Annotated in this window: 33 protein-coding genes and 1 tRNA gene; 21 read left to right on the top strand and 13 right to left on the bottom strand. The window is 46.0% G+C overall.

Annotation, left to right across the window (positions count from 1 at the left end; translation table 11 throughout):
- The first annotated feature begins 284 nt into the window (after window positions 1–284).
- The 7 genes from murG to rhaD are packed head-to-tail and all read left to right on the top strand — an operon-like array spanning window position 285 to window position 7,742.
- The gene (murG, locus tag AC1EK4_RS07735; RefSeq protein WP_480357706.1) at window positions 285–1,400 is read left to right on the top strand and encodes an undecaprenyldiphospho-muramoylpentapeptide beta-N-acetylglucosaminyltransferase; all 1,116 of its coding nucleotides are present in this window, start codon (window positions 285–287) and stop codon (window positions 1,398–1,400) included.
- A 35-nt stretch (window positions 1,401–1,435) separates the two neighbouring features.
- Window positions 1,436–2,809: a UDP-N-acetylmuramate--L-alanine ligase gene (murC, locus tag AC1EK4_RS07740; protein WP_036896127.1), complete on the top strand. Its 1,374-nt coding sequence runs from the start codon at window positions 1,436–1,438 to the stop codon at window positions 2,807–2,809.
- Window positions 2,806–3,600 carry a cell division protein FtsQ/DivIB gene (locus AC1EK4_RS07745; protein WP_036896129.1) on the top strand — a complete coding sequence of 265 codons (795 nt, stop codon included), beginning with the start codon at window positions 2,806–2,808 and terminating at the stop codon, window positions 3,598–3,600. The genes murC and AC1EK4_RS07745 overlap by 4 nt, the downstream gene beginning before the upstream one ends.
- Before the next feature lie 15 nt (window positions 3,601–3,615).
- Entirely contained in the window at window positions 3,616–5,079 is a 1,464-nt protein-coding gene (ftsA, locus tag AC1EK4_RS07750; protein WP_480357709.1) for a cell division protein FtsA, read from the top strand.
- 31 nt (window positions 5,080–5,110) lie between these two features.
- A complete protein-coding gene (gene ftsZ, locus AC1EK4_RS07755; protein WP_036896133.1) occupies window positions 5,111–6,424 on the top strand; it encodes a cell division protein FtsZ in 1,314 nt (437 codons plus the stop codon).
- 22 nt (window positions 6,425–6,446) lie between these two features.
- Window positions 6,447–6,896: a GatB/YqeY domain-containing protein gene (locus AC1EK4_RS07760; protein ID WP_036896134.1), complete on the top strand. Its 450-nt coding sequence runs from the start codon at window positions 6,447–6,449 to the stop codon at window positions 6,894–6,896.
- A gap of 36 nt (window positions 6,897–6,932) precedes the next feature.
- Window positions 6,933–7,742 carry a rhamnulose-1-phosphate aldolase gene (rhaD, locus tag AC1EK4_RS07765; protein WP_480357710.1) on the top strand — a complete coding sequence of 270 codons (810 nt, stop codon included), beginning with the start codon at window positions 6,933–6,935 and terminating at the stop codon, window positions 7,740–7,742.
- Window positions 7,743–8,051: 309 nt separating this feature from the next.
- Here the strand turns inward: rhaD and AC1EK4_RS07770 are convergent, their stop codons facing one another.
- The 3 genes from AC1EK4_RS07770 to fucI all read right to left on the bottom strand — a co-directional run bounded on the left by AC1EK4_RS07770 (window position 8,052) and on the right by fucI (window position 12,683).
- Window positions 8,052–9,524, bottom strand: a complete 1,473-nt coding sequence (locus tag AC1EK4_RS07770) for a rhamnulokinase (RefSeq protein WP_480357711.1) — start codon at window positions 9,522–9,524, stop codon at window positions 8,052–8,054.
- A complete protein-coding gene (fucP, locus tag AC1EK4_RS07775) occupies window positions 9,512–10,834 on the bottom strand; it encodes an L-fucose:H+ symporter permease (protein WP_036896137.1) in 1,323 nt (440 codons plus the stop codon). Before fucP ends, AC1EK4_RS07770 begins: the two co-directional genes overlap by 13 nt.
- A gap of 70 nt (window positions 10,835–10,904) precedes the next feature.
- On the bottom strand, window positions 10,905–12,683 hold the full coding sequence (gene fucI, locus AC1EK4_RS07780) for an L-fucose isomerase (RefSeq protein ID WP_480357712.1): 1,779 nt from the start codon (window positions 12,681–12,683) through the stop codon (window positions 10,905–10,907).
- Window positions 12,684–12,962: 279 nt separating this feature from the next.
- On the opposite strand from fucI, the gene AC1EK4_RS07785 reads away from it, so the two are divergent.
- The gene (locus AC1EK4_RS07785; RefSeq protein ID WP_036896139.1) at window positions 12,963–13,868 is read left to right on the top strand and encodes a helix-turn-helix transcriptional regulator; all 906 of its coding nucleotides are present in this window, start codon (window positions 12,963–12,965) and stop codon (window positions 13,866–13,868) included.
- Window positions 13,869–13,892: 24 nt separating this feature from the next.
- Here the strand turns inward: AC1EK4_RS07785 and AC1EK4_RS07790 are convergent, their stop codons facing one another.
- On the bottom strand, window positions 13,893–14,708 hold the full coding sequence (locus AC1EK4_RS07790; RefSeq protein ID WP_036896140.1) for a carboxylesterase family protein: 816 nt from the start codon (window positions 14,706–14,708) through the stop codon (window positions 13,893–13,895).
- 309 nt (window positions 14,709–15,017) lie between these two features.
- Window positions 15,018–15,746 (bottom strand): DNA repair protein RecO, encoded by a 729-nt coding sequence (gene recO, locus AC1EK4_RS07795; RefSeq protein WP_036896141.1) that lies wholly within the window; start codon window positions 15,744–15,746, stop codon window positions 15,018–15,020.
- A 118-nt stretch (window positions 15,747–15,864) separates the two neighbouring features.
- Here recO and AC1EK4_RS07800 point away from each other — a divergent pair.
- The 5 genes from AC1EK4_RS07800 to AC1EK4_RS07820 all read left to right on the top strand — a co-directional run bounded on the left by AC1EK4_RS07800 (window position 15,865) and on the right by AC1EK4_RS07820 (window position 20,370).
- Window positions 15,865–15,936, top strand: a tRNA-Glu gene (locus AC1EK4_RS07800).
- 27 nt (window positions 15,937–15,963) lie between these two features.
- The gene (rpsT, locus tag AC1EK4_RS07805; protein ID WP_036896142.1) at window positions 15,964–16,218 is read left to right on the top strand and encodes a 30S ribosomal protein S20; all 255 of its coding nucleotides are present in this window, start codon (window positions 15,964–15,966) and stop codon (window positions 16,216–16,218) included.
- Window positions 16,219–16,344: 126 nt separating this feature from the next.
- The gene (gene gyrB / locus AC1EK4_RS07810; RefSeq protein ID WP_036896144.1) at window positions 16,345–18,315 is read left to right on the top strand and encodes a DNA topoisomerase (ATP-hydrolyzing) subunit B; all 1,971 of its coding nucleotides are present in this window, start codon (window positions 16,345–16,347) and stop codon (window positions 18,313–18,315) included.
- 185 nt (window positions 18,316–18,500) lie between these two features.
- The gene (locus AC1EK4_RS07815) at window positions 18,501–19,421 is read left to right on the top strand and encodes an alpha-L-rhamnosidase N-terminal domain-containing protein (protein ID WP_156431083.1); all 921 of its coding nucleotides are present in this window, start codon (window positions 18,501–18,503) and stop codon (window positions 19,419–19,421) included.
- Window positions 19,422–19,491: 70 nt separating this feature from the next.
- A complete protein-coding gene (locus AC1EK4_RS07820; protein ID WP_062434755.1) occupies window positions 19,492–20,370 on the top strand; it encodes a helix-turn-helix domain-containing protein in 879 nt (292 codons plus the stop codon).
- On the opposite strand, the gene AC1EK4_RS07825 is transcribed toward AC1EK4_RS07820, so the two are convergent.
- Entirely contained in the window at window positions 20,365–20,955 is a 591-nt protein-coding gene (locus tag AC1EK4_RS07825) for a DUF3109 family protein (protein WP_036896198.1), read from the bottom strand. The genes AC1EK4_RS07820 and AC1EK4_RS07825 overlap by 6 nt on opposite strands.
- A gap of 5 nt (window positions 20,956–20,960) precedes the next feature.
- A complete protein-coding gene (ung, locus tag AC1EK4_RS07830) occupies window positions 20,961–21,626 on the bottom strand; it encodes a uracil-DNA glycosylase (RefSeq protein WP_036896148.1) in 666 nt (221 codons plus the stop codon).
- 84 nt (window positions 21,627–21,710) lie between these two features.
- Here ung and AC1EK4_RS07835 point away from each other — a divergent pair, with 84 nt between their 5' ends.
- Both AC1EK4_RS07835 and AC1EK4_RS07840 read left to right on the top strand, forming a co-directional pair.
- Window positions 21,711–21,959, top strand: coding sequence for a hypothetical protein (locus tag AC1EK4_RS07835; protein WP_036896150.1), 249 nt, complete (start codon window positions 21,711–21,713; stop codon window positions 21,957–21,959).
- A 151-nt stretch (window positions 21,960–22,110) separates the two neighbouring features.
- Window positions 22,111–22,281, top strand: coding sequence for a hypothetical protein (locus AC1EK4_RS07840; RefSeq protein ID WP_480357716.1), 171 nt, complete (start codon window positions 22,111–22,113; stop codon window positions 22,279–22,281).
- A gap of 74 nt (window positions 22,282–22,355) precedes the next feature.
- Here the strand turns inward: AC1EK4_RS07840 and gpmI are convergent, their stop codons facing one another.
- Window positions 22,356–23,900: a 2,3-bisphosphoglycerate-independent phosphoglycerate mutase gene (gpmI, locus tag AC1EK4_RS07845; RefSeq protein WP_036896154.1), complete on the bottom strand. Its 1,545-nt coding sequence runs from the start codon at window positions 23,898–23,900 to the stop codon at window positions 22,356–22,358.
- 221 nt (window positions 23,901–24,121) lie between these two features.
- On the opposite strand from gpmI, the gene AC1EK4_RS07850 reads away from it, so the two are divergent.
- On the top strand, window positions 24,122–24,937 hold the full coding sequence (locus tag AC1EK4_RS07850; RefSeq protein ID WP_036896156.1) for an ion transporter: 816 nt from the start codon (window positions 24,122–24,124) through the stop codon (window positions 24,935–24,937).
- 445 nt (window positions 24,938–25,382) lie between these two features.
- Here AC1EK4_RS07850 and dusB read toward each other — a convergent pair whose 3' ends face one another.
- Window positions 25,383–26,366 (bottom strand): tRNA dihydrouridine synthase DusB, encoded by a 984-nt coding sequence (dusB, locus tag AC1EK4_RS07855; RefSeq protein WP_480357718.1) that lies wholly within the window; start codon window positions 26,364–26,366, stop codon window positions 25,383–25,385.
- A 139-nt stretch (window positions 26,367–26,505) separates the two neighbouring features.
- On the opposite strand from dusB, the gene nrfH reads away from it, so the two are divergent.
- From nrfH to AC1EK4_RS07880, 5 genes are all read left to right on the top strand, one after another.
- A complete protein-coding gene (gene nrfH / locus AC1EK4_RS07860; RefSeq protein ID WP_062432334.1) occupies window positions 26,506–27,117 on the top strand; it encodes a cytochrome c nitrite reductase small subunit in 612 nt (203 codons plus the stop codon).
- A 210-nt stretch (window positions 27,118–27,327) separates the two neighbouring features.
- Complete coding sequence (gene nrfA / locus AC1EK4_RS07865) at window positions 27,328–28,824, top strand: ammonia-forming cytochrome c nitrite reductase (protein WP_036896162.1); 1,497 nt, start codon at window positions 27,328–27,330, stop codon at window positions 28,822–28,824.
- Window positions 28,825–28,938: 114 nt separating this feature from the next.
- Window positions 28,939–30,201, top strand: a complete 1,263-nt coding sequence (locus AC1EK4_RS07870; RefSeq protein ID WP_036896164.1) for a cytochrome c biogenesis ResB family protein — start codon at window positions 28,939–28,941, stop codon at window positions 30,199–30,201.
- Window positions 30,188–30,976 carry a cytochrome c biogenesis protein CcsA gene (gene ccsA, locus AC1EK4_RS07875; protein WP_036896166.1) on the top strand — a complete coding sequence of 263 codons (789 nt, stop codon included), beginning with the start codon at window positions 30,188–30,190 and terminating at the stop codon, window positions 30,974–30,976. Before AC1EK4_RS07870 ends, ccsA begins: the two co-directional genes overlap by 14 nt.
- A gap of 9 nt (window positions 30,977–30,985) precedes the next feature.
- Complete coding sequence (locus tag AC1EK4_RS07880; RefSeq protein ID WP_480357721.1) at window positions 30,986–31,963, top strand: Gfo/Idh/MocA family protein; 978 nt, start codon at window positions 30,986–30,988, stop codon at window positions 31,961–31,963.
- A gap of 327 nt (window positions 31,964–32,290) precedes the next feature.
- On the opposite strand, the gene AC1EK4_RS07885 is transcribed toward AC1EK4_RS07880, so the two are convergent.
- The 4 genes from AC1EK4_RS07885 to AC1EK4_RS07900 form a co-directional block, all read right to left on the bottom strand.
- The gene (locus tag AC1EK4_RS07885) at window positions 32,291–34,627 is read right to left on the bottom strand and encodes a glycoside hydrolase family 3 N-terminal domain-containing protein (protein ID WP_480357722.1); all 2,337 of its coding nucleotides are present in this window, start codon (window positions 34,625–34,627) and stop codon (window positions 32,291–32,293) included.
- A 951-nt stretch (window positions 34,628–35,578) separates the two neighbouring features.
- The gene (locus tag AC1EK4_RS07890) at window positions 35,579–37,135 is read right to left on the bottom strand and encodes a RagB/SusD family nutrient uptake outer membrane protein (RefSeq protein ID WP_036896171.1); all 1,557 of its coding nucleotides are present in this window, start codon (window positions 37,133–37,135) and stop codon (window positions 35,579–35,581) included.
- 18 nt (window positions 37,136–37,153) lie between these two features.
- Window positions 37,154–40,195 carry a SusC/RagA family TonB-linked outer membrane protein gene (locus AC1EK4_RS07895; protein WP_480357724.1) on the bottom strand — a complete coding sequence of 1,014 codons (3,042 nt, stop codon included), beginning with the start codon at window positions 40,193–40,195 and terminating at the stop codon, window positions 37,154–37,156.
- Between the two features lie 376 nt (window positions 40,196–40,571).
- Window positions 40,572–40,760, bottom strand: a complete 189-nt coding sequence (locus AC1EK4_RS07900; RefSeq protein ID WP_480357727.1) for a hypothetical protein — start codon at window positions 40,758–40,760, stop codon at window positions 40,572–40,574.
- Window positions 40,761–40,818 lie beyond the last annotated feature (58 nt).

The following is a 40,818-nucleotide window of genomic DNA, read 5'->3' on the forward strand; positions in this document are numbered from 1 at the left end:
ATATAAAAAATATTAGGGCACTAAGGCTCATCCTAATAAAAAAAGAACAAAAGCGGAGAATCATAAAAAAAATGATTACTTTTGCAATATAGCTCATAAAGCTTCGCAAGTTTGCTCAGCTTTTGAAATTATTGGGAGTTAATCGCCTTTTGGGGGCGATGGAGTAATAAGGGAAGTTAATAGACAGATGTCGGCTAACTTCTAGTCTCAAAGAGACTTCTACTCCAGCTTACTCCTATTTACTTCTAAGTTAGAGAAACTTTAACATCGTATATTAAGAAAGAATGGATAAAGAATTAAGGGTTATCATCAGCGGTGGCGGCACCGGAGGACACATCTTCCCGGCTGTTTCCATAGCCAATGCCATCAAAGCAAAGTATCCCGAAGCAAAGATATTGTTCGTGGGTGCGCAGGGCAGAATGGAGATGCAGCGCGTTCCGGCAGCCGGATATGAAATCAAAGGACTGCCCATCTGCGGATTCGACCGTAAACATCTATTCAAGAACTTTGCCGTACTCTACAAGATATGGAAGAGTCAACGCATGGCCAAACGCATCATACGCGACTTCAAACCGATGGTGGCTGTAGGCGTTGGGGGCTATGCCAGTGGTCCTACGTTGAATGTTTGTGCCAACAAGGGTATTCCCTGCCTCATCCAAGAGCAGAACTCTTATGCCGGCGTCACCAACAAATTACTAGCTAAAAAGGCCGACAAGATATGCGTGGCTTACGATGGAATGGAACGTTTCTTCCCTGTCGAGAAGATTATCAAGACCGGTAACCCGGTTCGCCAGAACGTATTAGAATCTCCGATGAGTCAAGCAGAAGCTCGCCAGTCATTCGGATTGGAGCCCGACCGTAAAACTATCCTCTTCATTGGTGGCAGTTTGGGAGCGAGAAACATCAACAATAGCATTCTCCAACACCTCGACATGGTGAAAGAGAGCGATGTACAAATCATCTTGCAAACAGGTAAAGTGTACCACAAAGCCATCTGCGAGCAACTGGAAGGAAACAAGAAACCGGCACTATTGCACGTCACCGACTTCATCAGCGACATGGGAGCAGCCTACAAGGCGGCCGACTTGGTTGTCAGCCGTGCCGGTGCAAGCAGTATATCCGAGTTCTGCCTCATCGGCAAACCGGTCATCTTGGTACCTTCACCCAATGTGGCTGAAGACCATCAGACACAAAACGCCATGGCGCTCGTGAACCGTAACGCAGCTATTTTCGTAAAAGACAGCGAGGCAACCGACGTTCTTTTAAAGACAGCCATCAATGCAGTACGCGATGACGAAAAACTAACTTCACTCGAAGCAAACATCAAACAAATGGGATTACAGAACTCTGCCGACACCATCGCCGACGAAGTGGTGGCATTAGCATGGGGAAAGAAGTAATCCGATATAGAGAAACAAGACATTGAAACCATAGTATGGAACTGAAAGATATCAAAGCAGTATATTTCGTTGGAGCCGGCGGAATCGGCATGAGTGCTATTGCTCGCTACTTCATCAACAAAGGATTGGTAGTTGCCGGATACGACAAAACTCCGTCGGAACTCACACGCCGTCTTGAGAAAGAGGGCATGCTCATCCATTACGAAGAGAATATAGACGAGATTCCTCACGCATGTAAGAAGCCCGAATCTACGTTGGTCATTTTCACACCGGCCATCCCTGAATCACACAAGGAGCTTGCTTACTTCCGTGCAAACGGATTTGAAGTACAAAAGCGTGCACAAGTATTGGGCACACTTACCCACAGTCATAAAGGATTGTGCGTAGCCGGCACACACGGAAAGACTACTACGTCGACCATGTGTGCCCATATCATCCACCAGAGCCACGTGGATTGCAATGCGTTCTTGGGCGGTATATCCAAAAACTACGGCACCAATTATATCCTCTCCGACAGCGAATACGTTGTGATAGAGGCTGATGAGTTCGACCGTAGCTTCCATTGGTTATCACCATGGATAAGCGTTATCACGTCGACCGACCCTGACCACCTCGATATCTACGGCACCAAAGAGGCTTATTTGGAAAGTTTCCGTCACTATACAGAGCTGATTCAACCGGGAGGAGCACTGATTTTGCGCAAGGATTTAGAAATGAAACAGCACGTAGCCGAGGGAGTAAAGGTGTATGAATACAGCCTCGACGAAGGAGATTTCCATGCTGAAAACATCCGAATCGACAACGGTGAGATTACATTCGACTTCGTTTCGCCCATCGAGAATGTCAAGGATGTGCAGTTGGGACAACCTGTTCCCATCAATATAGAGAATGGAGTGGCCGCCATGGCTATGGCTCAGCTGAGTGGATGCAGCGCTCAAGAGTTGAAATACGGTATGTCTACCTATCATGGAGTGGAACGTCGCTTCGACTTCAAGATAAAGAACGACAAGCTCGTATTCCTCTCCGACTATGCTCATCACCCCAAAGAGATTTACCAAAGTGCCAAGAGCATTCGCGAACTCTATCAAAATCGTAAGATTACAGCTATCTTCCAGCCGCATCTATACACGCGTACACGCGACTTCTACAAGGACTTTGCCGATGCATTAAGCCTGTTGGACGAAGTGATTTTGTGCGACATCTACCCGGCACGCGAGCTTCCTATCGAGGGGGTTACGAGCCAATTGATATACGACAGTTTGAAACCGGGCGTGGAAAAGAGCATGATACACAAGGAAGATGTGCTCTCGTTGGTAAAGGAACGCGACTTCGACGTGCTCATCGTATTGGGTGCCGGCGACCTAGACAACTATGTTCCACAAATGACTAAAATCTTGGAAAGTAAGTGAGAATACGTTGGAAGAAAACGCTCACCATCGTTCTGGATATTGTACTAGCTGCATATTTGGGACTCGCTTTCACCGCTTTTAACAAGCCCGATGAAACAGTCCACGTGTGTACGAAGGTTAGTATCGACATCAAAGATGAGGCTACCAACGGCTTTATAGACACAAAGGAAATCAAAAAGCGATTGGAACACTACCATCTCTATCCTTTGGAGAAGCCTATACGTTACATTGATGCACGCAAGATAGAAGAAACTTTAAAGTCCAGCCCGTTCGTTAAGACGGCCGAATGTTACAAGACACAAGACGGACAAGTATGCATTAGCATCACCCAACGGTTGCCGGTCATCCGTATTAAATCGGAAAGAGGCGATGATTATTACCTAGATGATAAAAACTGTATCATGCCTAACTCGCATTATACATCCAATCTCATCATCGCAACTGGCCACATCAACCGTCTGTTCGCGACTAAATATGTCGCCACACTTGGCAAGGTGATGATGGAAAACGACCTCTGGCGCAACCAAATAGAGCAAATCAACGTGCTGCCAAACCTTGGTATTGAGTTGATACCACGCATTGGCGACCACGTCATCTACATAGGCCAACTGCCCGAAGGCAAAACAGCTACCGACCGAGAGCAGCTTGTAAGAGACTATGTAACAAAGAAGATGAATCGCTTGGAGAAGTTCTATCGCCACGGACTATCCCAAGCCGGTTGGAACAAATACTCCTATATAAACTTGGAGCTCGACAACCAAATAATCTGTAAAAGAAGAATGTTGAATTGATAAGAATATAAACCTATGGCAGAATTTATTGTAGCTATCGAATTGGGATCATCAAAGATCACCGGCATCTCAGGCAGAAAGAACCTCGATGGAAGCATTTCGGTGCTCGCTGTAGTAAAAGAAGACTCCACAGCATGCATCAGAAAGGGCGTAGTCTACAACATAGATAAGACTATGCAGTGCTTGACTAACATCATAGCACGACTCAAAACCACTCTCAAATCAGAGATTGCTTATGTATATGTGGGCGTTGGTGGACAATCCATCCGCAGTATCCGGAACAACATTGCAAAAGACTTTGTAGAGGAAACCATCATCACGCAGGAGATGGTAAACGAACTCATGGATACCAATCGCAACATGGAATACCCCGACCAACAGATACTTGACGCTGCCACACAGGAGTATAAGGTAGACCAACAACTACAACTCGACCCCGTAGGTATACAGTGTCGCCGACTAGAGGGCAACTTCCTCAACATCATTTGGCGCAATTCATACTATCGCAACCTCAACAAATGCTTTGAAAAGTCGGGAATTGCCATAGCCGACATGTATCTTTCGCCATTGGTTTTAGCCGATAGTGTACTCACAGAAGCAGAGAAACGTACCGGTTGCGTGCTTGTTGACCTAGGCGCAGACACCACTACCGTATCAGTATACTTCAAGAATATACTCCGCCACTTGGCAGTTATTCCACTCGGTAGCAACAATATCACCAAGGATATCACCTCTCTCCAGATGGAAGACAAGGATGCTGAGCGCATGAAATTGAAGTATGGAAGCGCTTATACCGACAATGCCGACATCGATACTACCCTCATGCTGCCCATCGATCAAGACCGTCAGGTAGAGAACCGGCGCTTCGTTGAGATGGTAGAAGGTCGAATTGAGGAAATCATCGAGAATGTTTGGTATCAGGTTCCGAGCGAGTTTACCGACAAACTATTGGGCGGAATCGTCCTCACCGGTGGCGGTTCAAACATGAAGAACATTGATGTGGCCTTCCGTAAGTACACTCATATTGAGAAGATACGCATTGCCAAGTTCGTCACCACAACTATCAATTCAAGCAATAGCGACATCAATGCCAAGGATGGAACCATGAATACCGCGCTTGCCTTGCTGGTTAAGGGCGATATGAACTGCGCCGGAAAAGAGATTTCAAGCGATCTTTTTGGCACATCAGAACCTATAACAGCGGCTACAAGCACCACGCTGCATACGCCGGATGACATCAAAAAGTCGCGCGATCCGAACGAAATAGCCGGTACAGGCGTTGTCCTCACTCCCACAGAAAAGGAGAAAGCCGAGGAAGAAGCACGTAGAAAACGCCTTGAGAGAGAGGCTGCTGAGCGCAAAGCTGCCGAAGAAGAGGCTGAACGCATTGCCAAAGAGAAGCGCGAAAACAGCACTCTCCACAAGATGGGACGCAATCTTAAGAAGTTCTTCCAGACCATGGTAGCCGAAGACGAATAACATATTAGACTCATACATAAAGAAAGATATTATGCCAGATAACAGAGAAATACTGGATTTCGGGGAACCCGAAAAGTCCAACAGCATCATTAAAGTAATCGGTGTTGGTGGTGGTGGCGGCAACGCAGTGAACCATATGTATCGCGAAGGCATCCATGATGTGTCGTTCGTACTCTGCAATACCGACAATCAAGCACTCAACGACTCGCCTGTTCCCGTGCATCTGCAACTGGGAAAAGAAGGGCTTGGTGCCGGTAACAAGCCTGCCAAAGCGCGTCAAGCAGCCGAAGAGACACTGGATGAAATCAACAATATGCTCTCCGATGGTACCAAAATGGCATTCATCACAGCCGGTATGGGCGGTGGAACCGGTACAGGTGCAGCCCCCGTCATTGCTCGTGTGTCCAAAGAAATGGGCATCTTGACAGTCGGCATCGTGACCATTCCGTTCCGCTTTGAGGGCGATAGAAAGATAGACCAAGCACTCGATGGCGTAGAGGAAATGGCTAAACACGTAGACGCTTTGCTCGTTATCAACAACGAACGGCTACGCGAAATCTATCCGGAACTGACTGTCCTCGACGCTTTTGGCAAAGCCGACGACACACTAAGCATCGCAGCCAAGAGCATCGCAGAGATTATTACAAACCACGGACTCATCAACCTCGACTTCAACGATGTAAAGACAGTGCTGAAAGATGGTGGTGTTGCTATCATGAGCACGGGATATGGCGAAGGCGAAGGACGCGTCAAGAAAGCGATAGATGATGCTCTCAACTCCCCATTACTCAACGATAACGACATCTTTAATTCCAAGAAAATACTGCTCAGCATCAACTTCTGCAACGAGAAGAACGATAACTCAGGCCTCATGATGGAAGAGATGAACGATGTCAACGAGTTCATGAGCAAGTTCGATAGCAACTTCGAGATTAAGTGGGGACTCGCTATTGATCCTGAATTAGGCAAGAAGGTGAAGGTAACCATCCTCGCTACAGGCTTCGGTATAGAAGATGTGGACGGTATGGACAGTCACATCAAGAAACACACACAGGAAGAAGCGCGTCGAATAGCCGAAGAAGAAGAGAAGGCAGCAGAGCGTCGTGACCGTCGGGCAAGGTACTATGCTGTCGACGGAAAGAACACTCAATTCAAGCGCCGGCCACATATTTTCCTCTTCCATCCGGAAGAATTGGACAACGAGGACGTCATCTTGGCCGTAGAGACCACACCTACCTACAAGCGTACAAGACAGATGCTGGAAGCTATTCGCAGCCAAGTTCCAACCACAGAGGAAAAAGAAGATAATGCCATCGAGACACCGGGCATTATCAGTTTCACATAAATCAGATAAAAAAGGAGATATCATGGCACTATTTGAACAAATTAGTGAGGACATTAAGAACGCAATGAAAGCACGCGACAAGGTGCGTCTCAACACCTTACGCAACGTCAAGAAAGTATTCTTAGAGGCAGTCACAGCCCCCGGAGCTAACGAGACATTGGAAGATTCCGATGCTTTGAAGATTATCACCAAGTTGGCTAAGCAAGGCAAAGAGACCGCTAAGACTTATATAGACAACAACCGTCAAGACCTAGCCGATGAGGAATTGGCACAGGTATCCGTGCTCGAAGAGTACCTGCCTAAGCAACTTTCCGAAGCCGAAATCACCGAAGTCGTAAAAGCCATCATCGCTTCTACCGGTGCCGAAGGCATGAAAGACATGGGTAAGGTAATGGGTATAGCCAGCAAGCAAATGGCCGGTAAAGCCGACGGAAAAATCATTTCGCAAATCGTAAAAGGCTTATTGGGATAATCCCCACAGCCTAAATATTCTTTTAAACCACGAACAATGACATCTATTCTAGAAAGAAGACCGGCTCTCAAACGCGAGATTGACAACATAGCCGAGGTAGCCGGATACCTCTGGCAGAACGGTTGGGCAGAACGCAATGGCGGTAATATCACCGTCAACATCACCGATTTGGTAGACGACGAAATTCGCAGTATGCCCGCCATCAGCGACCCTGTATCGTTCGGAACAACGCTTCCCCACCTCAAAAGTTGCTATTTCTACTGCAAAGGTACGGGTAAACGCATGCGCGACTTGGCTCGCTGGCCTATGGAGAATGGCTCCATCGTCCGCATTACCGACGATTGTGCGCACTACGAAATCATTGCCGACAATCCCGTGAAGCCCACTTCAGAGATAAGTTCCCACCTTTCGGTACACAACCGCAACCTAGAAAAGGGCAACGGATATAATGCTGTGGTTCATACCCACCCCATTGAGTTGGTTGCCATGAGCCATAACGACAAGTTCTTGCAAAAGGATTATATGACCAAACTACTATGGAGCATGATTCCGGAGACCAAGGCTTTCTGTCCATTAGGCCTCGGTATCGTACCCTACAAGATTTCCGGAAGTCTCGAACTGGCCAATGCCACTCTCGAACAGCTCGAAGAATACGACGTCGTGATGTGGGAAAAACATGGCGTATTGGCGCAAGGTCCCGACGTCATGCAGGCTTTCGACCAAATCGACGTACTCTCCAAGAGTGCCAAGATATACATCAGCGCACGCTGTATGGGCTTTGAACCCGACGGCATGAGCGACGAACAGATGCAGGAACTCACCGATGTGTTCCATCTGCCAAAGTAGGATTTAGAAGCATAGAAATAACAGAGAAGGCATGATAGGATGTAAGTGTACATCTTATCATGCCTTTACTTTTTCCAAATTCAAAAACTTATAAAAGCAAAAAACTAAAGACTTATCCAGCAACTGAACCGCTCATTAACTCAAAAACTCACACACTTAAACTCCATCTTGTTCACTTGTCAACTCGTATACTTTAAACTTAGATAACTGCAAGGGCTCCGCAGCATTGCTGCAAAGGGCAAACAAAAACGCTGCAAAGCCCAAACAGTCATGCTGAAAAGACTTTGCAGCGCCATCAAATAAACTTTTTTACGCCCTACATATCTGTAGATAGCGTGCAAAAGCATTATCCCAAACGGTTCGGTCTTGCGGTTCAAATCGCTTCGGGCTGGTATTTTCCCCGATAACACGGCGCATATCCCACACGTCTTTCACCATCCCAGCCGCCTTGGCTTGTAGCATGATGTTGCCAATGGCGGTGGCTTCTTGCGGTCCGGCAAGCACGGTGATACCACAACTATTGGCTGTAAATTGGCTCATACAATCGTTGATCGACCCTCCACCAATAATATGTAGTACGTCAATCTGTACTGGCGACAGCCGCTTCAGCGTGCCTAAGACCTCTCGATAACGCAAAGCGAGCGATTCAAAGATGCAGCGACAGAACTCGGCAGCAGTCTGTGGAACTGGCTGCCCGGTCTTCCGACAATAATTACAAATGGCTTCCGTCATGCTACGAGGATTGGTAAACGAAGCGTCATCGGGGTCAATGATGCTTCTAAAAGGCTCTGCCTGCATCGCTTCAGCTATCAGTTCACCATGCGACTTCCTCTCTGAGAACTCTTTCCGGCAACGCTCGTAAATCCACATACCACAGATATTCTTCAAGAAGAGAGTCGTGTTATCTACCCCACCCTCATTGGTCATATTCTCGGAATAGCTCTCATTGCTTATCAACGGATGCGACAACTCCACGCCCATCAGACTCCATGTACCGCTACTCAAGTAGGCGAAGTTGGCATCAGAAGCCGGAACGGCAGCCACAGCCGAGGCTGTATCATGTCCGGCAACAGCCACTACCGGAATGTCACCAATACCTGTTATCTGCTTGATTTCTTCGGTTACAGAACCTATAATGGTTCCGGGAATCACCATCCGACCAAACTGCGACCGCTTCAGACCAACACTTTCGAGCAGCCGTTCGTTTAAATCGTGCTTGTAAGGATCGAGTATCTGCGATGTCGAAGCCTCTGTATACTCGCATACCGCCTGTCCCGTGAGCATATAACTCAAAGCATCAGGCATAAAAAGTATCTTATCGGCCACAGCCAAAGCAGTGTTTTGAGCCTTCCACATGGCGTGTAATTGGAACAAAGAATTGAATGCCATGAGCTGGATACCAGTGAGTCGATACACTTCGTCGCGCTCCATGACATTGGCAAAATAGTCGTCCATCATGCCGACAGTATGCGGATCACGATACGACAGAGGGTTACGTAACAGCGCACCATCGCTACCTACAAGAGCAAAATCGCATCCCCACGTGTCGATACCGATGCTCTGAATTTCGTAACCTTGTTCCACTGCCAGTTTCAACGCAGTGATAATCTGATTATAGAGGGCGTAGATGTCCCAATAAAAGTGTCCTCCGGTTTGAATGATAGGGTTCTCGAAGCGCGTAAGTTCTTGCATGGTAAGGTGGTCACCTTCCAACGCGCCCAATACCGTTCGGCCACTCGTGGCACCCAAATCAACTGCAAATATGCGCTTTAATTTCTCCATGTGGCTTTCGTTGCTTGATACATTCGCACTCCATACGTGATGATAACGAGGAAGCAAATGAGTGGTAAGACGAATGAAATATTTACGGCCGGCATGCCAAAGATGGTGCCCAAGTCGATAATAGAAGCCTGTAAAGGCGGTAAAACACTTCCTCCAAGAATAGACATTATCAAGCCTGCCGCACCAAACTTAGCATCATCGCCGAGTCCTTGCAACGCTATACCGTAGATAGTAGGGAACATAAGCGACATGCAGGCAGAGATACCAACGAGACAGTACAAGCCTTTGATGTCTTGGAAGAAAATGACTCCGAAAGTCAACGCCGTGGCAACGGTCGACAGGATGGCCAACAGTTTACCGGCATTGATATACTTGAGGAAGAAAGTACAGATGAACCGACTACAGCAGAAGATAGCCATGGCAATGATGTTGTAGCGCTGTGACAACACTTCGGCAGCCTGTTCGGTCATCCCCTCACCCACCAATACGCGTGTACCGTATTGGATAACGAAAGTCCAACACATGATTTGGGCACCTACATAGAAGAATTGTGCAATAACACCTTCGCGATAATGCTTGATGGAGAAGATACGCTTCAGGGTCGGAACGAAGTTAATATCGTGTTGTTGGTCGCCACCTTTCGGCATCTTTGTAAAGAAGATGACCAAGAACATCACCACAATGACCATCCCAATGACAAAATAGGGAGTAATAAGAACCGATAAGTCATATTCTTTCACAGCCTCGAATTCAGCCGGAGAGAGAGTAGCACGCGTGGCTGTATCCATGGGATTAAGCTTAGCTTGAATGAAAGCCATCGCAGTAAACATACCACACAACGAGCCCATTGGATTGAACGACTGCGCTAGATTCAAGCGTCTTGTGGCCGTAGCTTCCGTTCCCATCGAGAGAATATAGGGATTGGAACTGGTCTCCAAGAACGATAATCCGCACGTCATGATAAAGTATGCTATCAAGAAAGGATAGTAAGCACCCGTCAACTTAGCCGGGAAAAAGAGCAAAGCGCCGGCCGCATAGAGGCCAAGTCCCATGAGTACCCCACTCTTATACGAGTACTTGCGGATGAAAATAGCCGCAGGAAACGCCATTGCAAAGTATCCGCCATAGAACGCAACCTGCACCAATGCACCGTCGGTGACGCTCATTCGGAATATCTTAGAGAACGCTTTCACCATCGGATTGGTAATATCATTGGCGAAACCCCATAGGGCAAAGCACGAAGTGATGAGGATAAAAGGAATGAGATAGCTCACTCCGTCCTTAGAAAGGATTGATTCTTTGCTTTTCATTCATCAGGTTTTAAAGTGTCGAATAGAAATAGTTATCCCCCTTACCGATAGCAAGGGGGATAGCGTCATATTAATAAATAGGGCCAAAATTCTGACAAGCACGGTAGTCAGCACCCTCTTTATCCATACCAAATGCATTCCATGCCGACGGACGGAATATATTTCCGTCGGCTACATTATGCATACATACAGGAATACGAAGGATAGAACAGAGCGTGATAATGTCTGCACCGATGTGACCATAAGCGATGGCACCGTGGTTAGCTCCCCATGTATTCATCACAGAATAAACGTCCTTAAAGGCATCTTTGGTTGCATCGAGACGTGGAACGAACCATGTAGTAGGCCATGTACGGTCGGTACGGCCATCGAGGATAGCATTGATTTCGGGATCAAGATCTACCGTCCAACCCTCAGCCAACTGTAAAACAGGACCCAATCCCATCACTCTGTTCACACGAATCATAGTCATTGGCATGCCACCACGAGTGAGGAAGTTAGACGAAAAACCACCTCCGCGGAAGTAATTGCGGTCGGCCGGATACCAAGTAGTGGCATTCAAACAAGCCTCAACCTCTGCATCGGTCAACTCCCAGTGGTGCTTCATCGTAGGATTACCCTCGCTATCGCTCACTGCTCCTGTCGCATCGAGTGTGGTAGCACCTGAATTGATTAAGTGTATAAAGCCTCCTGCGGCTGCTCCTGTAGGCTTCTTGCCTGCCACCCGCTCCACAGCTTCGGGACTCCAATAGGTACGAATGTCTGAGAACATCACACCCTTATTGGTCAGCAAGTGACCGAAAAGCATTGCTATACCGTTCAAAGAGTCATTTTCGGTAGCCAAGACACCTGCCTCACGCGTACCGTTCCAGTCGAAAGAAGAGCAAACCAACGACTCAGGGAAGTCGAAATTTGGCTTATAGTCGGTCCACTGGCGCTGTCCTTGAACACCTGCCAAGATAGCATTATGACCTAAAGCCTCTTCCTTGAAGCCCAGTTCCTTCAGTCGAGGATTACCATGCATCAAGTCTTTAGTGATGAGCATACACTTCACTGTGAACTCCCAATCCTTGTCAAGTTCCTCTCTACTCTTCTGTTTACCATTACGTTCGATGTTCCAGTCGTGCCCTTCCTTAGGCATACAATATTTCTTTGTCCATGCCATAGCCTTCTCAAACTCTTCCGGATCGTATATTCCTTCGTCGATACGACGCATTACTTCCACCATATCTACATACTCCGTACGCAGTCCAAGATACTTCTGCATGAAGTCAGGATCTACGATTGAGCCGGCAATACCCATACAAGTGGTACCCATAGAGAGGTAGCTCTTACCGCGCATGGTAGCAACTGCCTGTGCTGCACGGGCAAAACGCAGAATCTTCTCAGCCACGTCTGCAGGGATAGTATTATCGTCCAAGTCTTGTACATCGTGTCCATAGATACCGAAAGCGGGTAATCCTTTCTGTGCATGAGCGGCCAATACGGCAGCTAGATATACGGCTCCCGGACGCTCGGTACCATTGAATCCCCACACAGCCTTGGGATAATAAGGATTCATATCCATCGTTTCCGAACCATAGCACCAACAAGATGTGACGGTAATCGTAGCACCGACACCCTCACGCTCGAACTTTTCGGCACAAGCAGCCGACTCAGCTACGCGTCCAATCGTACTATCGGCTATCACACATTCCACGTGACTTCCGTCGCCATTGTAAACATGTGAACTGATTAACTCGGCCACAGCTTTGGCCAAACTCATTGTTTTCTCTTCGAGACTTTCGCGTACTCCGCCTTGGCGGCCGTCGATTGTTGGTCTGATACCAATCTTAGGATAGTTTGTCATAGGTTTTGTTATTGTTTGACAGCGCTTTCGGCATCTCGCAACTTGCTTCTGATCGCGCCATGTCCATCACACTGTCGATATTAGAATTAGTTATTTTGTTTATTTAAAAGATTCTTTAGGAATGTTCTTCCAACAAGAAGTCGGACTTCTTCAATCCTTTAGCAAAGGTACTATTTTTATCTTTTAGAGAGAAGTAAACAATGAAAATATTCAGTTCTTTTTATAGTTTAACACTATTATAAAAAAACTTTGTATATTTGCTAAGCTAACCAATAGAAGATGGAGAAATTATCAAAGGAACTCAAACTCATGTTGCTCATGACCGATGGGCACGACTATACTGCTGCAGAGTTGTGCAAACAAATAGGCACAACACGCCGACAACTCTATAATTACTTGAAGTTTTTCCGCGAAAACGAGTTCATCGTGGTTCATGAAAACAGCCATTACCGACTGGATACCGACTCACCTTTCTTTCAAGAGATAGCACGGTCGGTCAACTTCTCCGACACCGAAGCTACCTTCATGCATCACCTGCTGGAAGCTGCCGACGCCAAAAATCCTGTCGTAGGCATCCTCAAACGCAAGTTGGAACGCTTCTACCATCTCCGTTTCTATACCGATACCCGCTTTAAAGCCCACACCATCGACATACTCAACAAGTTACGCGATGCCATAAACCATCGTCAAACGGTCTGCCTCAAAGACTATTCGTCACCCCACAGTCGCAGTGTTTCCGACCGTGTAGTAGAGCCTTACATGTTCTTAAACGACAATCTGGACGTGCGGTGTTACGAACTCAAGAGCCATACCAACAAGACTTTCAAACTTTCGCGCATCGGTGACGTGGAAACATACGACGCACCTTGGATTCACACAGAGCGTCACCGCCAGCTCTTTACCGATATCTTCATGTTCAGTAGTGAGCAACGCCTACCCATCTGTCTGCGTATGGGGCAACTCTCCCACAACCTGATGATAGAGGAATATCCAGCTTCCACCGACGCGTTCACACCCGATGACTCAGAGCATTGGCTGCTAAACATTGACGTGGCAAGCTATGTGGGTATCGGAAGATTCGTACTTGGACTCTACGACGATATAGAAGTATTAGGTGGAGAAGAATTCAAAAACTACATCCAACAGAAAATTCTGACCATGAATGCTTCTGCTATCCTACAATAATACTAACTATATTCTCACTCCAAATCACTCCTTATCATAGTCTTCCGACAGCATTCGGAGCTCTTGATACGTCGTATTGATGTCTTCACGAGTAATGTCGAACGACCTGTCCACACCTCTTGGCTTGTCTTTCAACGTATGAGAGAAAAGCCAATCATACGTCTTCTGCAAATAGAAAATACGCGCCAATAGTCCGTGAGAGCCTCCTGCTATCCAGTCGTAACGTAGCAAATGGTCGTTACCGGCACTCTGTAAACTCTCCACAACCTTCTTCGACTCCCTCACATTCACCGCTCTATCAGCCGTACCGTGCATAATCCAAAGCGGCACACGCCCCATTCCTTGCACGTCGTGTAGCGTCGTTCCGCCACATAAAGCCATCGCTGCGGCCACCTTTTCAGGATAAGTACCCACAAAATCAAGCGTACCATAGCCGCCCAAACTCATACCCAAGACAAACACGCGCGACGCATCGACGGGATAATTCTTCTCCATCCACTCCAACAAATCGTTGAGTTTACGCGGATTCCACGACCCTCCCGGATTCTGAGGGGCTACCACAAAGGCAGGAATTATTTTACCTTTCTCTAGCGCATCCAGCGTTCCGTAGCGACGCACACGGTCGAGATTGTTGCCACACAAGCTTGCCCCATGCAAAAAGAGCACCACTGGGAGCGCGTGTCCATGGGGCTCATACTCTTCAGGAGTATACAACCAAAAGTTGTATCCCCCATCAATGACGTTGCGCTTTGCTTCTATCTTTCCCGCTTTCTGAGCCGATACTCCCAACGAAAACAAAACCATCAAGAACAATATATATAGGTGTCTCGTTTTTCTCATGACCACAAATATAAAGATAAGTTATCAAGTAGACAACTCTCTCCACCTCTCCATTGACATTATTTATACACTCTCCGTCCTCGTTGTAGTTTTTTCACGGAAATAAAAAGTCATCAGTCCCGCCCCCGTCCATTACCTTCCGTCTCTACTATTGCCTACCTTTATTCCCAAAACTTTGTTAACTTGTTTACTCGTTAACTAGTCTACTTGTCATCCAGCCTAATAATAAACTTTTAAATAGTCTCCCTCCCCCCTTTGGGGAGGGTGGGGTGGGGCTATAGAGGGTAAAGATAAGGCTTTTACTCCCCATTATTCATCGAACAAACTCTCCAACACACTGAGCGATTTCAATTCGGGAAATCCGGGAGTATGCAGTCGATAGTATAATAATATAAGGTGTAGACATCGACTACGCTCACTACGCGACATAGCAAAAAGGTGCATATTCTCATAATTCATACGCATCAGCAAGGTGATACGCGAGGTCTCTTCGGCTGACAGATAGTCGGAATGGAGCGGAATGGTGAACAGAAAGCGACTTTCGCGAAGGTCGAAGAGGCTGCCCGGTACATAGTCGTCGAGATTGGGGAAGAATCCGATGAAGCGGCTCAGACGCATGGTAAAGACCAAATGAAAGTTGGCAAACGACGCCGGACAAAGGTCGAGCCACGACATACTGGAACGTAAATAGTTATAAAGAGCGGGATTTTCTTGCTCCCCACGAGTGGCATATAACAGGAATTCGGCAATAAACAGCGCCACCGTAGACTTATAAGGATTGAACGGGATGGATGAATAAGGAATATCTACACGCACATCGTGCAAAGAAAACAAGGAACCACGAGCTTTGTCATCGAACTCAATAGCAAGGAGTGTGAGCGGTTGGAAAAGTTGCTTCTTAAACTTTCCACGCCCCGAAAGCGACAAACTACAAACCAAAGAGATACGCCCCTGCCATTCAGAGAACACATCGACAATTATTTTAGTGTCTCTGAATTTGAACGCGCGAAGTACGATAGCCCTTGTTTTGATGAGCATAATGAGACAAAGGTAGTGCAAAAACGCGAAAAAACGCGGCTTTTATTAAAATTTCTTCACGAATATTTGGCGGAATAAGAAAAAGTGTCTAACTTTGCACCCGCAAATTAAACGCGATGGTCCCTTCGTCTATCGGTTAGGACGAGAGATTTTCATTCTCTAAAGAGGAGTTCGACTCTCCTAGGGACTACAATAAGAAATAAAAGAAAAAGTAAAGATGGCAAATCACAAATCATCCATTAAGAGAATCCGTCAGACAAAGACAAGAACTCTTCATAACAAATATTACGCAAAGACCATGCGTAATGCAGTGCGTAAATTACGCGCAATGACAGATAAGGATGCAGCTGCCCAGTTGTACCCATCTGTACAGAAAATGCTGGACAAATTAGCCAAGACCAACATTATTCACAAGAATAAGGCAGCTAACTTGAAGTCAAGTTTGGCTTTGCATATTAGTAAATTAGGATAATATTCCGATTTACAAGTAAGTAAGGGCGCATTCTTCAAAGAATGCGCCCTTACTTTTTTTGACACTAAATATTTCTGTTTTTCACGGCAATTTTGTATCTTTGCAGAAATATTACTAATCGAGAAAATGGCAGAAAATCTAAATGCCGAGGCTAATTATTCAGCTTCGAATATCCAAGTTCTAGAAGGACTGGAGGCTGTGCGTAAGCGCCCGGCCATGTATATCGGCGACATTAGTGAAAAAGGATTGCACCACTTGGTCAACGAAACAGTGGACAACTCTATCGACGAAGCTATGGCCGGATACTGTACAGACATTGAAGTAACCATTAACCAAGATAATTCTATCACTGTACAAGATAACGGTCGTGGTATCCCTGTAGACATGCACGCCAAGTTGCATAAGTCGGCTTTGGAGGTCGTTATGACCGTATTGCACGCCGGTGGTAAGTTTGATAAGGGTTCATATAAGGTCAGCGGTGGTCTGCATGGTGTAGGTGTGAGTTGCGTGAACGCACTCTCGTCTCACATGATGTCTCAGGTATTCCGCGACGGAAAGATTTATCAGCAGGAATACGAGAAAGGAAAGCCCCTCTATCCAGTTAAGGTTGTGGGCGAAACAGAGCTTCGTGGTACACGCCAACAGTTCTGGCCAGATCCTGCTATCTTCACAACGACTACCTATCGTTGGGACATCATCGCATCGCGTATGCGCGAATTGGCCTACCTGAATGCAGGTATCCGCATCACATTGAGAGACCTTCGCGCTGACGAGGAAGGCAAGACACGCGAGGAAGTATTCCATGCCAAAGACGGATTGAAGGAGTTTGTGCGCTACGTAGACCGTCATCGTACCCACCTGTTCGACGATGTTATCTATCTCAAAACAGAGAAACAAGGCATCCCTATCGAGGTAGCTGTGATGTATAACACAGACTATTCGGAGAACATCCACTCATACGTGAACAACATCAACACCATAGAGGGTGGTACACACTTGACTGGTTTCCGCGCAGCATTGACTCGTACATTGAAGTCGTACGCTGATTCGGAGCCGACCATATCCAAGCAAATAGAGAAAGCCAAGATAGAAATTGCGGGCGAAGACTTCCGCGAAGGTTTGACAGCCGTTATCTCTATCAAAGTGGCAGAGCCTCAGTTCGAGGGTCAGACCAAGACCAAGTTGGGTAACAGTGAGGTTTCCGGAGCCGTTCAACAGGCTGTGGGCGAAGCGCTGGCAAACTATTTGGAAGAGCATCCTAACGAAGCGAAGAAGATTTGCGAGAAGGTAGTATTGGCCGCTACGGCACGTATTGCAGCCCGCAAGGCTCGTGAGAGCGTTCAGCGCAAGAGCGTAATGAGTGGCGGTGGACTGCCCGGAAAGCTGGCCGACTGCTCTAACAAAGATCCAAAGAGCAGCGAGATATTCCTAGTCGAGGGTGATTCAGCCGGTGGTTCGGCTAAGCAGGGACGCGATCGTTATACACAAGCCATCCTACCCTTGCGTGGTAAGATTCTGAATGTTGAGAAAGTACAGTGGCATCGCGTATTTGAAGCCGAATCTGTAATGAATATCATCCAAAGTATCGGTGTACGTTTTGGTGTAGAGGGCGAAGATGATCGCGAGGCAAACATCGACAAGTTGCGCTACGACAAGATTATTATCATGACCGACGCCGACGTCGATGGCTCACACATCGACACACTGATTATGACGCTCTTCTATCGTTTCATGCCGAAAGTCATCGAAGAAGGACATCTTTACATCGCTACTCCGCCTCTCTATAAATGTTCATACAAGAACAAGAATAGTGAATATTGCTATACAGAACAGCAACGACAGGCTTATTTCGACAAGTATGCTACCGGTCCGGACGATAAGAATATCCATACCCAACGCTACAAAGGTTTGGGTGAGATGAATCCCGAACAGCTTTGGGAAACAACAATGGATCCAACTACTCGCTTGCTCAAGCAGGTAACGATAGAGAATGCAGCCGACGCAGACGAGATATTCTCGATGCTCATGGGCGACGATGTAGAACCTCGTAGAGAATTTATTGAGAAGAATGCTACGTACGCTAACATCGACGCATAATACTGTACACGTACATATAATATAAAAGAAGGAGAGCATCATTTGCTCTCCTTCTTGCATTTCGATGTGATTTTTTATATCTTTGCAAACGGAAACCTAATCGCTAAACACCTCATGAAGAAATATATATCGCTGTTCTTTGCGGTTGGTATTGATACCTTGGTTATAAAACAAAGCGATACCAGATGAGGAAGTGGATGCTATTTGCAACTTTATGCTACTTCCTTGCAATCTCGGCACAGGACTTCGGAATGCAATGGATGTCGGCTTCTCAGGCAGACAAAGCCGACATGGTATGGTTTCGACATACCTACTCGCTCCACGAACGCCCCACACAAGCTTCTATCAGCATTGCTACCACAGGGTATTTTCGGCTTTATGTCAATGGTTACGATGTATCTACTGCTTATCGTTTACCTTATCGGGAGAAAGGAGATACGGGCAGTATAGGACATATTTTCGATGTCACCCGATTCTTACAAGCGGGAGATAATATCATCGCCGTATACTGTTCACCCCTCGCCTATGACCTTGATAGGGCTCTGTTTGCCTTTCGTTTTGATGGAAAATGGGTCAATGGGCAGCGTTTTAGTTACGATGGAAGCGAGGGATGGTTATGTCGTAGCGCTTCATTTTCACTCATGCCCGATGGTCGACAAGTACAAAATGGATTGTCAGAGGAATATACTTACTCCACAGCCGACGAGTCATTAGCTTGCTGGTATCCTGCCACCATGATTCCATCTCCACAGAATCGATCTACCCGATGGCACCAATCATTCTATCAAGAAGAAGTTGTTGCAGAAGAAATACGGCCGCTATATTTCAATGTAGAGGGCGATTCGGTATTTTATGAGTTTGGAACAGGCTTTCAAGGCTATGTCCGCGTCACGCTCAGAGATGCCATACCAGGCGAATGTATCTATATAAATGGTTCCCAATATATCTGTAGTGGACAAATGGATGAGCAGATATTCCAACGCCTACAGATAACAAATTGCCGACAAGTATGTATCAGCGGAGACACCAATTTTCGTCGGTCACAGATACAAAAAATAGAGGGTATCGGCATCAAAAGCCGTTGGCATGAAGATTGGAACTATTAAAAATATTGATAAAACACTTTTTCTTCAATGTTATTTTGTATCTTTGTGAAATCAAGTAATATCATGAAGTATGGAGAGTAAACGCCTAGAAGAAATCACTATCCCATCTGTTAAAAAGCTATACCAAGGAAGTCATATAGAAGATGACATACTCCTAGTAGACGATCTAGCCAATATCCCATTCCCCAATGAGCCTCGCCGAATGCATTGTTTGTTCATGGCACTGTGTACAAAAGGGGTAGCTCACTATACCATTGATACGGTTGCCCACACCGTTCAAGTAAACGATGTCATCATCGTAAGTGAAGGTCAGGTGGCAAACAACTACGTATTGAGCGATGATTTTAAAGCCATAGCCATTGTATTGTCCTACGAGTTCTTCTACGAAATCGTTGCTAACATTCGTGAGCTATCCTATCTATACCTCTTTGCACGTAACCATCCAGTCTTCCACTTGAGACAAGACGAAGCCCAAACACTACATAATTACTTCAATATTATCAAGCGTAAGGTAGAGAACAAGGAACATCAATTCCGTCGCGAGACCACTAAATCAATGCTAACAACAATGATTTACGACATCAGCAACGTGATTTATCACCTTCAAACATCACCTAATAATCGCCAACCACGCGCCAACGAGATTTTCAGCGACTTCATTAAACTTGTAGAACAACATTATCGAAAGGAGCGACGGGTAAGTTGGTACAGCAATCAGATGTACATTACGCCCAAGTATCTCTCTGAAGTTATCAAACAAGTAAGCCATCGTACACCCAACGAATGGATTGACCAATACGTTGTTTTAGAAATTCGTGTATTGCTGAAGAATACAATGAAGAGCATTAGAGAGATTGCCGAAGAGATGAATTTCAACAATCAGAGCTTCTTCGGTAAGTACTTTAAAGAGCATGTAGGTTTGTCCCCTACAGAGTATCGAAAGTCATAAGCCCAACAACTGTTCGGCTACTGCGCACAATTCCTTGTACCAGTCCTCACCAAACCGACGTATCAATGGTTCTTTTAAGAACCGGTATATCGGCAAGTCAAGCGCTTTACCTTTGGCAACAGCATCCTTACACACTTCCCAACGATGGTAGTTTAGTCCTACAGTACCATCGTTGAAAGTCTTTTCACGTATAGGATAAAGTGCACAAGAGATGGGTTTCACGAATCGCGTAGTCCCTTTTCTATAGGCACGTTCCAATGCACAGAGGCACGTACCGTTCTCATAACATGTAAATACACAATCTTTTCCCCCAACAATGCTTGTCACCAAGTCGCCATCACGGTCGCTATAAGCCACTCCTTGACGGTCTATTACCGACTGAGCCGAGGCAGATAAGTCGTTCCAAACAGTATCCAACGAGTCTTCTATGCCCCCTATCTCGTCTAAAGTCACTGGTGCTCCGGCATCACCTTCAATGCAACAGATACCTTTACACTTCTCTAAATCACAGCAAAACTTCTCTGTCAGGATGTCGGGAGATACCAATACATCCCCTATTTGTATAATATGTAATTCGTTATCCATGCTTTTTACCATTGTATAGGTGCGATACCATGCTCTTGAAGATAAGCATTACACCGCGAGAAATGATGATTCCCGAACCACCCACCACGATTAGCGGAGAGCGGAGAGGGATGTACCGACTCCAACACAAAGTGACGCGAACGGTCTATCAGCGACACTTTGCTACGTGCATATCCACCCCAAAGAATGAAAACCAAATGTTCTCTATCACGATTCAAGGCCTGAATCACAGCATCGGTAAACGTTTCCCATCCTCTACGCTGATGACTTCCGGCAGCATGGGCACGCACTGTAAGCGTAGCATTCAGCAACAATACGCCTTGTTCTGCCCATCGTGTGAGGTTTCCCGAAGACGGAACAGGGCACCCTAAATCCAATTCTATCTCCTTAAAGATATTCTGCAAAGACGGCGGAAACGGCACTCCATCGTTCACAGAGAAGCTGAGTCCATGCGCCTGACCGTATTCGTGATACGGATCTTGACCAATAATGACCACCTTCACCTTGTCGAATGGGCACAAATTAAAGGCATTAAAAATAAATCGTCCCAGCGGAAAACAAGTGCCTTGAGCATATTCCTGCCGAACAAAATCAGTCAGATGCGAGAAATAAGGCTTCTCGAATTCCTCACCAACATGCGTTTTCCACGACTCTTCTATCTTTACATTCATCGCATTTCTTTTGTCCACAAAGTTACTAAAAATATTTGCTGCACCAATAAAGAAGCATTATCTTTGCCTGCAAAGAGGAAAACTATGGACAAGTCATTAGAATTACAGCAATCGATTTTACACGATGTTGCATCCTTATTTGGAAATACGGATGCACTCAATAAATTGCACAAGTACCTTAACAAACTAAAAAGAGAGGAGAAGCAGGAAATGAGTAAAGCTGAGAAAAAAGAAATTCTAGATGATATTAGAGATGGATTAAGAGAGATGAAATTAGTAAAAAAAGGCAAAAGTACCAGTCGACCATTAGCTTCTTTATTGAAAGAATTATAGCATAGAAACTATTATTCCCTTTGATAAGCAGTTAAAACGGCTTGCCAAAAAGTACAGAAACATCAAAGAGGATTTATTAAATCTCGAACGTTCCTTACTATCCAATCCTACTCAAGGAGTAGATTTAGGAAATGGAATTCGCAAAATCAGAATGCAAATTAGTGATAAGGGGAGAGGCAAAAGCCATGGGGCACGCATCATAACCTACACTACTATCATTGATATTGAAGACGGTATCATCACTTTACTGGCCATCTACGATAAGGAAGAACAAAGCACTATCACTAAAAAAGAGATTCAACAACTATTAGCAGAATTATAATTCTGTCCATCAATAAACCACCAAGCGCCTGCATGGTAATCATGCAGGCGCTTTTATTTTATTTCTTTACGAGCTTAATACTTTGCAGCGATAAACTCACCGGTATCAGAAATCAGATTCTCACCAGTCATATCGGTAGGCTGTTCCAAGCCCATGATATGGAGGATTGATGGAGCCACGTCGGCCAAACGACCGTCTTTCACCGTAGCACTGTTATTATCTGTAACATAGATGAATGGCACCGGATTCAAAGAGTGAGCCGTGTTAGGCGTACCATCCTCATTGATTGCATTGTCAGCATTACCATGGTCGGCAATGATAATGGCTTCGTAATCATTCGCCTTAGCCGTTTCAACAACCTCTTTCACGCAATTATCTACAGCATGCACAGCCTTAGCAATAGCATTATAGATACCTGTATGACCTACCATATCGCCATTAGCGAAGTTCACCACGATGAAGTCGTACTGCTGAGTCTTAATAGCTCCCACCAATTTATCCTTCACTTCGTAAGCACTCATCTCAGGTTTCAGGTCGTAAGTTGCCACCTTTGGCGATGCCACCAAGATACGGTCTTCACCTTCATAAGGAGCTTCACGACCACCATTGAAGAAGAATGTCACATGAGCATACTTCTCTGTCTCGGCTGTATGCAACTGTTTCTTACCCAAACCTGAGAGATATTCACCCAATGTATTCTGTACATTCTCTTTCGGGAAGAGCACAGTTACGTTTTTAAAGTTCGCATCATACGGAGTCATAGTGAAGTATTGCAAATCCTTAATGGTGTGCATACCCTGCTCATCCATATCCTGCTGTGTCAACACCTGTGTCATTTCCTTGGCACGGTCGTTACGATAATTGAAGAAGATTACTACGTCGCCTTCCTCAATCTTACCATTTACAGTGCTGTTAACGATAGGTTTGATGAATTCATCGGTCACACCCTCAGCATAACTCTCTTCCATCGCCTTCACCATATCGCTGGCTGCCTTACCCTCACCATTCACCAAGAGATCGTAAGCAGTCTTTACACGGTCCCAACGCTTATCGCGATCCATAGCATAGAAACGACCTACGATGTCAGCAATGTTGGCATCGTTCTTCGCACATACATCAGTAAGCTCCTGAATGAAGCCCACACCACTCTTCGGATCGGTATCGCGACCGTCCATAAAGCAGTGTACAAACAGATTCTTCAACCCATATTCCTTACCTATCTCTACCAAACGGAACAGATGGTCGAGCGAAGAGTGCACACCACCGGTAGAAGTCAAGCCCATCAAGTGGAGTTTCTTACCGGTCTTCTGAGCATAACTGTAAGCTGCAACGATACCCGGATTCTTGGTAATAGAACCGTCCTTACAAGCACGGTTAATCTTTACCAAATCTTGATAAACGATACGTCCGGCACCAATATTCAAGTGACCCACCTCAGAGTTACCCATCTGACCATCGGGCAGACCTACGTCTTCACCGCAAGCCATCAACTGTGAGTGAGCCGATGTAGCTGTCAAATAATCCAAATAAGGAGTCGGTGTATTATAAATCACGTCTCCTTTTCCATGCTTTCCGACTCCCCATCCATCGAGAATCATCAATAAAGCTTTCTTTGCCATAATGAAGTACTTATTAGTATTTGTTCTTTTATTATCCTAGTCGAGAAATGGTTTCATCGTTCTCTTTCATTTTTCGACCGACAAATCCATTTCTATTATTGTTGCAAAGTTACGATTTTTACTACTAATGGCAAAGGGAGAACAGATAAAAGAAATAAACGTTTTCAGCAATTTTCACCCTGTTACATCCTAAGTATCCGGAAATTTACTATTTTTGCAATATGAAGAAACCAACATGGATGGAGAGGAAGCGTCTCTATAACATTATCTTCGAAGCCGATACGCCCGAAGGTAAAGCCTACGACGTGGCACTCATCATCGTCATTCTTGTCAGTATCATTGTCGCTTTCATAGAGAGTATTCAGTCGTTGGCACTCACCTACAAGTACATCTTGGAAGTATTAGAGGCGCTCATGACCGTACTTTTCACCATCGACTACTGCGCCCGACTCTATTGTTCGCCACGCCCAAAGGACTATGCCCTTAGTTTTTTCGGCGTCATCGACTTCATCTCCACCATTCCACCTTACCTCAGTATCATCTTCCCAAGCGCACGCTACATGATACTGTTGCGCTCGTTCCGCTTCATTCGCATCTTCCGCGTCTTCAAGCTCTTCAGCTTTCTCAACGAGGGCTACCTACTCCTGCAATCCCTTCGACGCAGCATGCGCAAGATTATGGTTTACTTCATGTTCGTTTTGATACTCGTTACGTGTATCGGAACACTCATGTATCTCGTAGAAGGTAATCAACCCGGCACCCAATTTACCGACCTTGGTACGTCCGTCTATTACGCCATCGTCACCATGACCACCGTCGGTTACGGCGACATCACACCCACCACACCTCTCGGACGACTGCTCTCGGCCTTCGTCATGCTGCTTGGTTATACCATCATCGCCATCCCCACGGGTATCGTTACCGCCACCTTTGTCGATGAAACCACTCAAAAAGTGGAGCACGGCAAATGCCCCCGATGTGGTAACAAAGTCGATCCTAACGACCGATTCTGCAAACATTGCGGTGAGAAATTATAAAAAGAATGAGGTAAATATAGCTGTAGATTCCCAACGGACGCAACATATCGTATCCCTACAAACCCTCATGAAATACGATTCCAACAACTAACGAACTTAAAAACAAAATCACTTACAAACTCATCCCGTTCACTTGTCAACCCGTCTACTTGTCAACTAGTAGAGTGCAAAGGCACACCAGCTTTACTGCCTCGCCTTTTCTGCAATGCTGCAAAACCCGAACAGTAATGTTGACTAGCCGTTGCAATCTGCCGGTTAACAAATAAATGAGCCAACAAGCAGACTTGTTAGAAATAAGAAATGAGAAATAATAGAAGGTATGAGACGTTAAACATGCCAGTTTCTACGACTTTAGGCTTGCCCGAAACGCCAAACCTCTGCATAGTCAAATGCCTTTACGCTTCCATAAAGAGAGTCATTTCAACACCTTTTAATTTTTATCTATCTAGCCTCTCAACCGCTCCCGGCACTGTTCCAGTATCTCCATCAACTCATCGGCTTTCTGTGCACGCAGCATGGCGATACGCGTTTGCCGGAAATCGGGAATACCTTTGAAGATGGGACTGGCAGCCAAATGGCGACGCGTATGGAGTATACCGCGGTATTCATCAATACGTTCGATGTTAATACGCAATTGTTCTTCAAGCACATCAATCTTCTCATCAAGAGTCAACGGCGTAGCATCGACGTTGCCATCTAGATGGTCTCTGATATCTTTAAATATCCATGGGCATCCGAAAGTGGCACGCCCCACCATGACAGCATCCACACCGTAGCGGTCGAAAGCAGCGGCAGCCTGCTCCGGAGAAGTCACATCGCCATTGCCAATGATGGGAATATGGATACGCGGATTGTACTTTACCTCGCCTATCAGCGTCCAGTCGGCCTCGCCAGTGTACATCTGTGAGCGCGTACGACCATGGATAGTCAAAGCTTGGATACCGCAATCTTGCAGCTGTTCGGCTAATGTAGTGATAATCAAACTGTTGGTATCCCATCCCAATCGAGTCTTCACAGTCACCGGCGTATGCACGGCTTTCACCACTTCACGCGTAATATCGAGCATCAAGGGGATAGTGCGTAGCATGCCCGAACCTGCACCTTTGCCCGCCACCTTCTTCACTGGACAACCGAAATTCAAATCTATGACGTCCGGATGAGCTTCTTCCACGATCTTGGCAGCCTCAACCATCGACTCCACATCGCGCCCATAGATTTGTATTCCCACCGGGCGCTCATCGTCACTGATAGTGAGTTTCGACACCGTCGACTTGATGGAGCGCACCAAAGCCTCGGCACTTACAAACTCGGTATACACCATGGAAGCACCAAAACGCTTGCATAGCAGTCTGAAACCTATGTCGGTAACGTCTTCCATCGGCGCCAGAAACACCGGATGTCGACCATATTCTATATTGCCTATTTTCATTTGCCGACAAAGATACATAATTTCTCGCAAACAAGAAAAATACTTCTTTTCCTCATAAATAAGGATAATTTTCTGAATTATTGACAACCCGCATCCTTATTTATGATTATATTTGCGAACAATAATCTGATTATGGCCTATGGATTTTCGTAAGCTCATCACATGGAAAGACCGCCTGTCGGAGAGACAGAAAATAACATTGCTCGTTCTTAGCGGTGTTATCGTGGGGTTGATAGCCCTCTTCTTATACCTCTTACGCATGCACACATATCTTATTGGCGATGATCCGGCAGCCTGCGTCAACTGTCATATCATGACACCTTACTATCAAACGTGGGAACATTCCAGCCATGGACGCGACGCAACGTGCAACGATTGTCACGTACCTCACCAAAATATGGCCATGAAATACCTCTTTAAAGGGGTCGACGGTATGAAACATGTGGCCTATTTCGTAACCAATAGTGAGGCTCAAGCTATCAGGGCAGAGACCGCAAGTTCCGAAGTCATCATGGACAACTGTATCCGTTGCCACAAACAATTGAATCAGGAGTTTGTCAAGACGGGACGTATAGACTACATGATGGCCAAGCGTGGCGAGGGAATGGCATGCTGGGACTGTCACCGCAACGTACCACACGGTGGCATGAATACGCTATCGAGCACACCATGGGGCGAAACCCAAACACCTATTCCCAGCTCTCCTGTCCCCGAATGGTTGCAGCATTTGCTAGGACACTCTACCAAATAATATCACGATTAAACGAATAATCAAAACCAAACTTTCGCAAGTTGAAGGATGGATAGAATTAAATAGAAGTTAACTGGAGATAACGGGAGGTAACAGGAGATAACAGACATTTGTCCGATAACTCCCTTTGAACTCCTCCTAACTCCCTTTAAATCCCGATAACTCCTCTATTGAGCATACATACGAAACTTAAATTAAAATATCAGAGATATGGCAAAGCAATTAAAACGTTGGCAAGGATGGCTCCTTTTCGGTGGAGCTATGGTCATAGTATTCGTGCTTGGACTCATCGTTAGTTCGCTATTGGAGCGCCGTGCCGAAGTAGCAAGCGTGTTCAACAATCGCCGGACGATGTTCAATGACTCCATTGTATCGCAGAACGAGAAGTTCAAAGAAGACTTCCCACGCGAGTATGAGACGTGGTCTATGACGGAAGACACTTCGTTTGTAAGCCTATACAATGGTTCAAGAGAAGTAGACATATTGGAAAAACAACCAGCTATCTGCGTCATTTGGGCAGGATATGCTTTCTCACAGAACTATAACACCCCGCGTGGACACCGTCATTGCCTCGAAGATCTGCGTAAGATATTGCGTACCGGAGCCCCCGGTGTAGAGGGAGGAAAGGAGATGCAACCCGGTACTTGTTGGACTTGTAAGGGGCCGGACGTACCCCGACTGATGCGAGAGAAAGGTATTGGCGCTTTCTATGGAGCCAAGTGGAGCGATTGGGGCAACCAAGTGATGAACACCGTGGGCTGTTCCGACTGCCACGATGCACGTACCATGGAGCTTCGCCCGGCTCGTCCTGCTCTCTACGAAGCATGGCAACGCGTAGGTAAAGACGTGCGCAAAGCTAGCCATCAAGAGATGCGCTCACTCGTATGTGCGCAATGTCACACCGAATACTACTTTGAAAAAGAGAACAACAACTACTTGCACTTCCCTCAAGAGAAGGGTATGACCTGCGAAGCTGCAGAGGCTTACTACGATAGTATAGGCTTCTACGACTACATACACCCACTCTCTAAAACTCCTATCTTAAAGGCTCAGCACCCCGGATACGAGATGAGTCTGCAAGGAATCCATGCTCAGCGCGGTGTCAGTTGTGCCGATTGCCACATGCCATACATCCAAGAAGGTGGCATCAAGTACACCGATCACCACGTTATGAGTCCGTTGGCACACATTGATCGAACCTGTCAGACTTGCCATAGACAGGATGCCGAGACGCTCCGTCAGAATGTTTATGAGCGCCAAAAGAAAGTGTACGACTTTGCCGTCAAAGTGAACTCAGAGTTGGCCTATGCACATATCGAAGCCAAATTTGCTTGGGATAAGGGAGCTACAGAGCCAGAGATGAAGCATGTTCTCGACGATTTACGCAAGAGTCAATGGCGTTGGGACTACGCATTAGCTAGTCATGGAGCCGCTTTCCATGCCCCTCAAGAGGTGATGAGATTACTCGCTGCAGCCATGGAATATGCTAAAGATGCTCGTCTACAAGTAGCTAAAGTCGTGGCACGTCACGGTTTCACCGGCGATATTCCATTGCCCGACATCTCAACAAAGGCCAAAGCTCAGGCTTACATCGGTTTAAATATGCCGTTGTTAAAGCAAAAGAAGCAGGAATTCTTGAAAACTGTAGTTCCTGTTTGGATTGAGAAAGCACGTCAAAACAAGCGTTTCATCGCACAACCAATGTAAGAATTGGTAGACTATAAGAACTTTCCTGTCGGGAGTTAATAGAGGTAACGGGAGCTAAATACACTTAGCCTCGTTCTTCCATTAACTCCCGCTAAATACTAAACACACACACTTATGTGGAAAAAACCTTGGGGAATCATTGAAGGAAGTGCCATCGGAGCAGGCTTACTGTTAACAGGTGTCTTGCTTCAACTTACTATAGGAGGCATTGATTGGGCACTGATGGCGTGGCCAGTAAACATCTTTCTAGTGGCCATCATACTGATGAGCATAGGCGTAGGTTATGCTCTTAGAGGCAGAATCTACGCTCTTCGTTTTATGATAACACCACAGGCTGCCGTTCCGGCCGTCGCTTTTGCAGCTTTATTGACGGTCATCATGGGACTGGTCAAGCAACTTCCACCCGACCATGCACCCACCGACCCCTTGGGATTCAGCCGCATGTTAAGTTCATGGCCGTTCATCTTGACCTATCTATGGGCTACACTCATCGTCGGACTAGCCACCGTTCACCAGCTTATCCATTTCCGCCGTCGAGCCCTACCGGCTATCATCAGCCATCTAGGGCTCTTCTTAGTGGTCGTATGTGGCACCTTGGGCAGTGCCGACATGCAGCGGTTGAAGATGTATTGCATGGAAGGGCAACCCGAATGGCGTGCTTTCGACAGTCACGGTACGATGCACGAGCTACCTTTAGCGCTCCAGTTGAACCGCTTTTCCATCGACGAATATCCACCCAAACTGGTCATTGTCGACAATAAGAACAATATGCCGTTGAGCAAAAAACCGCAAACTCTGCTCATCGATGACAAATTTCAAGGTGGTACTTTAGGCTCATGGAGTATCAAGGTAACGCAACGTTTCGACGAAGCTGCGCCTCGTATGGTACCCTCTAAAGACCCTCACAAGGCGCCACAATATACTTATAAAGAGTGGAAATCGAGCGGAGCAGAGTGTGCTTTGCATGTGGAAGCCGTGCAATCGAAGACCGGTCGAAAGGTGGAAGGATGGGTTACTGGGGGCAGCTACATGTATCCGGCAGAAGTATTACGCCTCAACAAGCACGTCAGTTTAGCCACTCCACCCCGCGAACCGCAACGTTTCGCCTCCGAGGTAGAGGTCTTCACCAAACAAGGCAAACACCTTGCCACCACCATAGAGGTAAACAAACCTTTCAGTGTGGCCGGTTGGAAGATTTATCAACTAAGTTATGACGAGCAAATGGGTAAGTGGAGCAATATGAGTATCTTTGAACTCGTGACCGATCCGTGGCTCCCTATGGTCTATATAGGTATCTTCCTGATGCTTGCCGGAGCCATTTTAATGTTCGTATTTGCACAACGTAGAAAGGAGGAGAAGCCTTATGACATGGCATGAATTTATCATTTTCGCTACCATAGCAGTGGGGCTTTGGACACTGGGAGCGTATGCTGCTTGGAAAAACATCACTAAATGGGCCTATATTCTCACTGGTATCGGCCTATTGGTGTTCTTCGCTTACATCCTCGGATTGTGGAATTCGCTCGAACGCCCACCCTTACGTACGATGGGAGAAACCCGCCTGTGGTATTCGTTCTTCCTGCCTTTGACCGGTATCATCGTTTATTCGCTATGGCGATATAAGTGGATTCTCGCTTTCAGCACGCTCCTTGCAACAGTCTTTGTGTGCATCAATATCTTCAAACCAGAGATACATAGCAAGACATTGATGCCTGCTTTACAGAGTCCTTGGTTCGCTCCACACGTCATCGTATATATGTTTGCCTACGCCATCTTGGGTGCAGCGTTTGTCATGGCGTGCTATCTGCTGTTCTTGAAAAAGTCGGTCGTCACCGAAAAAGAGTTCGACATCTGCGACAACCTCGTCTATGTGGGATGGGCATTCCTCACCATCGGCATGCTCTTCGGGGCTTTATGGGCAAAAGAAGCATGGGGACATTACTGGGCGTGGGACCCGAAAGAGACATGGGCGGCAGCCACTTGGTTTGCCTATTTAGCTTATATCCATCTGCGACTCGACCGCCGAAGCAGCCCCAAAGCAGCCCTTTGGATACTCATCGTGAGCTTTGTGCTGTTGCAAATGTGCTGGTGGGGTATCAATTATCTGCCTTCTGCACAGGGTACAAGCGTACATACCTATAATTTGAATTAATCAATTGATATGAAGAAATACAAGATTGGAATTATCGGAGCGGGCAAGATTGCCGCTAAAATGGCTCATACCATAGCTGGAATGGAAGAGGCTGAATGCTATGCAATAGCCTCACGTAATCAACAAAAAGCCGATGAATTCGCACAAAAATGGGGATTCCGAAAGGCTTACGGTTCGTATGAAGCGATGGTAAACGACCCGGATGTAGACCTTGTCTACGTAGCCACACCCCATAATTTCCACTTTGAACATGCCTCACTGTGCCTGCGTCATTACAAGCCGGTGCTTTGCGAGAAGGCTTTTACAGGCAATGCACGGCAAGCCGAACAACTCTTTGCCCTTGCCAAAGAGCAGAACACATTTATCACCGAAGCCATTTGGACGCGCTATCTTCCTCTCTCTGCCACGCTCAAAGAGTTGGTGGATTCGGGCATTATCGGCACTCCTTACATGATAGCAGCCAACCTTGGATATCCTATCAAGGGCGTTGAACGCGTCAAGAAGCCAGAGTTGGCCGGTGGTGCACTGCTTGATTTGGGCGTCTACGCCCTCAATTTCGCCGCCATGCTTTTTGGTACAGACGTGAAAGAAATGTATGCCCACTGTATCAAAGCACCCAGCGGTGTGGATGCCCAAACCTCCATCACGCAGATATATCCCGACAATCAGATGGCTCTGTTGGCTTGTTCCATGTACGCTCGAACCGATAAGCAAGGCATCATATCGGGCGATTGCGGTCAAATCATCGTCGAAGACTTCAATCATCCGCAATCTATCACTGTATACGATAGCAACTATCAACCCATCAAGCACATTCCCCATCCACCTCATATCACCGGTTACGAGTACGAAGTACGTGCTTCTATCGAAGCCATAGAGCATGGTTGGCTCGAATCTCCCTACATACCGCATGCTGAAACCATCCGTATCATGAAACAGATGGATGAGATTCGGCGACAACTAGGCATCGCCTATCCTTTCGATTAACAAAAAGGGTAGTTAGGATTAAGCCTTCCTCATATTCATAGCATAGTATATTTCTGTCCGAAGGACAGCCTATTCATAGCCGTAGGCCTTTAGGCCTACGGTAACAATGACAGTAAAAAACGAGTCTGAAAGACTCCCCTTTGTAACACAATGGATATTTAATCCGACAATGCAATGGGAAGTCTTTCAGACTTATTTTTTTATTGTTCCCTATCATTCCGGAAGCATCAAGGCATCCAGCTATTCAAAAGGGTTGTCCTATCGGACCAAGATACAGTCATAAAATCTTGCTTATGACCGTAGTTTCGTATCTCTATACAGCTACTCTTACTCCCAAGTAGCAGTCTTGGTACAATTCAGTTTCACCTGCTGATTACCACAATGGAACAAGAATTCACCCTCTTCAAGTGCCCATTTCATATCACTATTGACAAAAGCCAACGAATGGGCGGGAACCTTCAAGGTCACGGTCTTCGTCTCACCGGGCTGCAAATCTATCTTGTCGAAGCCGCACATATTGCGATTATCGGGAACCAATGAAGCCACAACATCCGAGAAATATAGCAGCACAGCCTCTTTTCCGGCTTTCTGTCCACTGTTCGTTACGTCTACAGACACTGTCAACTCGTCGTTCACATCAAACGAAGTCTTGTTCACACGCAAATTACTATACTTGAAAGTGGTATAGCTCAAGCCTGCACCAAACGGCCACTGAACATCCATTTTAGCGTCGTAATTGTAGTTACCTGCCATCGTACTCTGGTTCTCGCTCACCTTATAGTCGTATGTATGCAGCGAACTGGTGGTACGAGGATAGGTAAATGGCAATTTACCGGAGAAGTTACAATCGCCTGCCAACAGGTTGGCGAGCGCATCACCACCATAGTTTCCGGGCAACATCACGTCTACCACAGCCTTCGACAGAGGCACAATATCGTTGATGATACGTGGCCGACCACCGTTCAACACCAAAACAATGGGCTTACCGGTCTTTGCCAATGCCTTCACCAAGTGGCGCTGATTTTCGCTCAACATCAAACTGTTGAAGTTTCCGGGAGTCTCGCAATACGAGTTTTCACCCACACATGCCACGATGACATCGCTGTTTCCAGCTGCAGCTACAGCCTTCTCCAAATCAGAAGCATCCTCTGCTTCCCAGTCGGAACCAGCCTTATAGCGCACACCTTCGGCCAACGTCACATTCGCAGCACCGAACTTATTGGCCAAAGCCTTATAGATACTGTTGTACTTATCACCCACCAGCTGGTCGGTCTTATCGCCCTGCCATGTGTACGACCAACCACCATTGAGACCACGGAGTGTGTTGGCATTGGGTCCGGCAACGAGTATTCGCGTATCTTTCTTCAACGGAAGGATACCGTCTTCGTTCTTCAATAGCACCTCACCTTCCTCTGCGAAGCGTGTAGCCTCGGCTGCAAACTTGGACGAAGCAAAATCGGGATAGTTCTTAGCTATCCTCTCCGGCTTGTCCCATGTCTTCTTATCGAAGAGTCCCACGCGGTATTTGAAACGCAAGATACGGCTCACCGCATCGTCAATACGACTCATCGGAACAAGTCCTTCGTTCACGGCTTGCTTCAGAAGCGTACAAAAATCCACGCTATAGGGATCCATACTCATGTCGATACCAGCATTGATAGCCATAGCGATGGCATGTTTCTTGTCGGCAGCCACATGTTCACGAGTGTACAAGTTGTTGATGTCGGCCCAGTCGGTAACTATCATTCCATCCCAGTTTAAGCCATCCTTGAGCCAATCGGTCAACAATTTTTTGTTGGCATGGAAAGGCACTCCGTTGTTGGAAGCAGAGTTGACCATCAGCGTTAACGCCCCATTCTCCACACAATGTTTGAACGGTTCAAAGTAACGCTCCTTGAGTTCACGCTCTGTTATCATCGAGGGCGTACGGTCTTTACCCGTTACCGGTACACCGTAAGCCATGAAATGCTTGATGCTTACAGCCACGTGGTTCATATCGATGTGGTTAGGATCGGGACCTTGATAGCCTTTCACAGCCTGCACAGCCATCACGCTATTCACGTAATCGTCCTCTCCGAAGCTCTCCCACATACGTGGCCAGTTGGGATTTCTACCCAAGTCCATCACCGGAGCATATACCCATGGGATGAGACAAGCGCGACTCTCGTAGGCCGAAACTTCTGCCACACGAAAGGGAATATTCTTGTTGAACGATGCAGCCTGCACAATGGGCTGGGGGAAGAAAGTAGCACCCATGGTATAAGTAGCACCATGAATCTGGTCTACACCATACACCTGTGGAATACCATTGACCGCCATCGACTTGCGATTTAGTTCGCTGATGAGTGTACGCCATACCTTGGGAGTCTGCGCAACGCTCAATGGAACGTTTAGAATCGAGCCCACTCGGTATTTACCGAGTACGGTATCGGTCTGCACGGGCGACAATGCGAAGCCGGTCTTTGCCTTGGAGAAGTCGGTGATAGCGTCTATCGTTATCTCACACATCTGTCCCACTTTATCGTCCAACGACATCTTAGACAATTGCTCTTTCACTTGTTTCTCTATGTTGGCATCTGGTTTGATAGCCGGACGTACGCTCTGCGCCCATGCACAGAAACCCACTTGGAGAGCCAACATCGTTAATACGAGTTTTCTTTTCATTCGATTTGTAGTTGTTATTATTAGGTAATTTGTTGATTATATCTACGATATTTGAATTAGTAGAGCTACTATATAAAATACGTATATATATGGCCTTTCCCCTTACTAGAGATCGCTTTCATCAGTAAACCGGTTTATTTGTCTACTCAATTTATTCTCCCTCTCCTTGGGAGAGGGCTGGGGAGAGGCTACTGCAAAGCCCCTGCAACATCACTGCATAGCTTCTTCAGCATTGCTGCCAAGCCGATGCAGCATCTTTGCCTCGTCCCTGCAGCAACTCCATTGTGAGAACGTTGCCAGCCAATGGAATCAATCTTGCGTTAGCAAATGTACATAAAAATCGGGATATATCCTGCATTTCGTATATAAAAAGCAGATGAAAGGAATGGAAAAGTAGTATGTTAGTTGTTAAGTTTTTTAGTTGTTGGAGGAAGATAGCATAAGGGTATGGAGGGGTAACATGTCGCACTAGTATCCCAATGAACAGACATTATCAAGGCAATAGTAGAGACGGAAAATCTTCCACAGCTGTCCCAACACTACTAATATAAAGACTCCTGCCGACCATGAGACTTCCCATTATATTATCTAACACATAAAATGCGACATATAGGGGAGTCTTTCAGACTCGATTATTATCGCCATTGGTACCGTAGGCCTAAAGGCCTACGGCAATGAAGGGGCTGTCCTTCGGACAGAAATACCCACAATGCCACCTCCGCAAACAAGAACTGATAATGCACTCTTTGTCCGGTAGGACAACCCTTATCAATAGCCGGATGCCTTTAGGCTTCCGGAATGATAGAACGCTATAAAGAAAGACAAGTCTGAAAGACTTCCCATTGTACCAGCTAACACATAAAAACCGGGAACAATCTTCGCTTTCGCTCGATTGTCCCCGGCTATGAATAGGTAGCCTTCTAGGCTAATAAATTCTAATCATGTATAGAATTAATAAGTAGGATTCTGCTCCATCTTCGGGTTAGCGTCGATTTCCGACTGTGGAATCAACGGCAGTTCCTTCTTAGACTTCCAAGTGTCGATGGTCTGAGCATCGGCATTGAGCACACTGTGCCAGCCTCTATTATCTGCATTTGTGTAGCGAACAATCTTCTCACCACGACGCAGTGCATCGAAGTAACGCTGTCCCTCACCTACCAACTCTTTACGACGCTCCATATAGATGCGGTCTTCGGTAACGTCGGCAGCAGTTACTTGCTTGCCGGTATCGGTGGTACGATTCTTGATAATAGCGTTGAGATATTCAGCAGCCTTGTCCTTCTTATTAGCTTTGAAAGCAGCCTCGGCAGCGCTCAAGTAAACCTCTGACAAGCGGAGCAAAGGAATATTGTTCATACGAACCTCTACGCTACCGGCCGGTGCAGGATATTTATTGATGTAAACGGCACGACCTTCGAAAGTCTTAGCCTTGAGTTCTGAGCTAGAAGTAGCCTTCAATAAGATGTTGTTACGAACATCCTTAGGGTCACTTGCCAATGCATCGGCAAATGTCTTAGTAACGATGAGATCGCCATAACCGGCAGCTACTTTTTCAGCATCGGTATTCTCTGTCAAGAGATAAGCGATACCTTCACGGTCGGTCCAATCTGATGTACCGCTGATAGCCAACTCAAAGAGCATCTCATTAGCGTGAGCTTTGTCGTCTTTCTGCCATGCGTTAGCATACTCAGCAGAAGTCCAAAGAGCATAAGGAGAGTTCTTGATGATATCTTCGGCCGTAGAAAGGGCATTGTTGTAGTCGCCCTTAGTCAAATAAACCCTTACAAGCAGAGCCTTAGCAGCCCAAGCATTGATATAACCGGGAGTAGCCTTGGTAGACAAAGCACCCGAAGCAATAGCAGAAGTCAAGTCTTTGATAATCTGAGTATAGCACTCAGCTACCGTAGCACGACCTACCTGTGTTGCAGGTTCCATAGACGTGGTGGCCATGGGAGCGCCATAAGAAGCGCCATTATCCTGTAGATAAGGCTTACCATAGACACGAGTCAAGTCGAACATAGCCATGGCACGAATCACCTTGGCTTCGTTCTCATACTGTGCAACAGCCTCTTTGTTCTTATCTTGATCGGTAATAACGCCACCGTTTGCAGCCTCAATGATGCGATTGGCACGTCCTAAGACGATAAGCGGAGTACGCCATACAGAGTTTTTCGAGGTAAAATCATCGGCCGTCTTGTATTCCATTTTGTAATAGAACTCACCACGGCTACTACCATAGCTGGCATTGTACTGTACATCCTCGCCACGAACATCACCATAGACAAACATGTTGGCACCATAATAGTCTACATAATCAGATGAACGACCTTTGAGTGCTGAATAAAGACCGACACGCGCACTAGCCAGACTGGCTGTGGTTGTAATAGCCGTAGAGGCATCAATACCGTCGGATGGTTGCCGATCAAGCCACTCATCACCACAAGACGACAAACCCGTTACGGCTGTGAGGCAGATAACTGCACTATATATAAATTTAGATACTTTCATTTTTGGTATGCTTTATGTTTAGAAACCAATTTCAATTCCGAATGTGTAAGTTCTCAACTGTGGAGTCTGGAAGTTTGCAAGTCCAGTTACCGGCAGCTCAGGATCTACATAGAGATCAGCCGACTTCCATGTCAACAGGTTGGCACCAGAGAAGTATACGCGAGCCTTATTGATACCCAAGCTGCGAATATACTGCTGAGGAACGGTGAAACCAATGGTCAAGTTCTTCAAACGCAGATAGTCCAAAGGCATCATCCAACGAGAAGAGTAAACGAATGTGCTGCCATACTGGAACTTAGGGAGTTTAGCTGCAGTGTCGCCCTCGCCCTTCCACATCTTAGAGAGGTCGTAGTAAGCAGGCGTAGCTCCCTTATACAGTGCAGAGCCACCGTTAGAGTGCTGCCAACGCGGATAGTCGTAGGCGTCGCCACCAAGCTGGTAAGTGAAGGTGAAACCAAGGTCGATGAACTTCCAACGCAAGTTGTTGGTGATACCACCGGCAACGCTTGCCTCTGCGCTACCAAGAATTACCTTCTTAGCTTCGTTGGCATTGGTCGTGGTGTTGCGAGCATTTGCCGAACCATCGTTGATGTAATAAAGTTCTTTACCGGTCTTAGGATCTACACCAGCATACTCGTAACCGTAGTATGAATTGTAAGTTTCGCCTACCTTATGGAACAATACACGACCATAATCAGAATCCTGAACCATATCGCTTTCGCCATCAAGTTTCACCAGTTCATTGTGATTGTGAGAGAGGTTCAATGTTGTAGACCAGCTGAAGTCCTTGGTATTGAAGTTTTCAGAAGTCAAGGTAAGTTCCCAACCGGTGTTCTTCAGCGAACCGATATTGGTAGCCATGGTTGCAACTTTACTTGTAGTGTCGAAATAACCGGGAACGGCAGACATGGTCAAATCGTAAATCAAATCGGTGGTTTTACGTGTGTACCAGTCGAAAGATGCTGTGAAACGCTGCAGGAAAGTCAAGTCGAAACCTACGTTGAAGGTACGGTTCTTCTCCCATTTTAAGTCAGGGTTACCTATATTTACAATACCCATACCCGACTGACCATTATACTTTTCACCATATTTAAACAGGTTCATATATGGATAGTAGCCTGAAGGCTGTGTACCATTGGTACCGTAAGACACGCGAAGTCTACCATCTGTAAGGATATCTTTGGTTGATTCCATGAACTTCTCAGCAGAGAAACGCCATGAAGCTGATGCAGACCAGAAGTCACCCCAACGATTATTGCGAGCCAAGCGAGATGTTCCATCACGGCGGAAGCTTAGACCTGCATAGTACTTATTGTCATAGTTATAGTTGACACGACCCAAGAATGAGGTCAAACGTGAATCATAAACTTTACTTTCTGATGTTGTTTCACCGGCATTAGCAACTTCATAGAGTTCACCGGGATACTGAGAACCGCTCAAAAAGTTGTACTCATAATGCATATCTTCGGTCTCGAAACCAAGCAAAGCATCAAGATTGTGCAAGCCAAATGAGCGGATATAAGAAAGCTGAGTCTGTGTGTTTACCTGCTCAGAGATGTTCAAGATACGCTGAACCACACCACTGGAAGACTTACCATTATTGGAGTTACGATCCCAAATAACGGTCTCGCGACCACCGATATAGTCATAAGTTACCTTCTCGCTCAAGTCAAGTCCCTTAGCAATATGATAAGTTAACTTAGCAGAGTTCAACATTCTGCGAACGATATTGCGGTCGGTAGAGTGCAAATACTCATAAAGTGGGTTTACACCTACATAACCGGGACCCTGTGTATAAGAACCATCCTCATTGTAAGCAGTACTAGATGGATTTTGGAAGAAAACATAGTTTGCCACTGCACCATCGTAAGATGTAGCCTCATTGGCAAGACTCTGTGTCATCTTCGACATCATAGAAGACACATTTACTGTAAATTTACCAAAGTCATGTGTCAAGTTCAAGCTACCAGAAAAGCGTTCCAAGCCTTGATTAGCCACAATACCTTCTTGCTTATTGTAAGCCATAGAGGTATAGAACTTAGTCTTATCGTTACCACCGGATACGCTTACCTCGTAGTTGCTATGGCTACCGTTCTTGAACAAAAGATCCTTCCAGTTAGTCCAACCAGTCTTAGGCTCTGCGGCATAATCGTCGATATCACCGGCAGCAGCAGTCGCTGCTTCGGCGGCAGACTTACCTTCCTCGAACATATAATAGTTTTCTAGACCCTTCAAAAGCAATGCGCGACGAGCAGCACCACCTAGTTGTGGACGGTAATTTACGGCCATATTAGAGAATCCCCAATCGCTATGGAAGTTCACATTTGTCTTACCCTTGCTACCGCTTTTGGTCGTAATAACGATGACACCATTAGCAGCTCTCGAACCATAAAGAGACGCTGCGGCAGCATCTTTGATAACCGTTATAGACTGAATATCGTTAGGGTTGATGGTTGCCAAGATGTTGGTACCGGCATCACTATAATTAAATTCACTCGTATTACCCGACTGAACAGGCGTTCCATCAATAACATAGAGAGGGTTGTTACCTGCATTGATAGAACCCATTCCACGCACACGGATAGACGGAACAGAACCCGGTGAACCGGAACCTGATGTTATCTGTACACCGGCAACGCCACCGGCCAATTTATCTTCGATAGATACGACAGGTACTTCGGCCAACTTATCAGTATTCATCGTTGCAGCAGAACCGGTAAATGAAGACTTCTTAAAGTTACCATAACCAGTAACGATTACTTCTTCCAACACATGGTTATCAGGCTGAAGAACAACCTTTAAGTTTTCAGCGGCCTTTACTGTCTGCGATTTCATGCCAATATATGAAATCTCAAGTTTTGCATTGTTAGGCACAGTCATACTAAACTGTCCGTCCAAATTGGTAGCGGCACCCGTATTAGTGCCCACAACTTTTACCGAAGCACCAATGACCGGTTGCCCATCTTCAGCAGAGATGACTGTACCGGTAACATGAATTTGTGCCAGAGCCACTCCCATCCATAGGAAGAGACCGGTCAAAATTAACGTTAGTCTTTTCATAAAAATCTCTCTCGTTTAATAATGTTGATTTGTATTATTTCTATTCTTTCTCTCTTAAAGCTTTCTCTCTTGATCCTAGTCCCATCTCAAGACTTAGTTTCGGATTTATATTTAATGCATACAAATGCATGTATTTTATTAACAAACATAGCTCTTATGTTGCGAATTGCAAAATTAATGCAATTTTAATTTATACCAAAACTTTTATTAATAAAATTAGAGCAAAAGCGCATTTTTAACGATAAAACGTCATTTCAAGACCATAAATTTGATATAAATCATTATTTTTACGCTCAACAAGTCAGCAAAGTGGCGGTATAAACTCCCAATAGGTATCATCATGAAAGTAAGAAAATGAAAGTTCGGCAACACCACATCACCTCACAAGCTTCTTTACACCTATTATATATACGCCCTTGGGAAGATGAGTAAGATTTGGCTTTCCGTTGGCCAACATTTCAACATGGAAAGCTTGTCCCTGCATGTTGTAGGCCACGATAGTCCTACTATGAGCAGCATTCACACCATCAATGCCCGTTGGAAAAGCCACACTAATTTGACCCACGCTGGCAAAGTATCTTAGACCCAGTAAAACGATTTATTATTGACCCACTAAATGCCCT

Source organism: Prevotella sp. C0026C3 (genome assembly GCF_056590795.1).

Coding starts and splice junctions, on each gene's coding strand:
- AC1EK4_RS07820 (WP_062434755.1), top strand. CDS start 19,492: ATGGAGAGTAAACGCCTAGAAGAAATCACTATCCCATCTGTTAAAAAG.
- nrfH (WP_062432334.1), top strand. CDS start 26,506: ATGGATTTTCGTAAGCTCATCACATGGAAAGACCGCCTGTCGGAGAGA.
- dusB (WP_480357718.1), bottom strand. CDS start 26,366: ATGAAAATAGGCAATATAGAATATGGTCGACATCCGGTGTTTCTGGCG.
- AC1EK4_RS07785 (WP_036896139.1), top strand. CDS start 12,963: ATGGAGAAATTATCAAAGGAACTCAAACTCATGTTGCTCATGACCGAT.
- ung (WP_036896148.1), bottom strand. CDS start 21,626: ATGAATGTAAAGATAGAAGAGTCGTGGAAAACGCATGTTGGTGAGGAA.
- AC1EK4_RS07840 (WP_480357716.1), top strand. CDS start 22,111: ATGCAAATTAGTGATAAGGGGAGAGGCAAAAGCCATGGGGCACGCATC.
- gpmI (WP_036896154.1), bottom strand. CDS start 23,900: ATGGCAAAGAAAGCTTTATTGATGATTCTCGATGGATGGGGAGTCGGA.
- fucI (WP_480357712.1), bottom strand. CDS start 12,683: ATGACAAACTATCCTAAGATTGGTATCAGACCAACAATCGACGGCCGC.
- ftsA (WP_480357709.1), top strand. CDS start 3,616: ATGGCAGAATTTATTGTAGCTATCGAATTGGGATCATCAAAGATCACC.
- ftsZ (WP_036896133.1), top strand. CDS start 5,111: ATGCCAGATAACAGAGAAATACTGGATTTCGGGGAACCCGAAAAGTCC.
- recO (WP_036896141.1), bottom strand. CDS start 15,746: ATGCTCATCAAAACAAGGGCTATCGTACTTCGCGCGTTCAAATTCAGA.
- AC1EK4_RS07815 (WP_156431083.1), top strand. CDS start 18,501: ATGAGGAAGTGGATGCTATTTGCAACTTTATGCTACTTCCTTGCAATC.
- rhaD (WP_480357710.1), top strand. CDS start 6,933: ATGACATCTATTCTAGAAAGAAGACCGGCTCTCAAACGCGAGATTGAC.
- AC1EK4_RS07890 (WP_036896171.1), bottom strand. CDS start 37,135: ATGAAAGTATCTAAATTTATATATAGTGCAGTTATCTGCCTCACAGCC.
- AC1EK4_RS07835 (WP_036896150.1), top strand. CDS start 21,711: ATGGACAAGTCATTAGAATTACAGCAATCGATTTTACACGATGTTGCA.
- AC1EK4_RS07885 (WP_480357722.1), bottom strand. CDS start 34,627: ATGAAAAGAAAACTCGTATTAACGATGTTGGCTCTCCAAGTGGGTTTC.
- AC1EK4_RS07770 (WP_480357711.1), bottom strand. CDS start 9,524: ATGGAGAAATTAAAGCGCATATTTGCAGTTGATTTGGGTGCCACGAGT.
- ccsA (WP_036896166.1), top strand. CDS start 30,188: ATGACATGGCATGAATTTATCATTTTCGCTACCATAGCAGTGGGGCTT.
- AC1EK4_RS07790 (WP_036896140.1), bottom strand. CDS start 14,708: ATGAGAAAAACGAGACACCTATATATATTGTTCTTGATGGTTTTGTTT.
- rpsT (WP_036896142.1), top strand. CDS start 15,964: ATGGCAAATCACAAATCATCCATTAAGAGAATCCGTCAGACAAAGACA.
- gyrB (WP_036896144.1), top strand. CDS start 16,345: ATGGCAGAAAATCTAAATGCCGAGGCTAATTATTCAGCTTCGAATATC.
- fucP (WP_036896137.1), bottom strand. CDS start 10,834: ATGAAAAGCAAAGAATCAATCCTTTCTAAGGACGGAGTGAGCTATCTC.
- AC1EK4_RS07870 (WP_036896164.1), top strand. CDS start 28,939: ATGTGGAAAAAACCTTGGGGAATCATTGAAGGAAGTGCCATCGGAGCA.
- AC1EK4_RS07880 (WP_480357721.1), top strand. CDS start 30,986: ATGAAGAAATACAAGATTGGAATTATCGGAGCGGGCAAGATTGCCGCT.
- murG (WP_480357706.1), top strand. CDS start 285: ATGGATAAAGAATTAAGGGTTATCATCAGCGGTGGCGGCACCGGAGGA.
- AC1EK4_RS07760 (WP_036896134.1), top strand. CDS start 6,447: ATGGCACTATTTGAACAAATTAGTGAGGACATTAAGAACGCAATGAAA.
- AC1EK4_RS07850 (WP_036896156.1), top strand. CDS start 24,122: ATGAAGAAACCAACATGGATGGAGAGGAAGCGTCTCTATAACATTATC.
- murC (WP_036896127.1), top strand. CDS start 1,436: ATGGAACTGAAAGATATCAAAGCAGTATATTTCGTTGGAGCCGGCGGA.
- AC1EK4_RS07825 (WP_036896198.1), bottom strand. CDS start 20,955: ATGGATAACGAATTACATATTATACAAATAGGGGATGTATTGGTATCT.
- AC1EK4_RS07895 (WP_480357724.1), bottom strand. CDS start 40,195: ATGAAAAGACTAACGTTAATTTTGACCGGTCTCTTCCTATGGATGGGA.
- nrfA (WP_036896162.1), top strand. CDS start 27,328: ATGGCAAAGCAATTAAAACGTTGGCAAGGATGGCTCCTTTTCGGTGGA.